General features: G+C 54.2%; 40 protein-coding genes (2 of these 40 cut by a window edge). 26 read left to right on the top strand and 14 right to left on the bottom strand.

Features of this window, described 5'->3' with window-relative positions:
- A protein-coding gene (locus HBA55_RS14750; RefSeq protein WP_166992795.1) for an aspartate aminotransferase family protein crosses the window boundary here: on the top strand, positions 1-932 show its 3' portion. Its footprint begins 430 nt before the window's first position; 932 of the gene's 1362 nt are visible here — the last part of the coding sequence; the start codon falls outside the window, past its left edge; it ends in the stop codon at positions 930-932.
- 15 nt (positions 933-947) lie between these two features.
- Here HBA55_RS14750 and HBA55_RS14755 read toward each other — a convergent pair whose 3' ends face one another.
- The 5 genes from HBA55_RS14755 to HBA55_RS14775 all read right to left on the bottom strand — a co-directional run bounded on the left by HBA55_RS14755 (position 948) and on the right by HBA55_RS14775 (position 10930).
- Positions 948-2636 (bottom strand): methyl-accepting chemotaxis protein, encoded by a 1689-nt coding sequence (locus tag HBA55_RS14755; RefSeq protein ID WP_166992798.1) that lies wholly within the window; start codon positions 2634-2636, stop codon positions 948-950.
- 236 nt (positions 2637-2872) lie between these two features.
- Positions 2873-5557 (bottom strand): phosphoenolpyruvate carboxylase, encoded by a 2685-nt coding sequence (gene ppc / locus HBA55_RS14760; RefSeq protein WP_166992801.1) that lies wholly within the window; start codon positions 5555-5557, stop codon positions 2873-2875.
- A 116-nt stretch (positions 5558-5673) separates the two neighbouring features.
- Entirely contained in the window at positions 5674-8466 is a 2793-nt protein-coding gene (locus HBA55_RS14765; protein ID WP_166992804.1) for an Hsp70 family protein, read from the bottom strand.
- Positions 8467-8481: 15 nt separating this feature from the next.
- Complete coding sequence (locus tag HBA55_RS14770; RefSeq protein WP_166992807.1) at positions 8482-10341, bottom strand: Hsp70 family protein; 1860 nt, start codon at positions 10339-10341, stop codon at positions 8482-8484.
- A gap of 10 nt (positions 10342-10351) precedes the next feature.
- Positions 10352-10930, bottom strand: coding sequence for a DUF2760 domain-containing protein (locus HBA55_RS14775; protein ID WP_166992810.1), 579 nt, complete (start codon positions 10928-10930; stop codon positions 10352-10354).
- 458 nt (positions 10931-11388) lie between these two features.
- Between HBA55_RS14775 and HBA55_RS14780 the strand changes: the two genes are divergently transcribed.
- The 11 genes from HBA55_RS14780 (at position 11389) to HBA55_RS14830 (ending at position 28023) form a co-directional block, all read left to right on the top strand.
- Entirely contained in the window at positions 11389-12972 is a 1584-nt protein-coding gene (locus HBA55_RS14780) for a methyl-accepting chemotaxis protein (protein WP_166992813.1), read from the top strand.
- 18 nt (positions 12973-12990) lie between these two features.
- The gene (locus HBA55_RS14785; protein WP_166992816.1) at positions 12991-15195 is read left to right on the top strand and encodes a putative bifunctional diguanylate cyclase/phosphodiesterase; all 2205 of its coding nucleotides are present in this window, start codon (positions 12991-12993) and stop codon (positions 15193-15195) included.
- A gap of 265 nt (positions 15196-15460) precedes the next feature.
- Positions 15461-17674, top strand: a complete 2214-nt coding sequence (locus HBA55_RS14790) for a molybdopterin oxidoreductase family protein (protein WP_166992819.1) — start codon at positions 15461-15463, stop codon at positions 17672-17674.
- A gap of 15 nt (positions 17675-17689) precedes the next feature.
- The gene (locus HBA55_RS14795; protein ID WP_240946094.1) at positions 17690-19669 is read left to right on the top strand and encodes a DmsC/YnfH family molybdoenzyme membrane anchor subunit; all 1980 of its coding nucleotides are present in this window, start codon (positions 17690-17692) and stop codon (positions 19667-19669) included.
- 270 nt (positions 19670-19939) lie between these two features.
- Positions 19940-20320 (top strand): hypothetical protein, encoded by a 381-nt coding sequence (locus HBA55_RS14800; protein WP_166992822.1) that lies wholly within the window; start codon positions 19940-19942, stop codon positions 20318-20320.
- A gap of 531 nt (positions 20321-20851) precedes the next feature.
- Positions 20852-22897, top strand: coding sequence for a phenylacetic acid degradation bifunctional protein PaaZ (paaZ, locus tag HBA55_RS14805; RefSeq protein WP_166992825.1), 2046 nt, complete (start codon positions 20852-20854; stop codon positions 22895-22897).
- 15 nt (positions 22898-22912) lie between these two features.
- Positions 22913-23227, top strand: a complete 315-nt coding sequence (locus HBA55_RS14810; RefSeq protein ID WP_166992828.1) for an EthD family reductase — start codon at positions 22913-22915, stop codon at positions 23225-23227.
- A gap of 190 nt (positions 23228-23417) precedes the next feature.
- Positions 23418-24839 (top strand): amidase, encoded by a 1422-nt coding sequence (locus HBA55_RS14815; RefSeq protein ID WP_166992831.1) that lies wholly within the window; start codon positions 23418-23420, stop codon positions 24837-24839.
- A 130-nt stretch (positions 24840-24969) separates the two neighbouring features.
- Entirely contained in the window at positions 24970-25620 is a 651-nt protein-coding gene (locus HBA55_RS14820) for a TetR/AcrR family transcriptional regulator (RefSeq protein ID WP_166992834.1), read from the top strand.
- A gap of 23 nt (positions 25621-25643) precedes the next feature.
- Positions 25644-26282 carry a glutathione S-transferase family protein gene (locus tag HBA55_RS14825; protein ID WP_206019811.1) on the top strand — a complete coding sequence of 213 codons (639 nt, stop codon included), beginning with the start codon at positions 25644-25646 and terminating at the stop codon, positions 26280-26282.
- Between the two features lie 280 nt (positions 26283-26562).
- Entirely contained in the window at positions 26563-28023 is a 1461-nt protein-coding gene (locus tag HBA55_RS14830; protein ID WP_166992837.1) for a substrate-binding periplasmic protein, read from the top strand.
- A gap of 3 nt (positions 28024-28026) precedes the next feature.
- Here the strand turns inward: HBA55_RS14830 and HBA55_RS14835 are convergent, their stop codons facing one another.
- Positions 28027-29187, bottom strand: coding sequence for a GGDEF domain-containing protein (locus HBA55_RS14835; protein WP_166992840.1), 1161 nt, complete (start codon positions 29185-29187; stop codon positions 28027-28029).
- A 357-nt stretch (positions 29188-29544) separates the two neighbouring features.
- On the opposite strand from HBA55_RS14835, the gene HBA55_RS14840 reads away from it, so the two are divergent.
- From HBA55_RS14840 to HBA55_RS14850, 3 genes are all read left to right on the top strand, one after another.
- A complete protein-coding gene (locus HBA55_RS14840; protein WP_166992843.1) occupies positions 29545-30549 on the top strand; it encodes an AraC family transcriptional regulator in 1005 nt (334 codons plus the stop codon).
- A 259-nt stretch (positions 30550-30808) separates the two neighbouring features.
- Entirely contained in the window at positions 30809-33016 is a 2208-nt protein-coding gene (locus tag HBA55_RS14845) for a TonB-dependent receptor (RefSeq protein ID WP_166992845.1), read from the top strand.
- Between the two features lie 267 nt (positions 33017-33283).
- Positions 33284-34978: an AMP-binding protein gene (locus tag HBA55_RS14850; protein ID WP_166992848.1), complete on the top strand. Its 1695-nt coding sequence runs from the start codon at positions 33284-33286 to the stop codon at positions 34976-34978.
- Here the strand turns inward: HBA55_RS14850 and HBA55_RS14855 are convergent.
- The 4 genes from HBA55_RS14855 to HBA55_RS14870 form a co-directional block, all read right to left on the bottom strand.
- A complete protein-coding gene (locus tag HBA55_RS14855) occupies positions 34975-35733 on the bottom strand; it encodes an IclR family transcriptional regulator (protein ID WP_166992851.1) in 759 nt (252 codons plus the stop codon). The genes HBA55_RS14850 and HBA55_RS14855 overlap by 4 nt on opposite strands.
- A 108-nt stretch (positions 35734-35841) precedes the next feature.
- Complete coding sequence (locus tag HBA55_RS14860; RefSeq protein ID WP_166992854.1) at positions 35842-38115, bottom strand: TonB-dependent receptor; 2274 nt, start codon at positions 38113-38115, stop codon at positions 35842-35844.
- A gap of 346 nt (positions 38116-38461) precedes the next feature.
- Positions 38462-39616: an acyl-CoA dehydrogenase family protein gene (locus tag HBA55_RS14865; protein ID WP_166992857.1), complete on the bottom strand. Its 1155-nt coding sequence runs from the start codon at positions 39614-39616 to the stop codon at positions 38462-38464.
- A gap of 130 nt (positions 39617-39746) precedes the next feature.
- Complete coding sequence (locus tag HBA55_RS14870) at positions 39747-40514, bottom strand: IclR family transcriptional regulator (RefSeq protein ID WP_166992860.1); 768 nt, start codon at positions 40512-40514, stop codon at positions 39747-39749.
- A 257-nt stretch (positions 40515-40771) separates the two neighbouring features.
- On the opposite strand from HBA55_RS14870, the gene HBA55_RS14875 reads away from it, so the two are divergent.
- The 7 genes from HBA55_RS14875 (at position 40772) to HBA55_RS14900 (ending at position 46347) form a co-directional block, all read left to right on the top strand.
- Positions 40772-41641: a cyclase family protein gene (locus HBA55_RS14875; protein WP_166992863.1), complete on the top strand. Its 870-nt coding sequence runs from the start codon at positions 40772-40774 to the stop codon at positions 41639-41641.
- A 10-nt stretch (positions 41642-41651) separates the two neighbouring features.
- Entirely contained in the window at positions 41652-42002 is a 351-nt protein-coding gene (locus HBA55_RS37450) for a cupin domain-containing protein (protein ID WP_166992867.1), read from the top strand.
- Positions 41999-42799 carry an SDR family NAD(P)-dependent oxidoreductase gene (locus tag HBA55_RS14885; protein WP_166992870.1) on the top strand — a complete coding sequence of 267 codons (801 nt, stop codon included), beginning with the start codon at positions 41999-42001 and terminating at the stop codon, positions 42797-42799. Before HBA55_RS37450 ends, HBA55_RS14885 begins: the two co-directional genes overlap by 4 nt.
- 15 nt (positions 42800-42814) lie before the next feature.
- The gene (locus HBA55_RS14890) at positions 42815-44305 is read left to right on the top strand and encodes a sodium:solute symporter family protein (protein WP_166992873.1); all 1491 of its coding nucleotides are present in this window, start codon (positions 42815-42817) and stop codon (positions 44303-44305) included.
- Between the two features lie 108 nt (positions 44306-44413).
- Positions 44414-44536, top strand: a complete 123-nt coding sequence (locus HBA55_RS37845; protein ID WP_277345608.1) for a hypothetical protein — start codon at positions 44414-44416, stop codon at positions 44534-44536.
- The gene (locus HBA55_RS14895) at positions 44529-45482 is read left to right on the top strand and encodes a 3-hydroxyacyl-CoA dehydrogenase family protein (RefSeq protein ID WP_166992876.1); all 954 of its coding nucleotides are present in this window, start codon (positions 44529-44531) and stop codon (positions 45480-45482) included. The genes HBA55_RS37845 and HBA55_RS14895 overlap by 8 nt, the downstream gene beginning before the upstream one ends.
- A gap of 13 nt (positions 45483-45495) precedes the next feature.
- On the top strand, positions 45496-46347 hold the full coding sequence (locus HBA55_RS14900; protein ID WP_166992879.1) for a beta-keto acid cleavage family enzyme: 852 nt from the start codon (positions 45496-45498) through the stop codon (positions 46345-46347).
- A 782-nt stretch (positions 46348-47129) separates the two neighbouring features.
- Here HBA55_RS14900 and HBA55_RS14905 read toward each other — a convergent pair.
- From HBA55_RS14905 to HBA55_RS14915, 3 genes are read right to left on the bottom strand one after another with little or no spacing between them, the layout of a single operon-like run.
- A complete protein-coding gene (locus tag HBA55_RS14905) occupies positions 47130-49433 on the bottom strand; it encodes a TonB-dependent receptor (RefSeq protein WP_166992882.1) in 2304 nt (767 codons plus the stop codon).
- Positions 49434-49469: 36 nt separating this feature from the next.
- A complete protein-coding gene (pgmB, locus tag HBA55_RS14910) occupies positions 49470-50135 on the bottom strand; it encodes a beta-phosphoglucomutase (protein ID WP_166992885.1) in 666 nt (221 codons plus the stop codon).
- Positions 50125-52518, bottom strand: a complete 2394-nt coding sequence (locus HBA55_RS14915; RefSeq protein ID WP_166992888.1) for a glycoside hydrolase family 65 protein — start codon at positions 52516-52518, stop codon at positions 50125-50127. Before HBA55_RS14915 ends, pgmB begins: the two co-directional genes overlap by 11 nt.
- Before the next feature lie 355 nt (positions 52519-52873).
- On the opposite strand from HBA55_RS14915, the gene HBA55_RS14920 reads away from it, so the two are divergent.
- The 4 genes from HBA55_RS14920 to HBA55_RS14935 all read left to right on the top strand — a co-directional run bounded on the left by HBA55_RS14920 (position 52874) and on the right by HBA55_RS14935 (position 57123).
- Positions 52874-54148: an MFS transporter gene (locus HBA55_RS14920; RefSeq protein ID WP_166992891.1), complete on the top strand. Its 1275-nt coding sequence runs from the start codon at positions 52874-52876 to the stop codon at positions 54146-54148.
- Positions 54149-54261: 113 nt separating this feature from the next.
- Positions 54262-55320, top strand: a complete 1059-nt coding sequence (locus HBA55_RS14925; protein WP_166992894.1) for a LacI family DNA-binding transcriptional regulator — start codon at positions 54262-54264, stop codon at positions 55318-55320.
- Positions 55321-55398: 78 nt separating this feature from the next.
- A complete protein-coding gene (locus HBA55_RS14930; protein WP_166992897.1) occupies positions 55399-56487 on the top strand; it encodes a DNA alkylation repair protein in 1089 nt (362 codons plus the stop codon).
- Positions 56488-56664: 177 nt separating this feature from the next.
- Complete coding sequence (locus tag HBA55_RS14935; RefSeq protein WP_166992900.1) at positions 56665-57123, top strand: PilZ domain-containing protein; 459 nt, start codon at positions 56665-56667, stop codon at positions 57121-57123.
- A 16-nt stretch (positions 57124-57139) separates the two neighbouring features.
- Here HBA55_RS14935 and HBA55_RS14940 read toward each other — a convergent pair whose 3' ends face one another.
- A protein-coding gene (locus HBA55_RS14940; RefSeq protein WP_166992903.1) for an MATE family efflux transporter crosses the window boundary here: on the bottom strand, positions 57140-57671 show its 3' portion. The gene runs 854 nt beyond the window's last position; only the last 532 of its 1386 coding nucleotides appear in the window; the start codon falls outside the window, past its right edge — the gene reads right to left on this strand; it ends in the stop codon at positions 57140-57142.

Consider the following 57671-nt stretch of genomic DNA (forward strand, 5'->3'; position numbering starts at 1 on the left):
TGGTGACGGGGCAGCGGGGCATAATAGTGATGGAGAACAGCTATCACGGTAATTCCAAGCTGGTGGGTGAGATGTCTACGGCGACTTATGCGCCCTCAGACCGACCGCCACACATTGAAGCGGTGGCGGCCCCCAATACCTATCGTGGGGTGTTTCGTGGCGACAGAGAGGATGAATCCCTGTCGCAAGATTATGCGGATTTGATGGATCCGGCGTTAGAGAGGCTGCAGGCCAATGGTGAGGGGGTAGCGGCCTTTGTCTGCGATTCAATTTTTGACAGTCAGGGTGCATTGGACGCGCCGCCCGGCTATTTCAAACGTGTCTACGAAAAGGTGCGCGCTGCCGGAGGCCTTTGTGTGGCTGATGAGGTTCAGGCCGGGGTGGGGCGCACGGGTACCTATTGGGGCTTCGAGCATCACGATGTGGTTCCGGATATCGTATTTACGGGCAAGCCGTTTGGTAACGGGCATCCGGTGGCGGCCGTTTTTACCACACGAGAGATTGCGGACCGTTGGGCACAGAGCGATATTTATTTTAATACGTTTGGGGGGAATCCGGTTTCTGCGGCGGCGGCCCAGGCCGTGTTTGATGTTTTGCGTGAGGATAATCTGCTCGAACATGTCAAGGAGCTGAGCCACTATCTCTTCCAGAGATTGGAGACTCTGCAGCAAAAGCACTCGGTGATCGGCAGGATTCAGGGGCGCGGGTTGTTTGTGGGTGTGGATTTGGTGAAGGATCGCGACTCTCGCGAACCGGCGTCTGAGCTGGCTCGCCGGTTGCCGGATTTGATGAAGCAGCAGGGGGTGTTGATTGGATTGTCCGGGCCGTTAGGGAATGTATTGAAGTTTCGGCCGCCTTTAGTGGTGACTCGGGAGGATGTTGACAGAGCCTTAGCCGTGTTCGATGACGTCTTATCCCGGCAAGCGTCGTGAGACTCACGACGCAGACTAAATCGTCTGCGCCTGATACCCCATTCTAAAACCACCCCAATGACGGCCTCGCACAAAAATCGGCACAGAAATATCGTGCAGCACCTCACCGGTATCACGCTTATAAGTTTGCAATAAAAACGTCTCCGTGTTGCTGCCGCAACGACTCCCGGTACGGTCATCAAAAATACGCTTGGTGCGATTTTTCACGATGTCTGTTTCGTAGTCGCCGGTCAGGGGCTGGCAATAACGTGTGTTATGCGTTGGAAAATAACCCCGATCATCCACCGCACCGGCATACAATAACTGCGGATACTGCTGTAACAGTGGCTCCTGAATACGCGGCAACATCCGATCCGTAAACTCATCAAAACGCGTGTGATACTTGAGAGGATCTGTTCCCTGAATGGGTTGATAATCCCGATCAAACAGATCACTCAAGGTCAGCTCACCCTCCAGCAGGGCTCGCTCAAAAATATCACCGACCTCCCGTGCCGCCTCGACGGCAATATGACGCATGCGGTCGTTTTCCGTATCCAGTTCGTATTGAGCCAGACTGGCAACAATATTCTCGGCCAGCTCCGAGAGATTAATGGCATCTGTAGATGCCGTATTGGCGTCAGATTCTGTGTCGCACAAAGAGTGGCTTAGATGCTGCAAAGAGGCGGAAATTTCCTCGCTGGCCTTAACGTGTTCACCCATTGCCATTACGATCTGCTGAATCTGCTGGTCCGATTCATTGGCATGCTGATAAATCCTCTCCAGCGATTCCCGAGTATCACCGGCCGTGGAAACGATGTCCTGGACATCCACCTCCAACTGCTGCATCACCTCGGCGGTCTGGATCGACTGCTCGCGATTTCGGCTCAACATCACATCGATCTCTGCTGTCGCCGCCGTGGTCTTCTTCGCCAGCTCCCGCACTTCATCCGCCACCACTGCAAAACCGCGACCGTACTCTCCCGCTCGGGCCGCTTCGATGGCGGCATTGAGTGCCAGCAGATTTGTCTGGCTGGCGACGCCATTAATCACTTCGGTGATGCCATGAATATCCCCCGACTGCTGCTGCAGCGCCTGCAGCTGTTCCGCGACGGAGGCAACTTGCGCATTCACCATGTCCAGTCGATGCATCAACTTGTCGACTGCCTCCTGTCCGCTGGCGCTGGACTCGCGGGTACTCGCGGCACTCGCTGCCGCCTGCCCGGCGCTTTCTGCGATCACAGACGTAGTTGTGGCCACTTCCTCCGCCGCAACACCAATCTGCTCCACCCGTTTGTTTTGTTCGGCAATGTTTTTGCGCAGGCCATCGATAAAGAAAGAGATTTCTGCAGCACCCACACTTAACTTGTCACTCATCAGCGATAATTTTCTCAGGCAATCGATCACTTCCTGCTGATAGCGGTGAACTCGTCGAATGAGCGATTGAAAGCATCGACTCATTCGATGCAGGGAGCCAGAGATAATCAATTCCAATTGTTTGCCTGACGTTTTTCGGTCGAGCAAGCAATGGATATGGGTATTCAGCGTGCCGTTAGGGGCGACAAAATACAAGTAGATAACGGGTGACATCACCAGAAGGGTAAGAAAGCTGATACCCATGGACTTGACCCAAAAAGGGACTTCGGTGACGGGCAACACCATTTCGGTGGTGGCCGCCATGGCGGGAATCGCCAGGGTTGCAAACACTATGGCTATAGGACGTTTCATGATTCTGCACCTTCACGCTAACTGAGCCCCAATGGTCTCGGAACGCTTTCCATGCTTTTTATGATGTAGCTTCAGCATAGATCCTGGCACAAATGCGAACAATTGGACGTTGGTCGTATCACTCTACTACTAAAGTCTTAGAGTAGGGGGGGAGAGTTTATCAGAGTGATAGTGAGCGGGTCGGCAGGGTGCCGACCCGCGGATGGGTTGATGTTTGCCGTCAACTCGTTGAAGCGTTAACCGGTATTGCGCAATCCGGCAGCGATACCGGCAATAGAGACCATTAACGCCTGTTCCAACACCGGCTCCTGGCCTTCCTCCAGTTTGCGCAGCCGACGCATCAATTCCACCTGAGTGATGTGCAGCGGATCGATATAGGGGTTGCGCACATCGATGGAACGGCGCAGGAAGGGTAGTTTTTCCAGCAGCGGATGGCCGCTGATCTGCTGTAGCACTTCGGTGGCCTGAGTCAGTCCCTCGCGCAGTTCCTCGCCAAGTTCAGCCAGGTCGTTGTCTTCCAACAAGCGCTGTTCGTAGTAGGCCGCCACTTTGTTTTCAGCCTTGGCCTGTACCATTTCCTGCATATCCAACAACATACGGAAGAAAGTCCAGTCTTGAGCCATATCCTTGATCAGGGTTTCCTGTTCACCGCCGTCCAGTGTGGCGGCCAGCGCCTTGCCGGTGCCCAGCCAGGCGGACAGCATCAGCCGCATCTGCGTCCAGGCAAACACCCAGGGGATGGCGCGCAGGCTTTCCACACCACCGCTGGCGCGACGTTTGGCAGGGCGGCTGCCAAGGGCCAGGCGACGCAGCTCCTGTTCAGGGGTGACGCAGCGGAAGTAGGGTACAAAGCGCGGATCTTTATGTACGATGCGGCGATACTCGGCGACCGAGAGATCGGACAGTTGCTGCATCATTTGTCGCCATTCGGGCTTGGGTGCCGGTGGCGGTGCCAAGGTGGCTTCCAGGGTGCCGCTGGCGTAGAGCTCCAGGTTCTGTTCGGCAATGCCGTGCAATCCGAATTTAAATTGAATCATTTCGCCCTGCTCGGTAACACGCACAGAGCCTTTGATGGTGCCCGGCGGTTGTGACAGGAGTGCGGCGTGAGCGGGACCACCGCCACGGCTGGCAGAGCCGCCGCGGCCATGGAACAGGGTCAGGTGCACATCGTGGCGGGCACAGGTTTCGCTAAGCGCTTCCTGCGCACGGTACTGGGCCCAGGAGGCGGCGAAAAAGCCAGCGTCCTTGGCTGAATCCGAGTAGCCGATCATCACTTCCTGATGACCGTTGATGTCGTCGCGGTACCAATCGACGGACAGCAGTCGGTCAATGGTGTTGGCCGCACCTTCCAAATCATCCAGGGTTTCGAACAGCGGAACAATGCGCTGTGGCTCACGACAGCCGGTTTCTTTCTGCAGTAGTCGGACTGCCAACACATCGGAGGGATGGGTGGCCATGGAGATAATGTAAGCGCCTAAAGCGGAAGCGGGTTGACGGGAAAGCACCCGGAAGGTATCGATAACTTCACGAGTCTCCGGCGTGGGCTCAAAGTCACCGCTGAAATCATGGGGCAATAGCGGACGCGGGCTGGCCAGTTCGGTCAGCAGGAATGCTTGTTTGTCTTCCTCGCTCCAATCCAGATAACCCTTGCCATCCTGTTCCAGCCCCAAGTATTGGGTGATTTCGTGGATCGCTTCGGCGTGGCGGGTGGATTCCTGGCGCACGTCCAGACGCATCAGGGTCAGGCCAAAACAGGCAATGCGGCGCAGGATATTGGCCAGGCTGCCTTCGGCGATGGCTTCCATGCCACAATTGATCAGTGAACGACGGATCAGCTGCAGTGGCTCCAGCAGTTCTTCGTCATTGAGATAAATGGGCTTGGGATAAGGCTTGTGTCGCAGGCTCTTATCGTTCAAACAGGCCTCTGCCCAGTCGCGGGTATTCTCCAGTTTTTGGCGTACATCACGCAGCAGTTCGCGATAGGGTTCGCGGTGTTCACCCACATGCTCGCGAACCCCCTGGGTGCAATCACCGATGGACAGGTCTTCACGCAATTCGTGAATGTCCCGGCGCAACAATTCGGCCGCTTCCCAGCGTGCCAGCAGTAACACTTCCTCTGTCAGTTCGGCGGTGACATTGGGATTGCCGTCACGATCGCCACCCATCCAGCTGGCGAAACGCAGCGGTGCGGCGTCCAGGGGCAGGCGTTTACCGGTGTGTTGCTCGAGCTGGCGATCGAATTCGCGCAGAAAGTCTGGCAGCGCCTCCCACAAGGTGTTTTCGATCGCCGCAAAGCCCCATTTGGCTTCGTCTATGGGGGTGGGGCGGTGGCGTCGGATTTCGTCCGTATGCCAACCGGCGATGATGCGGCGCCTGAGTCGTGCATGCTGATCTTGCTGCTCAACCGGTGTCAGATCCGGGTGATCCAGAGTCTTCAGAATCTCGCTGATATCGTTGTATTTGCGCAGCAAGGTGCGACGGGCGATTTCCGTGGGGTGAGCCGTCAGGACCAGTTCGGTCTGCATATTGACTGCAGTCTCCCAGATTTCGTCCCTGGATTTGCCCTGTTCGATCAGTCGCGGTAAGAGTTCATTGAGCGTGCCCAATTGCGGTGCGGCTTCGGTGTCGCTCTGACGCTGGCGGCGCCGACGTACACGGTGGTGCTGCTCGGCGATATTGGCGTAGTTCAAAAAGTGGGTAAAAGCGCGGGCCACGGGTACCAGCTCGTTGTCGGGCTGGTCGCTCATCAGTTCCAGCAGTGGTTGCCAGTCGCCACTGGCGCGCGCCTGTTTGGCGAGGGAGCGGATCTGCTCTACTTTTTCGTAGACCTTGTCCCCCACCTGTTCGCGAATGGTATTGCCGAGCAGGTCCCCCAGCAGACGGACGTTGTCGCGCAAGGGGGCATCGATATCTTGACTCATAGGTTGGCTCGCTGGCTGTCGTTAAAACTCAAAAGTTACCGAATGCCAACTCTACCAGAAAACCAAGGGTGGTTGTGGCCATCAGCCGGGGGCTAACCGGCGATGCCACCAAAACGTTATTCCATAAGTATTAAACCACTGGGCAGACTGTCGCCAAGCACCACTTTGCTTTCCTGATCACTGAGTTCAGTGACTTCGGTGACCATGCGCACCCACAGCTCGGGCACCTTGATGCCCTTGAGCCGCTGCGCCACTTCGCCGCGCAGTTTCACATCCACATCTCGACCGCGATCGCCCGTGCATCGGGCCAGCATAATGGCGGCCTGGGCCGCCTCCGGTGTCTTGCTCCAGTTTTGTTCCAGCACGGCTTGTAGCCAGCGTGATGCCACCTCCAGCGGTACCAGGTTTTCCAGATGCCCGTAGAAGGGCTCACGGCTTCCCACCCGGCCCAGTGCCCACCAACTGGTGAGAGTCTCTCCGCGCTGTTTAAGCCGTTCGAGCAGCCAGTCCCCCAATTCCACCTTGGTGGCGACCGGCAGGTGCTCCAGAGAGGCGGCCAGACGAATCATGTCTTCCACCGACAGGTCTTTCAGCTCCGCCATGATCTGGCGTTTGCTGAGGTTGGCCGGGTCGAGAAAATGACGGAAGACGTCGTAGATCATTTCTTGCACATCGCCGGGAAAGCCGCCGCCAATGCGTCGCAAAAACGTCCACCAGGCCGCCCAGCTTTGGTGATCTTCGTATTGCAGTCCCGCCTCGATAATCGGCCAGATTTGTTCGATCCGCCATTCGTCGGCGGGGAAACCCAGACCGGGTCTCAATGTAAATCCAGCCAGCACTAACCAATTGCGTTCGTGCTGGGCGGAGCGACGTCGGCGTTTGGCACTATCAAGCAAAGCATCAAACAGCGCGCGCAGTGTTTCAGAGTTCCATTGATCCCGGGGGCCCAACAATCTGTCCAGGTCGGCGCGCAGGGTTTTAATCGCCTTGGGATTACCTTCCTTGTCGCTCTGACCATAGACGGTCTCGATTTTTTCCAGGGCTTCATCAAAGCGCTCAGGCAGTGCACCGAGGCGGGTGCGCGGTTTGCCGGACTTGCGGATCTGGAATTCCAGCAGCCAGCGTTGTTCAGAATCTCGGGTGTTCACACACTCCAAAGCCAGGGTGCCAACTTCACTTAAGGTGGCTTGCAGTTCAACTTCCAGCGTTTCCTGTTGGTTGCCTCGTTGTTCCAGTGCCGCAATCACGGGGGGCAGTAATTGCAGTTGGGATTGATCGGTTTCGCTGACCAGTTCGCCGGCTTTGTAGGGCAGGTCACCGCTGCTGGCCAATAGGTTGAAGCTGACTGGCTGGCCCAAATTCAGCTGAAAGCGCCGGCTGCTTAACGGCACCGCCTCTTCGGTGTCCGTACCTTTGGGCAAGACACAGATGGCCAGCTTTTCTTGGTTTTTTCCGGGGACTTCCAGAAAGAAACTGCGAGCTGATCCGCCGCCAATGACAAGGCCGCGATTGCGTTTGGCCTGGCCGAACGCCACCGCGCCAAAGGCAACGGCGTCGTTGGGACGATGATTGACCAATAACTCTGCGGCGGGTTGACCCTGTTGTTGACGCCAATGGTTCAGCAGCTCGACACAGCGCTGGGCCAAGATCGGGCTGTTAAAAAAGCCGCCGTTCAGTAGAACCACATCAGGGAGTGCCAATTGATCGCCATCGATTGATCGTCCCAGTGCTTCGGTACAGACCGTCTGGTGTCGATGGATAAATTCAGCGATGTGTTTACTGATAGCGGGCTCGGCCGCGTAGGGCAGACCGAGTTCCACAATCGCGCTGCGTTGGCGGTCTGGTTGCTCGTGGCGATCTGTAAGTGGCAGAAAACCGTCCAGCGCCAGCTGCTGAATATCGTCCCGGGCCAGGGCAGCAGAGCGGGCACCGCCGATCAGTCGCGAACCGGAGCCCAGAACCGTAACACTTGCGGTATCCGGCGCGGGTTCATTCAACAGCGTTTCTTTGGCGATGCGTGTCTGCTGGGTCAGCTGCGCCAACTGCGCGGTAGAGAGTTTTTTACTGGCATTACCGGCAATCTGCTGTTCGGCAATATGAGCCATGGCCAGGTCGATATTATCGCCGCCCAGCATCAGGTGGTCGCCCACCCCAATACGCTTGAGTTCCGGTAGTGGTTTCGACGCATCGGTACTGATTTGCACCAGACTGAGGTCGGTGGTGCCGCCACCCACGTCCACAATCAACATCAACTGCCGTTGTTCCAGGGTTTGCCGCGACAATTGTTGCTGGCACAGACTATACCAGTCGTAGCAGGCGGCCTGGGGTTCCTCCAACAGTTTAACGCGATGGACGCCGGCCAGGGCGGCGGCTTCCAGTGTCAGCGAGCGGGCCATTTCATCAAACGAAGCAGGGATGGTGATGACCACATCCTGCAGTTCCATGGGCGCTTCGGGGTGCTGGTGATTCCAGGCGCAGCGCAGATAGAAGAGGTAACTGGCGCTGGCGTGCAGGGGCGAGACTTTGTCGACATCGTCAGCTTCAGCGCCCCAGGGCAGAATGGCGGCGGTGCGGTCAACCTGATTGTGTGAGAGCCAGCTTTTGGCACTGAACACCGAGCGGCTGTCGGTCTTGGAACCCAGTTCACGAGCCCATTCACCAATAACGACACGTTCAATTTCATCGTCCAGCGTTTGGTTCCAGGGCAAGACCACATCGGTCTCCGCCAATTCCCCGGCCGCCGGATGGTAACGAAACGAAGGCAAGTAGGGGCGCTTGCCGATCTCGCCGGCCGCCACCAGCTGCTCGATCTCAAAGATCTGCGATTCGCCTCCGGCAACTGCTGCATAGGCGACCACCGTGTGGGTGGTACCCAGGTCAATACCGATATGAAATTTGGGCTGGCTCATGAAGCTTCTGCCTTACTAATCCCTGACGTTGAATTCGACGTTCCAGCGTTCCTCGCCATTTACGCTAATGGCTTCAAGCTGCAATATACCCATTTCGGTCACACGGGAAGCCAGCTGTACGGGTACCACTTCGCCTTGTTGGCGACCCTCGGCCGGAAGGTTAATGTGGATTTCCGGCAGTTCTTCCAACTCGGTTTCGTTCCAGTCGTCCAACAGCTCTCCAGCCTGATCGTCCCGGCGTACCGTGGAACCCAGGAAGCGGAAGTGCACGGGTTCGCCGACAACCAGCCCCAGAGGCTGACCGGGCACCGATACTTCCGAACCTTCTTCCATACCAAACGGAGCGACACACAATGCTTCCAGCGGTGGCGCCATGCCGGGAATCGCAGGCATAGCGCTTTCAATACCGACGTAGTAAGCCGAGGCGATACCGCCACGAATGCGAACCCCCTTGCCGTGAGTTGCGAGACCGTGGCGCACAAACCCATAGTAGGAGGCACCACGGGCAACCGCCAGGTCCAGATCCACGCCGGTCAACAAACGGGCAGCGGGGGTGGCGGATTCACTCAACCATTGATTCAAGGTGTCCATAACACGGGAGGACAACATGGGTGCCTTGAGCACACCGCCGTTAAAGATCACGGCGCTGGGCTTGATAAAGTCCAGTGCCGCGGGCGCCCCGGGCATAAAGGGATTGACGTCTTCATCGTCCGAGCCTTCACCGTGCTTGCACAAGAACGCGGCCAAGTGGCGGGTAATTCCGGCGTCCTGGGCGTAGGGCAGGCCCACCTGAGTCAGCGCCGAGCGCGTGTGCTGGCGCGGATGTTCGTCCACGGCAACGCGGGGGAAGAAGCCATCCACCAGCGCATTCAACACGTCGTCGCGGGTCAGTTCCGTTCTGATGGAACCGCCGATCAGGCTGGAGCCGCGAGAGGGCACAACAATCGGTACGGCCTCGACGTCACTATCACCCAGTAATGCCTCTTTGGCGTCACGACAGCCATGAGCCAGGGCCTGAATTTGCCAGGGAGCCAATTTGGTACCCTGTTGTTTGAGCTTGGTGCTGAGCCCGTAGGCCAGCGCCAGATCCATATTGTCGCCACCGAGCAGAATATGGTCGCCCACCGCCACGCGGTTGAGCACCAGTTCGCCCTGTTCTTCGGCAACGCTGATCAGCGACAAGTCGGTGGTGCCTCCCCCGATATCCACCACCAGAATGGTATCGCCGACATTGACCTGGTCGCGCCAGTTTTCGTTATTGCCAAGCCAGCTATAGACCGCCGCCTGAGGTTCTTCCAGCAGCGTCAGCTGCGCAATACCGAGCGACTGTGCCGCCTCGGCGGTTAATTCCCGGGCACCGGGATCAAACGAGGCAGGCAGGGTAACCGTCACCTGTTGTTTGACCAAGGGATGATCCGGGAACTGATGATCCCAGGCGGATTGCAGGTGACGCAGGTAAACACGGGTGGCTTCCACCGGCGAAATTTTAGCCACTTCTTCCGGGCTGCCCTGAGGCAAGAAAGCTTCGTGGCTGTTACTGCCGGTATGACAGAGCCAACTCTTGGCGCTGCCGACCAGTCTGATGGGGGTTTTATTTCCCAATTCCCGGGCAATACCGCCTACCAGGTGTTCGGCGCTGGCGCTCCAGGGCAGTGCCCGGTCGCTGCCACCCAGTTCCGCCTCGTGAGCCTGATAAACAAAGGAGGGCAGTTGCGAACGGTTTTCCACCTGACCCGGCCGCACCAACTGGGGAATTTCCAGGGTGAGCTGCTGGGGTTCTTCTGTGTTCAGTTCGGTGTAGGACACCACACAATTGGTGGTGCCTAGGTCAATGCCGACAGAGTAGCGGCATTCAGTATTCTGTACCTCTTCCATGTGTTACCTCTCAGAGTTCGATCTCTGCCGGTGCCAGTACCCGGGCATTGTGCCCGGGGGCCAGCTTGGGCAGATTTACCTCTTCGGCCTTCCAGCCTTTGTGGACCAGGGTGCCGGTAAAGGGGGCCTCGCCAACTACATTTCCGGTCAGGCGGTTTTCACTGGCATTGAATCCGGGCTCCAGGGTGACTCGGGATTCTTCCTGTTGGCTGGAGACGGGAGAGAGTTCAAAGTAATTATCCAGCACCTTTTTGGCACCGGTATGAACGACACGGGCGGCAGCGCCCACGTCAGCATCGCCAAAGTTGCTCAGATCTTCCTGGACGAAATCGATAAAACGGCTTTCCTGTTGCAGCAGGGACAGCAGCTGCAGGGCGGAGGTGGGATTGGTGTCCAGCAACTCAACCGGTTTGTCGGCGGTTTTGGGCTGAGGGGCAGGGGCTTGCGGAGTGGGTTCCGTAGCTTCGGGCTCTGTACTGTCGGACTGCCCGCGCAATATGGCGGAGACCAGGAGTACGCCGGCGAATACGGCCAGAATCAGATGCAGGGCGTCCAGGCTCTGCGGGAAGCTGGTGAGATCAACTTGCATGGGATACCTCGAAAAGGGCTGGATGGTGCGAGCCGGGTCGGTGCGTTTGTGCTTGCTCCGGCAAAAACGCCTGGCCCGGTAAAATTTGCCGCGATTCTAGCACGGTGAAAAGGCTAATTCCTTATTATGATAGTGCTGCTGTCGCAAATCCCGAAGTCGTCTGGCCGGACAAGGGGGTGGCCCCGTTTTTTTGATCTGAGTCAAAGCAATATGAACTAGCGGTCACTGAGTCCTATATAGGGGTCGCAAAAATCGCAAAAAACGGTCATATTTCGCGAAATTCTCAGAAGTCGCAAAAAACGCAAGAGACTCCTCGCGCACTATAAAACCGAAGCGATAAAACAGGTGGATACACCCGGGTAACCGGGGATTGTGGGTGTTACAACAATTTCACTGGCCAGGGCCACGCCGGGAGCTATAGTTTTCTGGGGGGCATCTATTGCAGAGGTTTAGGGATTATGAGGAACAACGGACCAGTTACTCAGCAGGAAAGATCATACGATAGCCATCAGCGCATCGTCAGTACGACCACCACTGCAGGTATTATTACCGGCGTCAATGATCACTTTATCGACATCAGCGGCTACAGCGAGGAAGAGTTGCTGGGCCAGCCCCACAACCTCGTACGTCATCCGGATATGCCCAGCGCGGCCTTTGAAGGCCTTTGGAACACCGTCAAGGCGGACCGGCCCTGGATGGGATTGGTCAAAAATCGCTGCAAAAACGGCGATCACTATTGGGTTAATGCTTTTGTAACGCCCATGGTGTCGAATGGGCAGACGATTGGCTATCAGTCAGTACGCTGTAAACCGAAGCCCACGGTGGTGCAGAGAGCCACAAATTGCTATCACGACCTGCTGAAAGGGGCTACCTATCAACCATTGTTGCAGCGATGCATGGGCGGCTTGACCAGACAGCTCCTGTTGTTGGGTGTTTTGGCGTTGGGCCTTGGGATCGGTATAGGTCTCGCCGTTGCCAATGAGGCAATGGATATCACCGCAGTCAGTGCTGTCCTGGCGCTGGCAGTTATTCTTGGTGCAGGCCGGGTTATTGCCCGACCCTGGATCAGTGCTGCGGCGTCGGCAAAGAAGATCTTTGAGGACCCGGTGGCCCAGCACATTTATACCGGTCGCAGTGACGAACTGGGTCAGCTGCAACTGGCGATAGAGTTTCTTAAGGCGCAACAGCAGACCATCATTCATAGATCCTCCGAGGCGGTAGATGAACTCGGTCAGGTGGCTGCCGAAGCCGGCGAGGTGACTCAGGCTACCCAGGGTAATATGCACGCTCTCAACGGAGAGGTGGACCTGGTGGTATCCGCCATGACGGAAATGACCGCCACCGTGCAGGAGGTGGCCCGCAACGCCACCGAGGCGGCCAGCGCCAATCAGGAAGCCTTTACCAACGTGGAGCAGGGACGTGAGGTTGTGCGTCACACAAAAGACATCATTGGCAGTCTTGCCGAACGAATAGAAGCGGCCTCCTCGGTCATTCAGCGACTGGCTCAGGATACGGAAACCATAGGTGCAGTTGTGGACGTCATTAACAGCGTTGCTGAACAGACCAATCTGTTGGCTTTGAACGCTGCCATCGAGGCGGCCCGCGCCGGTGAGCAGGGGCGAGGATTTGCCGTGGTGGCGGACGAAGTTCGCTCACTGGCGGGTAAGACCCAGGCTTCCACCGGCGAAATCACTCAGATGATTAACACATTACAGGAGGCGGCACGTTCGGCGGTGTCGGCCATGGAAGAGAGCAGCGCGGCGGTGGAACAGAGTGTGAGCCATTCGGAACAGGCCGAAGCGAGCCTCGATGTCATTACCCGCAACGTCAATACCATCACGGATATGAGTGCCCAGATTGCCACAGCCGCGGAGCAACAGAGCGCGGTGTCAGAAGAGATCAACCGTAACATCGTCAATATCAACGATAGTGCCAGTAACACTTTGGATGGCTGCCAGCGGGTGAACAAAAGCAATGGTGAGCTGATAGAGAGTATTGAGAAACTCAACAATATGATCAATCAATTTGGCGGCAGTCGTTAACAAAGGAAGGGATTACGGATGATGTGTGCAACCATGGAAATCGAGCCGCAGCAACTTATTCATGAGCTGAGTGCCTACAGCGGTGAGGAATACTTTGCGAAATTGGTAGAAAAATTATCCCGACAATTGGGATTGGACTATGTGATCGTGGGGCAATTCCTCCAGAGTACGACTCGAGTGCGTACGCTGGCGGTGTGGAACGAAGCGGGGCGTCAGGAAAATTTTGAATACGAACTCGCCGGTACCCCCTGCCGCGATCTGAGCCAAAGAGGGATCTGCTGTTTTGCCGAGGGAATCACCAAGCTTTACCCCGCCGACAAGATGTTGGTCGATCTCGATATGGAATCCTATATCGGTGTGGTGTTGCGGGGTAAATCGGGCGAACCCCTGGGGTTATTGGTGGCATTGGGGCACAAACCCATTGAGCATCAGGAATGGTTGGTATCCGCATTTGAACTGTTCGCACTAAGGGCCTCGGCTGAACTGGAACGGTTCAATTACGAGACCCGTCTAACCGCCAAGATTTCCGAGCTCGAAGATAAAAACGAGCGCTTGAGAGTCGCACATCAGGTTTACGACTTTACGACAGACGGCATTATTGTCACCGATGCCGATAATCGTATCGTCTACGTGAATCGTTCATTGGAACGTATCAGCGGTTACAGTGAACAGGAATTGCTGGGAGGTGACCCCAGCATACTTAACTCCGGTTTACAGAGCCGAGAGTTTTACCGCAGTCTGTGGCAAGACCTGCAGACCAAAGGCTGGTGGAAAGGTGAATTCTGGAATCGCCACAAAAATGGCAAGACTTATCCGGTACTGACCTCGATCTCAACAGTTCCCGGTAAAGACGGACAAACCGCCAGTCATGTGGCCATTCATCGTGACATCAGCGATCAAAAAGAAGCCCAGCAACTGATTTCCTATCAAGCCGCCCACGATCAACTGACTGGGCTCTTCAACCGCTACGAATTCAACGCGCGGCTGGAGCATCAGCTTGCGGCGCTTCGCGATCAGGATACCGTTGCCGCACTGTTGCTGATGGATATCGATCACTTTAAATCCATCAATGACAGTATGGGCCATCACGTGGGTGATGAATTGGTGAAGCAGGTGGCTGATCGGGTCAGTTATCGATTGCGCAACGACGACCTGTTTGCGCGTTTAGGGGGGGATGAGTTTGCGATTTTTGCCACCTTTGACTCTGTCAATAATATCGAAACCCTGGCCAATAAGATCCTGTCATTGTTTGAAGAACCTTTTATTCTCAAGAGCGGCAGTCACCTCAAGGCCTCCACTTCTATCGGTATCAGCCTGTTCCGCACCGATGCCCTGGAAGCCAAGAACCTGATCAGCTGTGCCGATCAGGCTCTCTATCGGGCCAAAGGTGATGGTCGCGATACCTTTGCATTCTTCTCGGAGGAGCTGCGGGTGCAAGCATTGCGGCATCTGCAGGTCCGGCAGCGATTGGAGCGGGCCCTGGATGCTGATGCCATCGAGCCCTGGTTCCAACCTATTGTGCATATTGAAAGTGGCCGGGTCAGCCACTTTGAAGCGCTTGCACGCTGGCGGGACGAGGAGTTGGGTACCGTCTATCCCGACGAATTTATTGCCGTGGCGGAGCAAAGTGGGCTCATACAACGACTGGGCCAGCAGTTGTCGATCAAGGCCATGCGATATATCCATCAGCTTAATCAGCAGCTGGAGCAGCCAGTGGGGGTAGCCATCAATCGCTCACCCCAAGAGTTTATGAACGCCGGTAAAACTCCGGATCCTGTGGCCAGTCAGGCGCAGGAAATCGGGCTGTCACCCGAATTGGTCTGTATCGAACTGACTGAAAGCCTGATGGTGAAAAATCCGACCTTGGCCGGCGAATACCTGCGTAAACTCAAACAGCAGGGGATTACTCTGTCGATGGATGATTTTGGTACCGGTTTTTCGTCTCTGGCCTACCTGAAGATGTTTCCCTTCGATATTCTCAAGATCGACAAAAGTTTTGTTATGGAGATCGATCAGAATCCGGGGGATTTCAATCTGGTCAAGACTATTATTGAAATGGCGAACAACTTTGGCATGAAAACCGTTGCTGAGGGCGTGGAGACGCCCAGGCATCTGGAACTCTTACGCGAATTGGGTTGTAGCTATGCGCAGGGTTACCACTACAGTCCGGCGTTGGAATTCAGGGATTTGCCTTCCTATCTGAGCACTTTTCTCAATCACTAATATGCACCAAAAGAGATCGGGCTGCACTGTCCTGGGCTCCTTTTGGCGCAATATAGTTGACTAGACATCAATAAAAGACTGCAAGATCATCGCTATAACGCACATAGTTGGTGCTTTATCGTCTTGAATAGCCTGATTTTTGATCTTCCTGTCTCTATTTTGTGCTTGGCATTGTTTTTGCTAAAGCAGCGTATCTGTACCCATTTTGAGGTAGCCGCTAGACGGCGCCCACAGGATTTAAACGCTACTTCGAGCAGGACGTTTTATGTTATTTGGCCGCAAAAATCGCAAACCCATTGTGATTCCGGAAAAGAAAGTCGCGGAGTGGAAATACACCACCTGTAACTATTGCTCCACCGGTTGTTCCATTGAGATTGGTCTCAGCGAAGAAGGCAAAGTGGTCACCAGCCGCGGCCACGCCGGAGCGGACGTTAACCGGGGTAAGTTGTGTATCAAGGGTCTGCTGGAACACGAGCTGTTTGAATCGCCGGGACGTGGTACCCGCCCATTGATACGAGATAAATTTCACGAAGCCTTTCAGCCCACCAGCTGGGACGCCGCCATGGACCGCACTGCCGACAAGATCAAAGAGATCCAAAGCAAATATGGCCGCGACTCGTTTGCCATTGTATCTACCGGCCAGCTGCTGACAGAAGAATTCTACACACTGGGCAAACTGGTGCGTGGCTGCATTGGCACCAATAATTATGATGGCAACACTACCCTGTGCATGGCATCCGCCGTGTCCGGCTACAAGCGCTCCTTCGGTTCTGACGGTGCACCGGGCTGTTACGAAGATTTTGAACATACTGAATGCCTGATGGCGTTTGGATCCAACCTGCCGGAGCAACACCCGATCATCTACTGGCGTTTAAAAGAGGCTAAGGAAAAGCGTAACTTCCCGCTGATCGTTGTAGACCCTAGAGTTACCATGCTGGCCCAGTTTGCCGATGTGCACCTGCCCATTACACCGGGCACGGACTGCGTCCTGATCAACTCCATGTTACATGTGATCTTTAAAGAAGGTCTGGAAGATCGTGCTTACCTGGAAGCACACACCAACAACCTGGCGGAATTGGAGGCGCTGGTGACCCAGGACAAGTGGGCGCCGGAAAATGCCCAGAAAGAATGTGGCATCGATGAGGACCGCATCCGCATGGTGGCGCGCCTATACGCCAAGGCCGGTTCCGCCATGTCTATCTGGACCATGGGCATTAACCAGAGTACTCACGGCTCCGATGGCGTGGCTAACATTAACAACCTTAATCTGGTCACCGGCAACATGGGTAAGCCTGGCGGCACCAGTCTGTCCATTACCGGGCAGTGCAATGCCATGGGTACCAGGGAGTGGTCTTCCTGCTCGGGTCTGCCGGGTTATCGCATGCTGGAAAAGCCGGAACACCGTGATGAGATCGCAAATTACTGGGGCGTTGATCCGGAATTCTTCCCTAAGCAGCGCGGTCTCACAGAAACCGACATCTTCCCCGCCATTGAAACCGGCGAAATCAAGGGACTTTGGTTGGTGGCCACCAACCCTATGACCTCCATGCCGAACACGCCGCGTATTCGCAAGGCGATGGAGAAACTGGAGTTTCTGGTGGTGCAGGATTGCTACGAAGACGTGGAGACAAACCAGTACTCACACGTGTACTTTCCGGCAGCGGTTTGGGCTGAGAAGGAAGGCTGCCACACCAATACTGAACGTCGCGTCAATCTGGTGCGCAACGCGCTGCCTGCCTACGCTGAATCCAAGCCGGACTTCTGGATCTTTAACCAGATGGCCAAGCGCTTCGACCACGGCAAGGTGATCAAATTTCCAGAGACACCGGAAGGTGCATTCGAAGAAATGAAGGAGCTCTCCGTGGGTACCAGCCGCACGTTGGACATCTCCGGTATGAGCTATGAAAAAATCGAACAGGCCCGCGGTATTCAATGGCCTTACCGTGCCAGTGAAGACGGGCGCAAAGGTCAAGAAGGTTTAAGGGGAGACCCGCGACTCTATACCGATGGCGTCTTTCAGACACCCAATGGCAAGGCCAACCTGATCTGCGTGGACTTCGTCAACAATAACGAACAGCCCTGCGACGAGTATCCGTTCTGGCTCAACAGCGGCCGGGTGGTGGAACATTTTCACACCCGTACCCGTACCGGCAAGATCGGTAACTGTAACAAGTTCAGCCCCACGCCCTATATGGAAATGAACCCGGATGCGGCCGAAGAGCTGGGCATCAAGCATTCCGAGTACGTCCGTTTGACCTCCCGCCGCGGTGATGCTGTGGTTATGGTACAACTGACCCATCGCGTTGCCCGCAATGCGGTATTTATTCCGTTCCACTTCCACGACTGTGTTAACCGACTCACCTTGGGGCTTCTGGATCCATACTCGCGCCAGCCGGCCTTTAAACAATGCTCGGCACGTATCGAGAAAATAGACCAGAAGGAAGCTGCACGCCTGAACGCTGATCGTCGCGCGTTCTGATTGGGGGATAAAAAGATGAACTCTGAATTTAAACCGGAAAACCTGAAAGACGTCGAAATCTTTGACCCCCGCGATATGACTCCCGTTGTGCCGCTGGAAAAAGCGGAAAGCGCCAGCCATTGGGAAGTGCGTACCCAGGAGCAACCCTACGCCTTCCTGAGTGACAAAAAGGTCGATGAAAAGAATCGCTACGGCCAGTTGATCGACCTGGTGGACCTGACGGGATTGCCCGCCGAACGCTCCATGTACATCAACGAAAATCCGGACGTGGGGGTGAATCCCAACCGCAACAAACAGCACGGTTTTTTCTTTACCGCCGACAATTGTATCGGTTGCCACGCCTGTGAAGCGGCCTGTTCGGAGAAAAACGAAAACCCGGCACATCTGGCGTTTCGTTCGGTAGGTTATGTGGAAGGGGGCAGTTACCCTGACTACAAGCGCATGAATATATCCATGGCCTGTAACCACTGTGACAACCCGGTGTGTCTGAAGGGCTGCCCGACCCGCGCTTATACCAAACACGCTGAATACGGTGCGGTCTTGCAGGACCCGGAGACCTGTTTTGGTTGCGGTTACTGTACATGGGTTTGCCCTTACAATGCGCCGCAGTTGGATCCGGTGAAGGGGCAGGTGTCCAAATGTAATATGTGTGTGGACCGGCTCGAAGTCGGACTTAAACCCGCCTGCGTGTCTGCCTGTGTTGGCAATGCGCTGGACTTTGGTGTAGTTGAGAATGTTCCCGAAAACCGCGAGCAGGCCAAGTGTTCGATTCCCGGTTTCCCGACACCGGAGATTACTCACCCGAATATTCGTTTCCAGCAGACCAAAACTCTGCCCAATGAAATGATGCGTACTGATTCCATGCCGGTAAAATACCGTAAGGAAGAGGACGGTTCGTTTATTCCGATGGTGGATCAGAAGAAGGGTAAGGAGAAACACTGGAACTTTGCAAAACTGAGTTCCCGTGAGAATCCGTTGGTGCTGTTTACTCTGGCCATGCAGGGTGTGATGGGGGCGTTTGCGTTAACGTTCCTGGGCAGTTTGCTGGGTGTGGGATTCCTGGAAGCCTTCAGAGCGAGCAGCGTTTATGTCCCCTTGTTGATCGTGTGCCTGGTGATCGGTGCTGCCGGTAACTTTATGTCGGCGATGCATCTGGGTAAACCGCATCGTTTTTATCGCGGTTTTAACAACCTGCGTCATTCGCCGATGTCTCGTGAGATTTTGGGTGTTGCCGGGTTTATGGCCACTCTGGGATTCCATACCTTGTTTTCGCTGCCGGCCAATGGGGTGTTTCAGTCGCTGTATTCCGGGTTGATAGGTGCTGATATCAGTGCATTGATCAGTGTTGAGACGGCCACGTCAATTGCCGATGGTTTTGGTGTGTTGTGTCTGGCGTTTATTGCCTTTGGTCTCTACTACATGACTCGCTGTTACCGCATTGAGGCGCGTCCGTTCTGGAATCACTATCAGGTGAATACCGCGTTTGTGGGCAATCTTATTTCTCTGGGTGGTTTGCTCGGGGGTGGTACGTTGGTGGTGTCGCTGGTGATTGCCGGGGTGGATTATCAGGCGGCGTTGGTTAGCTGTGGTGCTCTGGTGTGCCTGGGTATTGCTCTGGAAGGGCTTGGGTTATTGGGGCACCATCGTGACATGAGCAGTGCCAATCATGAGGGGGCGGCCTCTCATTACATTCAGTGTACGACCTTTGGTAAGACTTATATTCTGCGTAATGTCTTGCTGATGGTTAATCTGGTTCTGGCTTCTGCGCTGACCTTGAGTGCCGCGACTGGCGTAGTTGCTCTGGCGGGTTGGTTGATGGTTGCTCTGGTTTTGGTGATGACTTGTCTGATTGGTCGTGCTCTGTTTTATGTATTGGTGATTCCGACCACTATGCCTGGGGCGTTCTTCTGGAAGAACAAGGGCTTTGAGGAGCATGCTCGCGATATCGGTTTGGCTGAGATGCCGCAGGTTGGGGTAGTGCCGCACGTTCATTGATTTTAGGGATTGTTCGGGCTGCGGAGTTAGGTCGTAGCTCCTCTTGGTCGTCGGGTTTTGTGCCACAACGGCGACTGGGGGAGTCATTTCCGAAGCTCTTCGGCGCCCCTCCGGGGTTCCCTCAGTCCCCAAAGAGCCCGGCAAAAAACGCCGGTCTCTTTTGCTCCTTCGGCGCTCTCGTTTTACGCTTCGGAAATAACTCCCCCAGCCACCTTTTACTTTTGTGGTTCGTCGAATGTGGTGCCTCAACCCAAAAAACCAGGAAAAACCATGACCCTGCTGGACCTGATCAACAAAACCTGCCTTATCGGCCTAAGCTACTTCGACCTGGACGGCGAACTCCTCAAACAATCTCAACTCTGCGGCACTGTGATTGGAGCGGACGAAGAGCAGGGTATCTCCGTGCAGCTGCAGGGCCAACCCGTTGCCGAAGGCGAAAAGCCCCCGGTCTTTATCCTGCCACCAAACCTGTCTCCCTGGTTTATCGCCCCTGAGGGCCACTACAAAAATGCCGAATCTGGGGTGGATATCCAAAACCCTGACTATCTGGTCACCTGGGATATCTACAAAACCGTCAAAGACACACCGGAAGGCGAGCACGAGTGGTGGGAATGGGTGCCTCGGACCGCGCCGCCACAGGTTGGCGCTTGATATCGCTGTAATTGGTATAGGGTAAGCACTGGTCGATCGCAAAGCGATCAAAAAGTCTATGGTTTGTCCTGCCAAGAGTCGCTCAAAAAAATTTGATAAAAAATTGAGAAAATTTTTATAAATTTGTGAACTTTTCCGGAGAGCCCCAGTCTGAGTTAACAGATTGTAGTGACTCTCTCCTCGCTTTGCCCCGACCTGGTTCGGGGCTTTTTATTTTCTGACCCCCAAAAATTCGCTCCCCGCGTCGCCCCGCACTGGCTCTCAACGCCATCCCATCTCCCAGTGACAGTCAGATTCCCGGCGATGTACTACTTTAAGTATCACAGCGGCGGGTGAATGGGTATATATAACTATTTGATATTTAAGGATTAGTTTCTATTTCCTGTGCTCCAAAATAGTTATTGCATCTCAATATGACACAAAAAACCAGTTTAAAAATAAAATCACGTGTCATACAATCGTCGGCTACCAAAACACAAAGAAGGGCTCATAAGTCATATTGGGCCAGATTAACCAAAGAGGTCATTGCGGATGAAAGTTCAGAGCTATGTGTCTGGCCAGTGGGTTGAAGGTCAGTCCTCAGGTGTCGAGGTCTACAACGCGGTAAATGGCGAGGCCGTTGGTGTCGTCTCCAGCGACGGAATCGACTTTAAGGCTGTCGTGGAATACGGTCGCGAAAAGGGCGGTGCGGCCCTGCGTGCCATGACCTTCCACGAACGGGCCAACATGCTCAAAGCCATGGCCAAACACCTGATGGAAAAGAAAGAAGACTTCTATCGGGTATCCGCCTGGACCGGTGCCACCCGTTCCGACAGCTGGGTGGATATCGAGGGTGGTATCGGCACTGTCTTTACCTATGCCAGCCTGGTGCGTCGCGAGCTGGCCAACGAAACCTTCCTGGTCGAGGGGCCGGCCGAAGGCCTGTCCCGCAATGGCACCTTTATCGGTCGCCATATCCTGGTGCCCAAAGAAGGCGTCGCGGTTCACATCAATGCTTTTAACTTCCCCTGCTGGGGCATGCTCGAAAAGATCGCCCCCTGCCTGGCCGCCGGTATGCCGGTGATCGTCAAGCCGGGTACGGCGTCCGGCTATCTGACCGAAGTGATGGTGAAAGAAATTATCGCCTCCGGCATTTTGCCTGAAGGCGCCATGCAGCTGATCAGCGGCAGCGTGGGCGACCTGTTGGATCATCTCAACGAACAGGATGTGGTGACCTTTACCGGCTCCGCTTCCACCGGCCAGAAGCTCAAGACCCACCCCAATATCGTTGCCAACTCCATTCCCTTCACGATGGAAGCGGACTCACTGAACTGCAGTATTCTGGGCACTGATGTTGAGCCGGGCTCTCCGGAATTTGATCTGTTTGTGAAAGGCGTTGCCACGGAAATGACCGTCAAGGCCGGTCAGAAGTGTACCGCCATTCGCCGTGCCATCGTGCCCCAGAATCGCGTTGAAGCTGTGTCCGAAGCACTTCAGGCCCGTCTCGCCAAGGCCACTTTGGGTGATCCATCCGTCGAGGGTGTGCGCATGGGGCCTCTGGTAGGGCGTTCGCAGATGGAAGACGTGTGGCAGAAAGTTGAGGAACTGAAACAGTCCTCCGAAATCATTTACGGCGGCAGCCGTGATTTTGAAATCGTCGGAGGCGATGCCGACAAGGGCGCTTTCTTCCCGGCGACGCTGATGTACTGCGACAAGCCCTTGACCGAAGAAACTCCTCATGCGGTAGAGGCCTTTGGTCCCGTTTCCACACTGATGCCTTACGACAGCACCGAGGACGCCATCGCCATTGCCAAACTGGGCAAGGGTTCACTGGCTGGATCTCTGGTTACGGCTGATAATGATATCGCTGCCAAGGTCATTCTGGGCACTGCGGCTTATCATGGCCGTATGCTGGTATTGAACCAGGAGTGTGCCAAGGAATCCACCGGTCACGGTTCTCCGCTGGCGACACTGGTTCACGGGGGTCCCGGTCGCGCCGGTGGTGGCGAGGAGCTGGGCGGCCTGCGCGCAGTGAAGCACTATATGCAGCGTACGGCAATCCAGGGCAGCCCAACCACCCTGACCGCTATTACCAAGGAATTCAATCCGGGCTCCGAGCAGCTGACTTCCGACGTGCATCCGTTCCGTCGCAAGTTTGAAGACCTGCGTATCGGTGAAACCCTGGTTACCCACCGTCGCACGATCACCGAAGCCGATATTGTTAACTTCGGTTGTGTTTCCGGCGATCACTTTTACGCGCACTTTGACGAAATGGCAGCCAAGGACTCCTTCTTTGGCAAGCGTGTGGCGCACGGCTATCTGATTATTTCCGCTGCAGCCGGTATGTTTGTGGATCCCGCACCTGGTCCCGTTATTGCCAACTACGGTCTTGAAAACCTGCGCTTTATCGAGCCTGTGGGTATTGGTGACACTATCCAGACACGCATTACCTGTAAGCGTAAGATCCTTAAGGACAAGCGTCCGGATGAAGATCTGCGCACCGGTGTGGTGGAGTGGGACATCGAGGTGAAGAATCAGAATGATGAACCCGTCGCCATCTACAGCATCATGACGTTGGTGGAATCCAAACAACAGTAAAAGGAAGTTATGACGATGTTCAGTCTCACAGTGACTTATCCCGCCGTTGAAGGCGCCAGGTTTGACATGGACTACTACACCGGCAGTCATCTGGCATTGGTGCAAGAAAAGTTTGGTCCTCACGGGCTTAAACAGATCGTTCTGCGCACCGGCGCCGCCAATAAACCCATGGGTGATGCCAGGGAGTTTGCCTCGGTGGATTTGGTGTTTGAAAGTCTTGATGCCTTCAAAGCCGCCACCGGCGCCGAAGGCAAAACCATCAATGCGGACATTCCCAACTACACCGATGCCGAAGCCGTCTACAGCTTCTCCGAGATTGAGATTCTTTGACGAGTGGTACTGGCATTGTCTGAACGGTAATAGCCGGTACCGACCAGACTGGCGGTCGAAATGCCCGCCAGTCAATTCCCTCCTTTTCTTCCTCTCTATAGTCCTCGACCTGCGCTCGTGATTCTATGCTGGTTCTCCTGTCGCGCCTGGGCTATATTGCCCTTGGCCGTGAAAAAGGAGACGCAGCTAGATGACATTGAGGTTCGGCACCCTGAGTACCTTTGACGACGATGCCCTGGGAACCTTAGATGCCGTTGGCATTGCCAAGGCCATCGCCGACAAAGAGGTGACGGCTCGCGAAGTCATGGAAGCGGCGATGGACCGGGCGGCGAAAATCAACCCCAGGCTCAATGCCATTGTGGCAGATTGCCCAGTTCAGGCAAGGAACAAAGTCGGTCAATTGTCTCCCGGCGTTTTTAGTGGGGTGCCGACGTATGTCAAGGATAACCACCCCTTCAAAGGCCTGCCGACCCGGCAGGGGTCTTTATCGATTCCCATCAAATACGAAATCGAATCGTCCGAGTTTGTGCGTCAGTATGAATCCACCGGCGTGGTGGTGTTGGGTAAAAGCTCCATGCCCGAGTTTGGGCTGACTGGCACTACGGAGCCACTGTTGGGCGGCGCCACCCGCAACCCATGGAATCCGGATTATTCTGCCGGCGGATCATCGGGCGGTTCGGCCGCATTGGTGGCCTCCGGAGTGGTACCCATCGCCCACGCCAACGACGGTGGCGGCTCGATTCGAATACCGGCATCCTGCTGCGGATTGGTGGGGCTTAAACCCTCCCGAGGTCGGTTGTTAAGTACAACCTCCATGGAAACCCTGCCGCTTCGAGTGACGGTCGAAGGTGTACTGACGCGAACGGTCAGGGACACGGCCGCTTTTTTCTATGGGGCGGAACAGCATTTTACCAACTCTGCATTGCCGGCCATCGGCGAGGTACGTCATCCTGTCAAAGAACGCCTCAGGGTCGGGGTTTTTGTCAACAAGTTTGATGGCAGCCGCTGCGAGCACGAAGTCGAAAACGCGACCTTGTCTGTGGCAGAGCTTTGCCAGAATCTGGGACATTTTGTGGAGGAGATTGATTGCCCGTTTTCCCCAAGATTGGTTGACGATTTTACCCATTACTGGGCCTTCTTGGGATTTGCTATTTATTGGTTTGGCAAAACTTCACTGGGTGACGAATACCTGCGTAAATACACAGAGCCCTGGACTCGGGCGCTGGCGAAACGCGCGACTCGCCAGTTGTGGAAACTGCCCCTGGTGCTTTCACGGTTGAGGAAATTCGAAGCGCAATATCAGCAGATTTTCCAGAAGTACGATGTATTGCTGAGCCCAACGCTCGGCACTACACCGCCTGTGCTCGGACATCTCGGTCCCGACGTGGAGTTTGAGACTGCCTACGAGCGACTGCAGAATTTTGCCCCTTTTACGTTGTTTCAAAACGCTGCCGGTGCGCCGGCGATCTCACTGCCTCTGGCGAGGAGTCAAGCCGGCCTGCCCATAGGAGTCCAATTCGCCTCAGGGGTAGGGCGAGAGCGAATGCTTCTGGAACTGGCCTACGAGCTGGAACAGGCAAGTCCCTGGGATCACCTCAGTATGAATTTGTAACCGGCCTGAATTTGACCCTCGTAATCGTACCTCCTATTATGATCGTCTAATTAAAACTGGTCTTATGGTCGAGTTTTAGGTGTCTGATCAAATGGGAGTATCCGCGCGAAAGCAAACGGCGGAAAATCAAATGAGCGAACAACAGCTAACCCCCAAACGAACCCGCCGATCCGGTACCCAGGCCCGAGGCAGGGCCAGACGCGATTTATTGCTGAACGCGGCCGCGGAGTTATTGGCAGAGAAGGAACTGGAGGAGATCACTTTTAACGAAGTGGCCCTGCACGCCGGTGTGCCTAAGGGCTCGGCCTATCATTTTTATGCCAATATTTCTGACGTCTACTCAGCTCTTACCAAGCGTATAGGCGAAGAGCTGCTCGAATGTCTGGCGCAGCCTCTGGAAGGGCATTCTCTGAAGCGGTGGGAAGACGCCATCGAAGTCTTCTGTGATCGCGCTGTCACCTTCTATGCCGAGCGCCCGGATGCGCGGCAGTTGCTGATCGGTGGCAAGACACCGCCGCAATATAAACGCACAGATCGGGAAAACGACCGCCGTATCGGTGAGCTGATGCTCAATTATCTTGATCTGTTTTTCGATGTTCCCAAGATGCCAAATCGGGAAGACATTCTATTCTTTACCGTTGAAATCATTGACCTGATGTATTGCTTGTCGATGATTCACCATAATCACATCACCCCGTCCATGGCGGCGGAGGCGAAGCGTGCAGGTATCGCTTATTTGCGCTCGTATCTGCCGGCGGAGCTCGCCTTGCGTGATTGTTAAAAACCTGACGAGGAATGGTCATCATGAAAGTGTTTGGAGTACCCCAAAGCCGTTCAACCCGCGTTACCTGGATGATGGAAGAGGTAGGGCAGGACTATGAATTTGATCCTATCGATTTTTATGCGGGGGAAAACCGCTCGGAGCAGTACCTGGCGGTGAATCCGTCAGGAAAGGTGCCGGCTCTGCAGGATGGTGACCTGGTGTTGCTGGAATCCGGTGCCATTGTGACCTACTTGGGAGATAAACACCCGCACAGCGGCCTGGTGCCAAAGGCGGGTACCCAAGATCGCGCCCGTCACGACCAGTGGTGCTATTTCGCACTGACCGAACTGGAGCAGCCGCTCTGGACCTTGGGTAAACACCGCTTCGCCCTACCCGAAGAGCATCGTGTGCCGGCCATCTTTGATTGTGCTGCCTGGGAGTACCAAAAGGCGCTGAAACTGCTTTCCGGTGGTCTCGGCGACAATCCCTACATTCTTGGCAGCCAGTTCAGCGCGGCGGATATCCTGCTGGGGCATACCCTCAATTGGGGTGTCTCTTTCAATCAACCTTTGGAATTCGACAATCTCGCAGCCTACCGCGACCGCCTCAATGAACGGCCCGCTCTGGCCCGGGCCCGGGCCAAAGAGGAGGCGGCCAAGGAGCGAAAAGCCAAAGATTGACGGGGGCCTAAGCAGACGCGGCGGGGGATTGCTGTCAACTTTGGGTTGACGCCTGCCGCAGGTTTTATCGGGTAGACTAGGGCGGCAACCCCACGGGTGTTGCCGAAAACTAAAAAGTTGTAAGACCAATTATCATATTAAGGTCACAGAAAAGCAGCAAATTGATAACAAAGTGCGTTCAGGTCGCGCATTTTTGGTTCAAATGTTGATTTACGCGCCGTATAATGTGCGCCGCTTTGTTTGAGCCAACCCACGATAACAACGAATTTCACAAGGCCGCATGATCCCAACTTCCCCCATCCCAAGGTCTCTCTCAGGTCGCATTGCTCTTGCGGGCCTGGCGATTCTGGTGGGTGTATCTGTGGGTTGGTTAAAAACGATTGCGGCAGATAGAGCCCCTCAGGCGACTCCGCAAAAGAATGCCGTCATTCATGATCACTCAGCATCAGCCGCGTCGCCAGAGACACCTCTGACCTTTGTCTGTCTGAGTTCGGATGATATGCCCGATTATCAGTACCTGTTGGAGATTCTTCAGCAGGCCTTGAAGGGTACTGGATATTCACCAAGCTTGACGACGGTCGACCACGCAGCCGGTATCGAGGCGTTGCGCCGTGGCGAAGTGGCTGGTGATTGCGGTCGCACAGAGGCGTTTGGAGAGTCCATGCAGGACACCGGTCTGATTCAGGTGAAACCGGCCTTTCGCAGTGCCCGTTTTGCCCTCTGGGGGGAGGGTGAGCAACCCGGTGATCCCAGTCAGCTGCGAGTGGGTGTCATGGCTACCGTGATGCCGCTCAAGGAACTGGCGGTTAATCTTGGCTATACCAACACTCGAGTTTATCCATCGCTGGAGGAGATGTTGAGGGCATACAACCGACGTGAGCTGGACCTGATCGGGGTCTACGAAGCTACACTCAGTCACTACCATCTGCATCATCGCAGACCGCTGCAACCTCAGCAGCAACTCACCAGTGTTCCGGTATACGTATTTCTGCACCCCTCACAAAAACCGCTGGAGACAATGATCAGTGCCGCGGTGCAGCAGCGTATCAACGAGGCGCCTTATCGACCTTTCCAACACGAAGAGTTGCCGCGGCTGACGCAGAATACCATTGTTATGTCCTGCTCGCTTCCACCGGCATCGCCCTTGTACCAGCGCGCCACACGCTACTACAAGCGGGCGTTCGAAGCATTGGGCTACCGCTTGAAGATAGTTGCGCTGCCGCGTGCGAGAGAAAACGCAGAGCTGCTCGCCGGTCGCATCGATGCAACTTGTGGCCGACGTCAGGCTCTGGAGCGGGTGGCGCCCGGTCGCGTGGTGCGCATTGATCTGCCGGTTGCCGGTGTGCAAAGTGAGTTGTGGTCCCGCCAGCCCGGATTGCAGTTTTCGGGGCTGGAGCAGTTGCCCGCGAATACGCCCATTGCCTATGTTCGAGGGACCATTGAAGAGAGGGCACTGCTGGAGCGCTTGCCGCACCTTAAAGTCAGTGCCATTACCGATACGGCAATTGGGCTTAAGATGTTGTCGGCGGGGCGCATCGATTTCTTTCTCGGGGAGTCTACCAGCATCAGCTCGGCAATGGATAACCTCACCCTGGAGACTCCCTTGTTCGCTGTGAATTCACTGCTGAAAACGGATGCGTTTCCCTATCTTCACGTGCGCCATCAATCGTTGGCTCCGGCATTTACCGAACAATTGAAGCTGGTGCTGGAGGATGAAGCCCGCTCAGCCAATACCTATTGAGGCTTATTGAACCGCAGCGATTTTACCGGGTTGATTTTCCTGGGCCAGCTCCACTCGATTGCGGCCACCTTGTTTGGCTCGATAGAGCGCATCGTCGATGCGCTTGATAAAGGTCGCCTTATCATTGTTTACCACAGGCCGGGTAGAACCTACGCCAGCGCTTAGCGTGAGCGAGAGTTCAAATTCATCAAACAACAGGGGGTTGGACTCCAGGCTTTCACGGATAGACTCAGCAATATGATGTGCGCCAGATTGATCCGTATCCGGCAAGAGAATGACAAACTCTTCACCGCCATAGCGGGCGACCAAATCCGTCGGGCGGCGCACGGTTTGCTCCAATCGTAACGCCAAGCGCATCAAACACTGATCGCCCACCGGATGACCAAAGCCGTCATTGATCTGTTTGAAGTTATCGATATCGACAAAGATCAGACCCAGATTCTTGCCGGTACGGCGGGCGCGATTCCACTCGCGATCCAGTTCTGTTTCAAAACAGCCCCGGTTGGCGATGCCTGTCAGGGGATCGCGCTCGCTCATGGTCTTGAAGCGCTCGACGTGTTGTTCCAGCAGAAAGCGGTCTGTCAGGTTTTTATGGTGTTGCCTGCCCTTTTGAATCGACATGTTACACATCTGCAACCAGAAGATAACCGTCGTCACCGCCAATACGTTGATCCCCTCTACATCACTTGCCCAAACCATAACACCGATGGGGGCCAGCATGACTGTCAGAAACACAATCGCCAGCGCGGGCACAATGCCCATATAGGCCAGACCCCCGCTGATAATGCCGGCATTGGCAAACAACCAGGCGACCGCCGTAATGGACTCTCCCTCATGCAGCAGGACCAGTGAGCTCAGCGCGGCCCAAAGGGTGACGTTGGTCATGCCCAGGACCACGTGCCAGCGCAACCAGAGTTCCTGAGTGCTGTCCCCCAATTGACGGCATTGCCAGACGCGTATTATTGCAATGGCGCTAAACAGCAGCAATACACCGAGGCTTTCCGCCGGGAATGCGTTAAAGTAACCGGCAAATAATGCAATGACAGCCCACAGGGCCGGATAAGCAATGGCAACTCTGGCTGTATGCAGAGCAAGCAGCTTGTTGGTAGGGGCGAGATACGCCGACGGCGGGATATCGTGGTTCTGCAAATCGAGACTTTGCAATGTGGCACCTGCTAATAATATGCGCGAGCCTTTGTGTCGGGTTCCCGAAGGTGCAGCGGTCAGAGTCCATTCTCAGCAGACGCAAATGAGGTCGCTTAAATCGTTATTATCGTTTGATGTTCTTTTAATTGATGCTTTTATGAACAATCTGCTTATGACTTCATGGTCTATTGAATTGCGCCCAGAGTCAATGGGCAATTAAAGGTCATATAAGGCCGCCAGTATAGCCAATCTGAGCAGGGCGGTCACGCCCATGCACGCTCACGGTGCAGACGGCTTGCAAAAGTGGTACCGTAACTCAACTATAATAAATCGGGATCAAAGAGATTCCGGGCAGTAAAAGCAGAGAGAAGAAATATGCAGCCACTGAACCCACAGTGGGACGTCGCCAATCCTTTGAGCAAGTTTCCCCTGTTTCAGTCCTCCGATATCGAAGAGGCGGAGGATCTGGTTTCGCGCAATTTCAGTCGCCATTCCATGGATATTGTGGCCAGCGGGCACGACATGGCGACCCAATACGATGGCCTGTTCTTTAACGAAATGGCGCTTATCTGTGGTTGCTACGGTGCCGATGTTAAGGTCAATCCGGAATCCGATCGTTATTTCTTTACCCAAACCACACTGCGTGGCCACACAGAAATCACCCTGGGACGTGATCAGGTCCAAACCAGCGAAGGCAGCACTGTGGTGGTGTCCCCCGCCACGGACTATCGAATGTTCCTGCACAGCGGCAGCAATCGCCTGATTGTTATGATCGAGCGGGACAAAATGGAGCGCAAACTCAGCCAGCTGCTCAACCGCGAAGTGATTGAGCCCCTGCGCTTTGATCTGGAGATGAACCGCGATTCTCAACAGAGCAGCGCTGATGCCTGGTGGCGTACCTTATCCTACCTGACCAGTCAGCTGTCTTTGACCGACCCTTTGGCCCGCAGCGAACCCTTTCTGGCCCACGCCAGCGATATGCTGGTTTCCCAGCTGCTAACCACTCAGCCCCATAACTACAGCGATTTACTCAATCAGGATGTCACGGTGACCGGTCCGCGACATGTGCGCCGAGCCATCGCCTATATCGAAGAGCACATGGACCAGAGCATTAGTCTCGCAGACATGGCCTCCGCGGTGGGGGTCACGGCCCGAACCCTGCAAAAAGGCTTTCTGCGCTACCTGGATACCACACCCAGCGAATACATTCGTGTGCAGCGGCTGCGTCGGGTTCATGAAGCCCTGAAGCATGCGGGAGACGGCCAACAAGTGAGTCAGATCCTGCTCAACCACGGAGTCGCCAGTTTTGGCCACTTCTCACGCCTTTATAAGCAGCAATACGGCTGTACTCCCTCAGAGACTCTCGCGCGCTCGAAATAGCGTTGCCGAGGAAACCGCACATCCTCCCTGACCCAAAAGGGGGAGCAGCGCTCGTTTCCAGCCCTCCTGTTCCGATATTTCATACAGTGTTCGCCAAACGAATAGCGATGTTCGCCTGACGAATAGCGCCAATATCGCCGATGGAGGATAGTGCTCTACAGAGGCTCCAACTTCCATAACCACGGCCAACAAGAGCCGGGAACCCTATATAAACAACAACGGAGCCTGTAACCACTGATGCTCTTTAAGGGAGAGACGAATGAACGCGAAGCACAATGCCAACGTTTGGATAAAAACCTTGCTGGCCACGTCTGTGGCTGTCAGCTCCATTGCCCAGGCGGAGAGTCGGCTCGGCAGCCTGATTGAAGAAGTCAAAGTTATGGCGCAGAAGAAATCCGCCGCTGAGGCGGTGCAGGATGTGCCCATTTCCATTACGGCCTACTCAGGTGACAAGGTGGATGCTATGTTCGCCGTTAATCTGACCGACATTGGCCTCAACACACCCAACGCCAACCTGACGCCCATGGCGACTTCACCGGGTGTGGCGAACTTCGCCATTCGCGGAATGGGTACGGTGGGACAGAGTATCCCGTCCGCCGACCCGGCTGTGGGTGTGGTGATGGACGGTATTTCCTACGGTACCATTTATGGCGTGGTGACCGATCTTTTTGACCTGGAATCTATTGAGGTACTTCGCGGCCCGCAGGGAACCCTGTTTGGTCGCAACGTGACCGGTGGCGCCATCTCCATGCGTTCAACCCGCCCGGGCGATGAATTCGAAGGACGTTTACGTGCAACTGTCGGCAGTCATGAGCGCAAGGACTTTTCGGTAGTGGTCAGCGGTCCGCTCAACGACAACTGGGGTGCAAAGCTCGCCGTTCTGTCCAAAGATCACGAAGGCTACTGGGATAACAAAGCCATTGGCGGCAAGCAGGGCGCTGCGGAGTCTTTGCTGGTTCGTCCCGCGCTGACTTATCAGGGAGAAAACTTTGATGCTGCGCTGATTGCAGAATACGGCGATATGGAAGGTGACGCGCTGGGTACTCGTCTGTTCTGGACGGCTGACGACGGTTATTTCGCCGACCCCTACAAAGACGATTCCACCTTGCAGGGTGACAAAGGCAGCAGTGATCTGGAGTGGGTCAACCTGATGCTGGAAACCAATTGGGAACTGTGGGATGGTCAGCTGACCACCGTTTTGGGATACCGGGATCTGGAGCAACGAGTCGTTACTGATATCGATGGCCATGTGGATACTTTGTTTCACTTTGCCGACGGTACCGGCATCGACCAGGACCAACTGAGCCTGGAAGTTCGCTGGGCCGGTAGCCTGACCGATAATGTATCACTCACCGCCGGCGTTTATCTGTTCGAACAGGAATACACCTACGCGGAACGACGCCTGCTGCTGGACGTTGTTGACCGCCGGGGCGTTTCCACCATTGATCATTCAACGGCCGGAATTTTTGCGCAGTCCGATATCAATTTGACCGATTCCCTGGTGCTGACTTTGGGCGGGCGTTTCAGCACCGAAACCAAAGATGCAGAAGTGGGTGTTATCGGTGATCCCAATGCGACGGGAAACTGTGCAACACAACTGGCGCCTTTCGAGGTCAAAGCCAGCCTCAGTGATTGTGAGCCAGCGTTTTTCGACGATGAAAAGTGGAACAACTTCTCCCCCAAGGTGGGCCTGACCTGGGACGTGAATGAAGACATCATGGCGTTTGCCAGCTACAGCCGTGGTTTCCGCAGCGGCGGCTACAATGTTCGCTTTACCGACCTGACCTTCGGTACACCTGATCAGGCGTCGGCGCCCGGACCCTACAATGAAGAAGTGGTAGACGCTCTGGAAATCGGCGTAAAGTCCACCCTGATGGACGGTAAGGCCCACGTTAATTTCTCACTGTTCCAAAACGAATACGACGATCTGCAGCGCACCGTATTGAACACTTCCGGTGGTCAGCAGATTCTTAATGCGGCAACGGCAACTATTCAAGGGGTCGAGTTCGACGCTGTATTGATGCTGACCGACCAATTGGTTCTGGAAGGCTCCGTCGGCTGGATCAATGCCGAATACGATGAGTATGACTACGCCACTGCCCGCACCGGTAAAGATGCCAGCGCCATCAACTTTAACATGGTGCCTGAGATGACCACCAACGCTGCGGTGACTTACGATATGGAACTGGGCGATAAGGGGGCATTGACCTGGCGTCTTTCGTACTCCTTTGTGAACCAGACGTTTGCCGACGATCTCAACACCTTGCCGGTTGACCAGTACGAGCTGTTTGATGCCAGTGTGGTGTTTACCAACCCGGATGAAAACCTCAAGGTGTCTCTGTTTGGCCGCAATCTGAAGGACGAGATTTACTATGACTTCGGTATTAACGTCAGTGCCATTGGAGTGAGAAACTACTACCAGACGCCACCGAGAACCTATGGTCTGGAGTTGACTTACGATTTTTAGTACGACTATTGAAGCCCGCTTTCTTTTCCAGACAACTGCCTGAGGGGGTACCTGAGTGCCCCTGTGTAGGATCTCGCAAGAGCAGGCAGTCTTATACCCGGCCGTTTTTTCAATGGCTAAAAAACACTGGCCGGGCCTTTTTCCACGGTACCGAAAATGAAAAAGGAGTTTACGATGATTGGAAAAGAATATTTAGAACATACAACTTAACTGAAAAACAATTCGAAACTACTGTCTGGAAGACGTATCAATATGAGGTCTACTGAGATGACTGAGTCAAGTCCGGGGTTGTACCAAAGTTACATGTGTGGCGACGCCACCGAAGCGCTGCTTTACGAAACCATTGGCAACTACTTTGATCGTGTGGTGAAGCAACACCCTGATAGTGAAGCACTGGTGGTTTCGCACCAGAATATTCGTTGGACTTACCGGGAATTCCAACAGCAAATTGATCGACTGGCGACAGGTCTGCTAAAGCTCGGTATCAAGCCGGGAGACCGAGTGGGTATCTGGGGGCCCAACAGTTTTGAATGGTGCCTGACCCAATTCGCAACCGCCAAGATTGGCGCGATAATGGTGTGTATCAATCCGGCCTATCGTATCTATGAACTGGAGTACGCGCTCAATAAAGTGGAGTGCAAAGCCATTATCGCGGCGGAGAGTTTTAAGACCAGCATGTATCTGGACATGTTGCAGGAGTTGGCGCCTGAACTCAACGAGGCCGATCCCCGCCAGCTACAGCTGCAAAAGTTACCCCATATGCGCATGATTATTCGCATGGGTGAGGCCCATACGCCCGGGATGCTTAATTTTGGCGCCGTGTGTGAGATGGGTGGCGACACCGAAGCGCAGCGATTGCTGGAGTTGTCGACGGAACTAAAACCGGATGACCCCATCAATATTCAATTTACCAGCGGTACCACGGGTAGACCCAAGGGTGCCACGCTGACCCACTGCAATATCCTTAACAATGGCTACTTTACTGCCAAGACCATGGGTTTCACCCCGGATGATCGGCTCTGTATTCCCGTGCCGCTGTATCATTGTTTTGGCATGGTACTGGCAGCCCTGGCGTGTATCAGTACGGCATCGGCGGCGGTGTATCCCAGTGATGCTTTCGATCCCCTCACCACCTTGCAGGTGATTGAGAAAGAGCGCTGCACGGCATTGCACGGTGTGCCGACCATGTTTATTGCCGAACTGGATCACCCGGAGTTTGCCAGTTTCGATCTCAGCAGCTTGCGCACTGGCGTCATGGCCGGCGCTCCCTGTCCTGAAGAAGTGATGAAGCGGGTGATGGGCGATATGCATATGGAGCATATTCTGATTGGCTACGGGCAGACCGAAGTGAGTCCGCTAAATCACCTCACCAAACCACAGGACCCAGTGGCTAAACGTATTGAAACGGTAGGCAAGGCGTTTCCACGGGTGGAAGTGAAAGTCGCCGATGCAGAGGGCAGACCCGTTGCCATCGGTGAAAAGGGTGAGATTTGCACGCGCGGCTATTCGGTGATGCTGGGCTACTGGAACGACGAGGAAAAAACCGCTGAGACTATCGACTCTGCCGGCTGGTTGCATTCCGGTGATATCGGCATTATGGACGCCGAGGGTTATGTACGTGTGGTCGGTCGCACCAAGGATATGGTGATTCGTGGAGGGGAAAATGTGTACCCGCGTGAGGTGGAGGAGTTTCTATACGGGCACCCCGCCATTCAGGAAGTGCAGGTTTTCGGAGTTCCCGATGAGCGAATGGGAGAAGAAGTGTGTGCCTGGATTAAGTTAATGCCCGACATGGAGCTTACCGACGCTGAGGTGAAAGCCTACTGCAAAGGCAATATCACCCACTTCAAGATTCCCCGTTATATTGAATTTGTGGATGATTACCCTATGACCGTGACAGGAAAAATCCAGAAGTTTAAAATGCGCGAGGCCATGTCCGAGCGACTGGGGCAGGAGGCCTAAGATCGCCCCAAGGCGGCCTCGATGATGGTGCAATATTGAAGCAGTTTCTTTGCCAGCCGTTCTTCGTTCTTGTAAAAGCGCACGGCAGGTACGGGAATAGACAACGCAATATTGCGCCCATAAGGGTCATCGACGGCTGCGCCCACAGCGCAGATACCCTCTAAATGTTCTTCGCGGTCAAAGGCTACACCGGAAGCCCGAATCGATTCCAGTTCATCCAGCAGTGGTTGCATTGGACGACCTGTGGATTGTTGATCTCCCGGTAATGACAACAGTTGAATGGCTTGTTCCTTTGGCAAGTTGGCCAACACGGCCTTGCCGTTGGCACAGCGGCCGATTGGAAAGGCGTTGCCTACTGCGGATACCGCGCGCAAGCGTTGGGTTTGTGCAGTGACCTGATCTATAAAAATCATCATGTCGCCGTCTTGCACGGACAGGTCGACTGTTTCTTCCACCTCTTCTGACAGTCGTTTCATATGGGGCAAAATCACCCGGTCAATATCGGCCTTGGCGGCAGAGCCCAGTGATACCAACCCGGGCCCGAGTCTCACGCGTCCTCCGGGTGAGGCGGCAATCACAAATCCCTCTGTTTCCAGCGCGTAGATAATGCGTTGCACGGTGGAGCGTGCCAGCCCGGTTTCTTTAGCGATGGCGCCCAGACTCAGTCCCTGCGTATGCCGCTCCAGCGTTCTCAGAATACTGGCGGCGCGGGAGATGACCTGTACCCCCTGGCGGGATGAGTTGGAATCAGACATTTAACTTCGACTTCTGTATATGGAACGTCACTATCTTAACACACCTATACCGCATTGCGATATAGGTGTACCGTATTTGATTATTGTTCTACGAACATATTCCCAGGATCAAAAGTTGTAGCGAGCCTGGAGCTTGATAGTGCGTTGTGCATTCAGAGTTTCAGAAGTAATCCCCTGGTCACCGGTCGGGGCACCAAACAGCGCGCCCACGGGTCCGGCTGGAGGTCCACTGAAATCGCTGGCTCGGGAGTTGGCCAGGTTTTGCATAATCAAATTCACAGACCAGGTTTCCTCGGGAGAGCGCAACCCCAGCGTCAGATCCCAAGTGGTGAGGCTGTCTGATGGAAAGGTCTCGTTGATCTGGCTGACCATATCGTCGCGATAACGCACAAAACTGTTGGCGCTAAAGTCCAGTCCCAGGGCGGGTAGGGGAGCTTCGTAAAGAAAGCCCAGGCTGCCGGTCAGTTTTGGTGCCTGTGCCAGCGTTGAGCCATCATCGGCATTGATGCTGTCTGCGTAGGTAACACCGCCACTGAGTAACAGGGCTTCGGTGACTTGCCACTGTCCATCAATTTCCATACCCTCGGATTCCACATCGATATTACGGGTCAGGAAGGCGGCGGATCCACCACTGACCTGGAACGAGGTTTCCTGAAAGTCAGTGATGTCGGTACTGAACAGGGCCACATTTAAATTCATGCTGCCGTCGAGCAGTGTCATTTTGGCGCCCAGCTCCCAGGTGCTGGCCTCTTCGGATTTCACCGCAGAGCCACCTTCTGACACGTCCAGTGACGGATCGGCAGTAGGAACTTCGGCGGACTCAGCGAACCCACCGGTCTTGGTGCCGAGTCCATAGGAGGCATACAACATCACGTCTTCATTGAGGTCGTACTGCAGATTGAAATTGCCGTTAACGAAATCATCTTCGAATGAGAGAGGGGCATCAAACGGAGGATTAATCACACTGTTCCACAGTGTCGCCAAGGAGCCCTGCACACGCTCAAACACCACGTCTTTTTCTTCGGTGGTATAGCGTAAACCCAGTGAGGCACGGAAGGTTTCTGAAATGTTGTAGGTCGCCTGGCCGAACAGGGACCAGGTTTCAGTTTTCTGGGCAAAGTTATTGGTAAATGAGCCGTTAAAGATCTGCCCGGTGGGGCCAACCGGCGGGAAGTTCGGCGTATTGAAGTGCTGGGCTTCGGATGATTCCCAATCGCTCTTGAAGTAAAACAGGCCCGCAACATAGTCGATGGTTTCTCCGCCGGGAGAGGTCAGTCGCAGCTCCTGGGAAAACTGGTCGTATTCTTCCTCGCGGTAGAAGTAGGTACTGTAGGGGACCACTTCACCCGTTTGCACGTAGGTAACTTCATCAAATGCGGCACCAAAATCGAAGTCGTCATAGAACTCCATATCGTAGGTGGCAAAAGAACTTACAGATGTAAAGGTTAAGCTGTCGAAGTCCTTTTCAATGGTCAGGTTAAATGAGTCCACATTGGTTTCATGAAAACTCTCGTTGGAGGGGCACTCGGGACAAATTGCGGTTTTGGTATCGTCCAGATCCGCTTCACCAATAATGGCCAGTACGTCGTCGGTAAAGTAACCGTCGTTGTCCACGTACTGATATCCGTTGCCTAGACGTTCGCTGTCGGAATATTGGTAAGTCGCAGTAATGGTTAGGCTGTCCGAAGGTGAATACACAGCAGTGGCGCGAAAGCCCAGGTCTTCGTCGGCGGGTAAATCATGACCGGTGGCCAGGTTTTCTACCCAGCCATCCTGGTCAACGGCGTGAGCGGCGAGGCGCACACTCAAGTCATCGCTGACGGGTATATCGATGGCGCCATCAAGGCTCCAGCCACCGTTTTCAAACTCGCGACTGACTTGCGCAAAACCGCCCAGAGTATCTCCGGGTTTCTGGGTCACAATGCTGATGGCCCCAAGACTGGTGTTTTTACCCAGCAGTGTACTTTGGGTACCTTTGATCACTTCCATTCGTTCGACATCAAAAAACGCTGACGAGTACATGCGGCCTTTGCCCACAAACATACCATCGAGAAACAGTGCCACGGACTGGTCAAAAGATTGGGTGCGCGCAGGAGTACCCAGGCCTCGTAGCGTCAACGCCAGACCATCATCAGGAGCGCGGGAGAAAACCATACCCGGAACCAGATTGGCGACTTCGAACAAGTCATCCACCCCAAATTTGTCCAGGGCCTCTCCATCCAGGGCAGAGACAGTGACGGGTACGTCCTGCAACGACTGGGCTCGCTTTTGTGCGGTGACTACAATTTCCTCAAGTTCGGCGGCACAGATGTTCACACTGGCGGTCGCAACGGCCGTTGCCAGCAGGCAAGGCAAGAAAGCTTTCGGGGAAGGATTTTTCATCCGCAGATTCTCCTCAAACAGTATCGTTATTGTGATTTGGGTATTGCTGCCGTCCCGTCGCCGGTCAAATGCGCTCAATTTCGCTGAGCTGCAACTGATCTTTATGACCGTATTGTGGTACAGGAAAACCGCAATAAGGTTAAGTTACTCCCGTAGTTTGGAAGTGTCAACCGATGAAACCCAGATTTACCGCCACAGATAGAGTTTCTGGTAGCGAGAAAATGACGAGTTATAGCGCAAGGAGATAAAAACCCCGAAGCAGGTGTCGGGGCTGGTACAGGAAAATCAGATTTTCAGATTAGCGGTGTGGTACTTGCTTTAGAATGGCGGGGAAATGCAGGAGACTCTAATCTTGAATCGCTTTAATCATATTGCGGGCAATGACCAATTGTTGAATTTGAGATGTTCCTTCGTATAGACGGAACAAACGCACATCCCGGTAAAAACGCTCGACGGCGTACTCAGACATATAACCGGCACCACCATGAATTTGCACCGCTCGATCGGCAACCCGGCCAACCATTTCCGTTGCAAACAGTTTGCAGCAGGACGCTTCAGTGGTGATATTAACGCCTTCATCCCGTTGGCGGGCTGCGTCCAATACCATACACTTTGCGGCATAGCTTTCTGTTTTGCTGTCGGCCAGCATAGCCTGAATCATTTGATGTTCCGCTATAGGTTTTCCAAACTGCTTTCGGTCCACTGCATATTGCAGCGCATCTTCGATCAAACGTTCGGAGACACCGACACTGACAGCGGCGATATGCAGTCGACCACGGTCCAGCACTTTCATTGATGTGATAAATCCTTCACCCTCTTTGCCGCCAATCAGGTGGGCTGCCGGGACTCTTACGTCTTCGAAAATAACGTCGGCGGTATGTGATCCGGCCTGGCCCATTTTTTTGTCCTTGGGACCCACGGTGATGCCTGCAGTATCCGCATCAACAATAAATGCCGAAACCCCTCTTGCGCCTTTGATCTCCGGGTTGGTTCTTGCCATAACGGTGAAGGTGCCGGCACGGGTGGCGTTGGTGATAAACCGCTTGGTGCCGTTTAATACATAGTGATCGCCTTGTTTTCGAGCGCTGGTTCGAACCGAGGCCGCATCCGATCCGACATCAGGTTCGGTCAGGCAAAATGACCCAATCAGCTCCCCACTGGCATAGCGACTCAGGTATTTTGCTTTCTGCTCTTCGGTACCATCGAACACGATCGAGGCGGAACCAATACCGTTATTGGTTCCGAGAATCGAGCGAAACGCCGGTGATGTGCGGCCCAGTTCCATGGCCACCAGGGCTTCCTCTTCCATCGTCAGACCGAGACCGCCGTATTCCTCCGGGATGGTCAGGCCAAACAGTCCCATGGCTTTCATTTCCTCAACGATATCACCGGGGATATCGTCTTCTTCAGCAACCTGAGCTTCGGCCGGCATGAGGCGGTTGCGCACAAAGCGCGCCAGGGTGTCGATGAGTTGCTGCAGAATAGCTGGGTCGCGAATCATGGGGGAACCCTCTGATTGTGAAACTTTGAAAGACTGTTGTCTCTCAATAGTAGCACTCAGTTCCGCAGAGTGGAATTGGATATTTTAAGACCAGGCCTGATATTTCTGGCTAAAGATCGATTTTGATAAGCTAGGCTTCGCCTCCCAGTGCCTTTTCAATGGTCCGACAATACTGAATCAGCTTCTTGGCAAGTCTGTTTTCATTGCCATAGAAGCGAACCGAGGGCACCGGAACCGATAACGCAAACACCTGCCCATCAGGCGCGGAGATCTGGGCGCCCACCGCGCAAATACCTTCCTGGTGTTCTTCCGCATCGATGGCGAAGCCCGCTTCGCGAATGGAAGCCAGTTCTTTCTTCAGCTTCTGTTTGCTGGCAATGGTGGTTTTCGTGAATGCCTTCAGTGGGCGTGTCAGCAAGGCGTCGAGCTTATCCTCGTCCATGCCTGCCAATACGGCCTTGCCATTGGCACAGGTGTGAATCGGGAAGGCGTGACCAGCGGCGGAAATGGCCATCAGGCGTTGATTTTCAGCGGCAATCTGATCAATAAAAACCATCATGTCTCCATCCCGAACTGACAGGTCCACTGTTTCACCAATCTCTTCAGACAGTTGTTTCATGTAAGGCAGGATCAAACGGTCAATATCCAATTTGGCCGCTGAACCTAGAGAGACAAGGCCCGGGCCCAATCTCACTCGACCGGTGGGCGAGGCCGCAATCACAAATCGCTCCTCATCAAGGGCATAGACAATGCGCTGTACGGTAGAGCGCGCCAGCCCCAGTTCTTTGGCAATTGCACCCAGACTTAATCCTTCGGGTTTATTTTCCAGAACCCTCAAAATCGATGCCGCTCGGGAAATCACCTGAACTCCCTGACGTGAACTGCTTTCTTTTTCCATACGGGGCTCTCTTCTTCCTGTTGCCTTAACAGATGGTTCCTATTGGTCGGCAGTATAACCCCAGCGGTAAGAATTTGTGTACCGCTATGCGGGCAGCCTGCGTGTGCCGCAAATTTTACATGTACTGCAATATGGTACTCAGTGATTGACATGCGGTACAAATAGGTATTATTGTATTTGCATGCGGTTGGCGGTGACCATATTGCGGTACAAGTAATTGATGCCAAGCGTGGTAATAAATCAAAGAGGAAACTTTCATGACTAGTTGGGAACAAGGCGATTGGCGCGACGAAGGTCTGTGTGTATTTGAAGAATCCAATCTGAACAACCGCATGGGACTGGAGATGTACGATCTCAGTCATCCATGGGGATTGGGTCAGCCCTGCTGGCCGTATTTTGAAGATGTAAAAATCGAGCGTCTTCATAACATGGCCAAGAGCGGTGTATTAACGCAACGCATCACCACGGTGATGCATTCGGGTACCCACATTGATGCACCGGCCCATGTGGTACCCGGAACACCCTTTATGGACGAAGTTCCCTTGCCATACTTCTTCGGTACCGGTGTTGTTCTGGACATCCCCAAGAAAAAGTGGGAGTTGATTACGGCGGAAGATCTCGAAAGGGCGACTCCCACCGTGCGCGAAGGCGACATCGTGATCGTGAACACCGGTTGGCACAAATACTACGGTGACAATCTTCACTACTACGGTTATGCACCGGGTTTTGGCAAAGAGGCCGGTGAATGGTTTGTGGAGAAAAAAGTCAAAATGGTGGGCAACGACACCCAAGCTTTGGACCACCCGCTGGCCACCGCAATTGGACCTCACGGTCCCAGTGCTCCTCATGGTCTTCTGCCCCAGGTCTGCGCGGAGTACAAAGCCGAAACCGGTCGCGATGTACTGGAAGATTTTCCAGAGTGGGAGCCCTGCCACAACGCGATTCTTTCGAACGGCATTTGTGGTTTCGAAAATATTGGTGGTGATATTGATAAAGTCACCGGCAAGCGCGTGACTTTTGCGGCGTTTCCGTGGCGCTGGAAGAAAGGCGACGGTTGTATTGTTCGCCTGGTTGCAATGATTGACCCCACCGGTAATTACCGCATCGAAACCGGTTCCACCGAGTGAGGTAAGTGCAGTGCAGGTAACGCGATTTGAAGACGCCAAGCCTTACGAGGCTCCCAAGCACTACGATATGCGGGGCCTGCGATTGCAGGGCTGGGACGCTAGCGACAGCAGCAAATTCTGGGTCGGACTGTCCCAGTTTCTTCCTGGCGGGGGGGCGCAAATGGACGCCTCTCCACTGGAAAAGATCTACGTAGTGCAGTCCGGCGAAGTCACTATTGTCTTGGAAGACGGCGAAGAAACCGTACTCAAACAAAACGACAGCTGCTATATCGGCCCCAATGAAATGCGGGAAATCATCAATCGAGGTAACAGTACCGCATGGATGCTGGTGATCATGAATTATCCGGAAGGTGCAAGATGAGCGAATTGTTAAAAAATCCACAGCAGCTTTTTGATATCAGTGGTAAGTCCGCCATTGTGGTGGGAGCGACGGGTTCATTCGGAAAAGTCGTTGCACAGACATTAGGAAATTCAGGCGCGCGTCTGGTCATTACAGCTGGCAATGCCGACACCCTCGCAGAGCTGGCCACAGAACTGGGCAGCGAGGGTATTGAATCGATTCAGGTTGCCCGTCGTCCGGATTCGGAAGAGAACTGCGAAGCGATCGTCAACGCCGCCGTGCAGGCTTATGGCGGCGTTGACATTTTAGTGTTCGCCGCCGGTCTGAATGATGTCGCGCCGATTGTTGATATGGATAAAGAACGCTTCGACAAAGTCATGACGGCTAACGTTGACGGTTCCTGGTTGATGGCGAGAGCAGCAGGGCGAAGAATGATCGAACAGGGGCGGGGTGGCAAAGTCGTGTTTACCTCGTCGGCGCGAGGCAAGCTCGGTCATCCGGCGGGCTACACTGCGTATTGTGCTTCCAAAGCGGCGACGGACGGTCTAACGAAATCGCTGGGTTGTGAATGGGGCAAATACGGCATCACCGTAAATGCCATCGCGCCTACGGTTTTTCGTTCTCCTTTGACGGCCTGGATGTTTGAAGATAACGACGAAGCAACCAAAGTGCGCGAGGGCTTCCTGGCTCGGGTGCCTATTGGCAGACTCGGTGAACCGGAGGACCTCGCGGGACCACTGCTGTTTCTGTGTTCCAGGGCATCGGATTTCCATACCGGCCATATCATTTACGCGGATGGCGGATATACGGCCGGATAAGTGGGAGCAGGTACCATGCAATACGGAATTATCATTGCCGTTTTCGTCTATGAAATAGCGGTTATCGCCGGTGTTGGCTGGTATCTCGCTCGCAAAGAAGCCGGTCACGCGCATCAGGAAGGTGATTTTGCGCTGGGGGGGCGTTCCCTGCCCGTGAGTGTTGTGGCAGTCACCATGGCACTCACGGTGTTGGGCACTGCCCATATTCTCGGCGTGTTCGAAATGGCCTGGACGCTAGGTGCATCCGCGGTCTGGTTTAGCATCGCCCATGTCATCCTGCTGGTGGTGGTTTGCGCCAGTACCGGGCTTTGGGTTCGACGTATGGGTGTCAGCACCGTTCCGGAAATTCTGGAAACGTTTTTTGGACGCAACACTCGACTGTTGGTTTCCTGCGTCATGGCTGGTGTGATCTTTGGCATTCTTACCATCGAAACCCAGGGCATTGGCATCATTATCGCTTCCATGACCGGTTGGGAGATCAGTAACGGCGCTGTCATTGGTGGTATTGTCGGGATCTTCTATGTGGTTCTTGCCGGTATCAAGGAAGTCGGATGGGTTAACCTCGTTAACGCGGTGGTCATGTATATCGGTTTAATACTGGCCACCGTCTTTTTAGCTTTTAAGTTACCCGGTGGCAGTTACGAATCGGTTGCCAACTACTACACCGATACGGGCAATGACTTTATGTTAAGTATCTACGGTACGCCCGAGATACTGCTGACATTTGGTCTGGGAACAGTGATTGCCGTGGTGTTCAGCCAGGGTATTAACCAGATGTTGTTGCAACCAACGATGGCGGCAAAAGACGAAAAGACCATCAAAAAAGCGCTCTGGATTGCCGCACCCGTGAATGGTCTGTTCGGGGTCTTTGCCGTAGTGATCGGTCTGGCGGCCAAGTCCATGCCGGAGTTCGAAGCCCTGGGGCCAAAGGTTGCGGCCACCACGATGCTGGTTAACCTGTTGCCGGGCTGGCTGGCGGCGCTATTGCTGGCGTCTTTTCTGGCGGCGATTCTGTCTACCTTTGCCATGACCAGCCTGTCGCCGGCCACGATCTTCACCATGGATATTTACAAACGGCTTTATCGGCCGGATGCTGACGAAGCGGAATGTACCCGGGTTATTCGTATCACCATCGTGGTTCTGGCAGCGATCGCCATGGCAGTGGCCGCGTATCTGCCACCGATTCTGGCGGCCATGAACTGGCTGTTTTCCTGGCTGGTACCCATTTTCTGGGTAGTGGTGTTCGGGTTTATATGGAAGCGCAGTGCCGCGGCGGCAATTCTCACGCTGATATCTGCCTGGTTGACCAATTCGGCCTGGTCTTTCACATCCTTGCCGGAAGTTCTGGGCATGGCCTCTGTCGCCAATGCCTACGTGACTCTCGGTGTCACTCTCGTGGTCGGGGTTGTTGCCAATCTGATGTTTCCGGGACAAGCCGGCTACTTTCGATCTGACGAGTACCATCAAAAGTTCAACGCAGAGCTGGCTGTCGGTGGCAACAGTTAAGGAGAAGGGCGTTATGTTCTGGGACATCTTTTTAAGCAGCGCGTTGTTGATTCTGATCATTATTGTGGTGGGGCAGGGCATTGCCCATTTTCTCTCCAAAGGAGATTGATGATGGAAGAACTGGCAGTAACCCGCCTGTGGATGGGTGGCGTAGTGGTGATGATGTTGGTATTTGCCGGCATCGCCTTTGTTGGCGTACTTCTGGAGAAGCAGGAAGAAAAGCATGACTAGTAAGAGTGAAAGTGAATCCCGTTATCTCTCAGCCAAGATCGTGGTGGTCGGCGCGGGTTTGATGGGGTGCGGAATCGCGCAAGTGTTTGCACAAAAGGGCATCTCAACGGTGATCTGTGACCCGGTTGAAGAGGCGCGAAACACTGCACTGGACAAAATCAGAGCCAACCTCGACCTGCAAGGGCTCAATCACGCCTGCCTGGAATGCATCAGAATTGCGGATGATCTTGCCAGTGAAGTAAGCAACGCTAATTTTGTTATCGAGGCGGCACCAGAAAAACTTCCGATCAAGCAAAAAATATTTGCGGAGCTGGTGGTCGCCGCGCCGTCTTCCTGCATTCTTGCCAGCAATACCTCCGTTATTCCGATTCGGGATATTGCCGCTGGTTTGAAGACGGCTGAGCGAATTATCGGCACCCACTGGTGGAATCCACCCTATTTGGTTCCCCTGGTCGAAGTAGTGCAGTCGGATCGCTCCTCGGAAACCTGTGTGTTGAATATGATGGCGCTGCTCGACTATGTCGGCAAGAAGCCTATTCATGTCAAGAAAGACGTGACCGGTTTCGTGGCCAATCGCATGCAACATGCTTTGTGGCGGGAAGCTGTCGCTCTTATTAACGATGGGGTCTGCGATCCGGTGACTATCGATGTTGCCGTCAAAAACAGTTTCGGTATGCGATTACCCGTTTTGGGTCCGATTGAAAACGCTGACTTGGTGGGTCTTGATCTGACCCAGGACATACACAGTGTTGTGCTTGAAGATCTTAATGCCGACCGGGGACCGGCACGGGTACTGATAAATAAGGTAGATGCCGGCGAGCTCGGTATGAAGACCGGTAGCGGCTTTAGAAACTGGACGCCGGAGCAGGCGGACAGCGTTCGCAAGAACTTGATCCAGTACCTGCTAAAAGTCACTGAATCTCCTTTTCCACACTCTGATAACTAAGACGAGGTTGAATATGTCACTCGACGATAAAGTACTGCTGACGGTCGCTTGTACGGGCGCCTGGCCTACTAAAGAACATACACCCTATATTCCGCTGACACCGCAGGAAGAGGCGGATGAAATTGTACGTTGCTGGGAAGCTGGAGCTTCGATTGCGCACATACATGTTCGCGACGATGAATTCAATGCGTCGATGGATTTCGATAAGTTCAAGGAAACGGTGGATCTGGTTCGCAGCCGTTGTGACATTGTGATCAACCTGACCACTTCGGGTGGATTGGGGTTGGATGATGAGATAAGGATGAAACCCTTCCAGGAGCTGCGACCGGAAATTGCGTCTTACGATTGCGGTACCATGAACTGGGCTCACAGCACAGTGTTTGAAAACAGTCCCAAGTTTCTGGAAAAGCTGGCGGTTACCATGGTGGAGTGCAAGGTTAAGCCGGAGATTGAGATCTTTGATGGTGGCATGGTTTATAACATGCTGCATTATCTGAAAAAGGGTCTGCTGCAGGAGCGACCGCATTTGCAGTTTGTGCTGGGGGCGCCTGGGGGTATGACGGCGGAGGTGAAGAATCTGATGTTCCTGTTGGATATTTGCCGTGAAAACCTGGGGCATAATTTTACCTGGGGGGCTTTGGGTATTGGCCGTGGGCATCTGCCGATCAAGTATGCGGCTCTGGCTTTGGGAGGGCATCTTCGTGTCGGTATGGAGGACAATATCTTCTATCGCAAGGGACAGCTGGCCAAGTCTAATGTGGAGTTTGTTGAGCGCAGTAAACGGATGGTGTCGGAAATCGACAAGTCCATTGCAACGCCTGAGGAAGCCAGACAGATTCTGAATCTTCAGAATTGTCCGGGTTAGTCTCTTACGGCTTCATTGACAATAGTGAATTATATTAACACTGAAAGCCGCAGACTTTTTCTGCTTGGTGCCAAAACCGGAAGTTCAGTACCGGCAGGATTTATCTACGTACGTAGCAGCGGGCTCCGACCGCGACTGGGTCGGCAATGTCTCTGTTGTGCCAGAGGACATTGAATGGTGTTCTGTTCGTGCACTAGCTGGATCGTGGTGGGCCGCTTCGAAGGGAGCCGTTTTCTTTTATAGTTCGGGAACGGTCCGCTTCGGGGTATAACCATCTGGGACACGCATGAATACATCCCTGTAGCTCTGCTTCGCCATCCATGGCGAAGACGGTCCCATATGGTTATACCCCGAATCGGCCCTTTTGATCGACAATTGGTTTCTTAATTAGACCTCTGTGCTCCCTTCGAAGCGGCCCTTAGCTTCACGTTTTTGCCTTCTTTTGCATGGTGCGGGATGCCGTAAATGTCTGCAACGGCCGCACGACGTAGGGTGGATTAGAAGCGCTTTGCGCTTCGTAATCCACCGATCCGCCGAAGGTTTAAATTGGCGGCGGCCATTTATAGAACGCCTGTTGCAGCAACATCCCAAGGTGTTAAAAACCAGGCCGCAGCTAACGAACATCGCCGGCGGAACCGTCGGATTACGCTCCGCGAAGCGAAGCTAATCCAACCTACGCGAGAGCAAAACCCTGCCGATTCGAACGGCAGCTTATGGCAACAAAAAAGCCGGTACCCATCAGAGCACCGGCCAAGCGTACTGCGACATGCAGTGAGAAGCGATCAGAACTCGTAGCTGGCGCTGAATACGTAGGAGCGGCCCAGAATGGTGCGACCGTTGCCAGCGGCGTTGCCGGTGATACGCGGGTCACCCTCGGTCAAACCTTCTTCGTCGGTTATATTGTCGCCCACCAGTTGCAGGGTAACCTGCTCGTTAACCCGCAGGATGACACCAAGGTCGACTTTTTCGTAACCGGGCAGGTCCTGGGAGTTACCGTTATCACCAAAGCGGTCGTCCACAGCGGTCAGAGTACCGTACAAAGTACCTTCCATTCCAGCCATGTGGAAGTCGTAGCTGGGAGAGATGCGGATCTGCCAGTCCGGCTGACGAGGTGCAGAGTTGCCTTCGTTTTCCGCCACGGTGTCGGTCAGTTCGGTGCTTTGCAGTGTGGCGTTGACAGATACTCGGAAGTTCTCGCCGTTGTCGTACTGCGCATCCAGTTCAACCCCGTAAGCCTCGGCACCGGATTGCTGGGTGGGTGCACCGGGGAAGGGGGTGAAGTTCAGGCCGGTAAAATCGTTGTAAAAGAAGGTGGCAAACAGACCGAAGGTGTCACCGGAAAATTTGTAACCCAGCTCGTACTGATCGATTTCCTGGACCACTTCCTGGCCTTCGCGAATCATGTCAAAGGTTGGGAAGCGGAAGCCTCGGCCAATGCGGCCGAAAATGCCGGAGTCTTCATTCAGGGTGTAGTTAACGCCCAGGGTGCCGGAGGTTTTGGAATCGCTCAGGCTTCGGTCGGTATCGATACTGCCGTCGGCGTAGCCGGGGCCGGAGTCAACACGATAATCGGTATCTGCTGTTTCACGGCGAATGCCGGCGTCAATGCGCCAGTCGTCATTGATCTGCCATTCGTCCGCAATGTAAAAGGCTTTGGTTTCGGTTTCGCCGGTCGCGTCAATTCCGTAGGCCCAGCATCCCGCCCCGGGAATATCGCTACAGCCGATGCCGGTTAACGGCTCTCCATTGGCCCTGACTTCAAACGCCACCTGATTGCCCAGTGACCAAACCTCGTCAGCGCTGTACTTGGACCAGTAGTAACCGGCGGTAATCGTGTGGTCATCCAAGGTCTTGCTGACGCTGAAGTCGTTGCTCTTGGATTCGATGTCTTTTTCCACCACCCAGAAGCCCACAGCCTGAACCCAATCGTCGCCATCCAGCGTGCGGTCTGAGAATTCCGTCGTCGCAGTCAAACCGGCGGCCAGTTCGGACATGGGTACGGCACCGCCGGAGGGCACCAATCCGTAGGTGTTGGCATCGCCGGAGGTGATGTTGAAGCGGTTGCGAACCGTCCAGCCGTTGGCAAAGTCGTGTTCGATATTGAAGCCGGTAACGCTACCGTCCCAGCCGCGGCCCTGGGAAAAGTCGTACACAATCTGGTCACCATTAGCGTTTACGGTTACGGCGCGCTTTTTGGTGGTATTGCCGACATAGGTGAAGGTACCGGCGTCTACCCCCGGAGCTTCCAGCGGCACGGGCAAATACCAGGTGCCGTGGTCGTCGGTGTTGCGATGATAGAAGTTGGCTTTACCGGAACCCCATTCTTTGGTCAGGTTGATAGTGAGCTGGTGGCCTTCTTCGGAATCGAATTCCGCGTCGCGAATACCGGGAGAGCGAGTCACATAGCCGCCCACCATATAGTAAAACTCGGGGGCGATCTTGCCGCTGATCATCCCGTCGACACGCTGCAGGTCGTAGTCCGAGGTGCTGTACTTGAGAATGCCCTCGGTTTCTTCACCGCCCTGCTTGAGACGGAAGTTGGTGGTCAGCCCCGGCTGGCCGTTGGAGAACACGGGGTTGGGGCCACCGCGCAGCGCTTCCATGCCATCGATGGTCTCATCAATGCGGAACAGGGTTGAGTTTTCCAGGAACGAGAGGGTAGAGGGGGGATAGATGGGCGCACCTTCCACCTGCACGGTGACAAAGTCTGCATCACCGGTGCTGGGGAATCCACGCACGAAAATATTGGCGCCGCTGACGCCACCGGAGCTTTCGACCCAAACACCGGGAATGGTCTTAAACAGATCCGCGGTGCTCTTTGGGGAAAACTGTTTGATGGCTTCTTCGTCAACGGTAGTGATAGCGAAGCTGGCGTCGAGTTTACGTACGCCGGCCCCACCCGGAGTGCCGGTGACTACAACCTCTTCCAGGTCCAGCAGTTTGATTTCGCCGACCTCTTTCTTGGACTCCTCGGCGCCGGCAGTCATGGCGCCAAGCAGCATTGGCAGGGCCAGCCAGCGGCCAATAGATTTGCCGCCCAGGCGGGCGTGGGTCGAAACGGCGGATGCCAGTGCATTTTTCTTCATCGTTATCTCCCTCTCAGGGTTTATTGTAGTAATTACTCAGGCTGCCAGCGATAGCTGGAAATACCTTTGCATTGGAAACTCTTCTAAATCGTTATAAACATCGTCGGCGTCATTCAATTCACGGGGACAGCCGACGCCAATGGCTGCCATTCCGGCCCGTTTGATGGCTTCGACGCCGGCAATGGCGTCTTCAAAGGCGAGGCAATGCTCGGCGGTGACACCCAAACCCCTGGCAGCAGTCAGGAATATTTCCGGATGGGGTTTGGGGTTGGCGATCAGATTGGCATCGGCGATATAATCGAACAGTGCGCTTATGCCCAAACCGCTTAAAACCACTTTCGCATTCTTGCTGGCGGAGGCCAGGCCGACGGGAATACCCGCCGCCACCAGACTGGCCAGAAGCGTGCGCACACCGGGTAATAAATCGTCGCTGGTCAGCTGGCGGATCTCTTGCAGGTAGTACTCGTTTTTGCGGGTTGCAAATTCCATTTTCTGTTCGTCGTTGAACTCATGGACGCGGGCCCCCAGCACTAGGTTCAATGAGGCCATGCGATCAATGCCTTTCAGCTGTTCTTCCAGGCTGTCTTCAATATCCATTTCCAACTCGTTGGCCAGTTGTTTCCAGGCTTGAAAGTGCAGATGAGCGGTATCGGCAATCACTCCGTCGAGGTCAAAAATGGCAGCTTGGTAATCACAGCGCATGGGCGGCTCCTGTCGTTTGGGGGGTAAGCGGTACCAGGTCAAATTGTTGTTGAGGGTTGAGGGTGTTCAGGGTGATGTTGTTTCCCGCGTGTTTAAACTGCAGAGAGTCCCCCTCCAGCAATCGGTACTGAACATTGGCAGCATCCACTTTTATCTCAACACGGCTGCCTCCGTAGAGCAGCGAGAAACGATAACCGTCGAGGTCCTGTGGGAGTCGGGGATGAAAGCTCAAGCCCTCACTGAGGACGCGCATGCCGGCGAAACCATTGACGACGGACATCCAGGCTCCCCCCATGCAGGCGGTGTGGACTCCGTACTCGGTGTTGTGATGATGGTTGTCCAGATCCATGCGCATTACATCGCGCATATAGTCCATGGCTTTGTCCGCGTATCCCAGTTCGCAGGCAAGAATACCGTGCATACAGGCGGAAAGCGTGGAGTCGTGGGTGGTGATCGACTCGTAGTAATCAAAATCCCGGCGCTTTTGTTCGATACTGAATTGCTCCGACAGAAGGAACAAGGCCAGAACCACGTCAGCCTGTTTGCAAACCTGATGACGATAAATGACCAGTGGATGGTAATGCAGTAACAGGGGATAGTTTTCTTTCGGCGTGTTGGCAAAGTCCCAGACTTTCTTATCGAAGAAAGCATCATCCTGGGCATGAACGCCGGTTTTAGCATCCTCTGGCAACCTCATTTTCTCCGCCGCCAGTGCCCACTGTTGAATTTCCTCGGTCTGAAGTTGTAGCTGTAAACGCAACTGTTCGTATCGCTCCGGATACTCCTGCTGTAGCCATTGGCACAGTTCAACCGCATATTGAAGGTGGTTCTGTGCCATGCAATTGGTAAAGAAGTTGTTATTGACCACCGCCGTGTATTCGTCGGGGCCGGTAACGCCATCAATACAGAATTCGCCATCACGACGGGCATTGAAGTGACCAAGTTCCATCCAGATACGAACAGATTCCAGTACAATCTCAGCGCCTTGCTGCAGCATAAACTCGTCGTCTCCGGTGACCTGGTGATAACGTTTCACCGCGTAGGCGATGTCGGCATTGATATGAAACTGCGCTGTTCCGGCGGGGTAGTAAGCGGAGCATTCTTCACCGGCGATGGTGCGCCAGGGAAACAGCGCTCCCTTGCTGATCGCCATCTGCCGAGCGCGTTGACGCGCGGCATCGAGAATACTGTGGCGATAACTTAAAAGGTTACGAGCCAGCTCCGGTTGGGAGTGCAGGAAGAAGGGCAGGATATAAATCTCGGTATCCCAAAAATAATGTCCATCGTAGCCGTCTCCGCTGAGGCCCTTGGCTGCAATATTGGTTTTGCCGTCGCGGCCGACCGACTGGAGAAGGTGAAACTGGCTAAAGCGCATGCCCTGTTGCATGTCCGGATTACCATCAAGCTGAACATCGGCGTTATGCCAGAATTCGCTTAATGGGGCTTGGTGGCGACGGGCCTGTTCGGAGTAGTTCAATCCTTGCTGCTTTTGAAGACAATCCACTACAGACTGCTCCAGTTCCGAAGCAGATCTTTCCCTTGAAGCGACGTAAACCAAGGTTTTTGTCAAGGAAACGCGATCACCTGATGAAACTTGAAACATAAAGTGACGATAGAGATTGTCGTCCTGACGTTCGTTTTTTGCGTTCCAGTCACACTGGGTCTTGACCTGATGTTGAGCCTTTGCCACTACGGTGAAACCGCTGGTCTGTATTTGTTGGCAAAGTGACAGCAAGCCTTCTTCGGTGGTTGCCGTCAGCGTCTGGTAATCACTTGAGTCGACGGCATTGGCCGCTCGGGGGTCGTGAATTTCGTCGCTTTCGTGTTCGATAGATTGAGGATTGCGGCGGCGTGCACAGAGTCCTGATGTCACTTCTATTGTGCCGTCGAAATCAAGTGCGGTGATCTCGCACTCAAGCATCGCCAGGTTGCTTTGATGCTGGCAAACCATACGGCGGAAGCACAATTCAATGGTTTCGCCATTGGGCGAGCGCCATTGAATCTCTCGCACCAGTTGCCCGGTTGCCATGGACAACTGCCGGCGATACCCGAGAACCTCACCCTGGTCGAGCGAGAATTCAGAACCGTTAACGCGAATCGTCATCAGGCGCCCGTTGGCAACGGAGGCAAGACTCTGATTTTTTTCAGCATAGCCAAAGGCTTTTTCACCATAAGTAATGGCGGCGGCGGTAAAAACACCATTGAGAAAGGTGCCTTGGGCGAGGTGATTACAACGGCATTCCTCAAAATCGCCGCGAATGCCGATATAACCGTTACCCAGTGCAAACAGCGTCGCGTTCAGTTCGCTGTTGTCTGAGCGATAAGGGGTTTCGGTAATAGCCCACTCATTGTCGGCTGTATTCAAATAAGGGGTATGAGTCATAAGTCAAAGGGCAACCGTTGTTTGAAACATCGTCTTTTGCAGATTCGACCGCGATTTCAGAAAGTATTGCAATCGATTGCATTGAGGTTAATTTAGCATTGGTTTTTGGATCATGCAATCGATTGCAAAAAAATAATGCAATGCTATGATGAAAGACATCCGGATATCAGTGAAATGCGGTTAGATGAGGAGTGTCAGCCTTATCCTATTGAAAAATAAGGATTATTTTTTGGTAGATAAGGCGCCGGAAACCTGACACATATTGTTGTTTACTGGCGAAGGGCACACATGGAAATGCTTGCATTCCTGGTTATAACAAAACGATATTAATTTTGGTTTAACATGAGACCTGTCTATGACTGATCGACGTATTTTGTTCTCCCTGCTGTTAACCTATTTTGTATTCGCCATATTGTTGAACAGTGTGGGTACCGTCATTCTGCAAGTGATTGGCAATTATGAAGTGAGCAAGCAGAGTGCGAGTGTGCTGGAGGGATTCAAAGATCTGCCGATCGCCGTGGTGTCGTTTGTTGTAGCGTCTTTTTTACCGCGACTGGGGTTCCGAAATGCGATGATGGTGGGGCTGTTTATTGTCACGATCGCCTGTCTGTCCATGCCATTGTTTCCGTCATTTCTGACGACTAAATTGTTATTCATGTGTGCGGGCATTTCTTTCGCTTTGGTAAAAGTGTCGGTTTATTCCTCGGTGGGTTTATTGTCCCGTTCCAGCCAACATCACGCCAGCATTCTCAATACGGTGGAAGGTACTTTTATGGTGGGTGTGTTGGCCGGTTACTGGTTGTTCAGCGCATTTATTGATTCAGCAGATCCATCTTCACAGAGCTGGTTGCAGGTGTATTGGTGGCTCGCGGGGCTGTGTGTGGTGAATATCGGGTTGTTACTGAGTACGCCCTTTGACGAATCGGAAGCCCGTTCACGTGATCAGGATTCGGGGCGAGCCAGGGGATTGCGTCAGGACTTTGTCGATATGCTGAAGCTGACGGCCAAACCCATGGTGTGCATTTTTGTCTTGAGTGCCTTCCTGTATGTATTGATTGAGCAAGGCATAGGTACCTGGCTGCCGACCTTTAATAACGAAATACTGAAGCTGCCCGCCGCCATGAGTGTGCAGGCCACCAGTATTTTTGCCGCTTGCCTGGCAATCGGACGCCTAAGCGCGGGTGTGGTTATGCGCCGCTTTGACTGGTATCCGGTATTGAACGTGTGCATTCTTGCCATGGGGGCATTGATCATTCTCACTCTGCCATTAACCCGGGGCATTGAGGCAGCGGCCAATATTGGCTGGTTTAACGCGCCGCTCGCTGCTTATGTCTTTCCTTTGATCGGTTTGTTTATGGCGCCGATCTATCCCGCCATCAACTCTGTCATGCTGAGCTCTCTGCCCAAGTATCAACATTCCGCTATGACTGGCCTTATCGTGATCTTTTCGTCACTGGGTGGCACCACCGGTTCTATCATTACAGGCGTCGTATTTGGACGTTTCGACGGGCAGACGGCTTTTTATCTGTCGCTGTTGCCGCTAAGCATCATCCTGGTCGCCTTGTACTTTTTCCGCCGCCAGGTCCTTCGGCTTGGCGGGGGGGAAGAGCCTTCAGCTCTAATGACCTAGCCATCAACGGTGATGATTCAGCCTTCTACAGCGGCGATATAAGGCTCGGGTTTTACAAGCCTCGGGCTTTTACCTAAGATGTGGGCAATTGCCGATCTGAGTTGTAAACACCTATGCCCAAAGATTCCCCTTCCGCCGTTTCCATGTCCGATATTGCCCGGCAGGCGGGGGTATCGGAGTCGACGGTTTCCAGGGCGTTAAACAACAGTAGCCTCATCAGTCAAAAGACTCGCGATCGCATTCAGGGGATCGCACGCGATCTGAATTACAAGATCAACGAAAGTGCGCGTAATCTGCGTCTGCAGCAAAGCCGAACCATCTCGGTGGTGATCAATTCGGAGTTAGAGGGCGGTCAATCGTTCTCCGATCCGTTTATGATGGATATGATTGGTGCGATAGCCGACGAGCTTAGTCGCCATCAGTACGATCTGTTGTTTTCCAGCCGTATTATTGCCAGTCAGGATTGGCATGCCTACCTGCTTGACGCCCGCCGTGCGGATGGCGTGATTGTGATTGGTCAGGGCAAAGATGATCAGCCGCTGCGTGACCTGCAGTTGCGGGGTGATCCGGTGGTGGTTTGGGGGTGTGCCAGGCCAGGTGCAGAGTATTGCACAGTCGGCAGTGACAATATTCTGGGTGGCCGGTTGGCGACGGAACATCTGATTGAGCTGGGGCGACAGCGCATTGTATTTCTGGGCGATATCGAACACGCGGAAATCGAAGATCGTTTTCAAGGCTATCTGCAAGCGTTGCAGGGGGCCCATATGGAAACCACGGAGCGGCACATCAAAGCGGCCTTTTCCATCCCTTCGGGTTATGCCCTTGTCAGAGAGCTTATCGAGCATGAGATTGATTTCGACGCGGTGTTTGCTGCGTCAGACAACATTGCCATGGGGGCGATTCAGGCGCTTCAAGAGCATGGTCGGCAGGTTCCTGTGGATGTGTCCGTGGTGGGGTTCGACGATGTGCCCGTGGCGGGGTTCTTTAATCCGCCCCTGACCACCATTCGCCAACCCATACATGCCGGCGGCGAACTGATGGTGTCCAAAATGATGGCGCGGCTGAAAGGCGAATTGGTGGAGTCAGAAGTGTTGGAGCCACAGTTGGTTGTGCGAGCCTCCTGCGGAGCCGACCCCGACTATACTCCGCTGCAGGGACTTAATCCCTCCTGACATCTACTGACAGAATCTGTCAGGATGCCTTGGTCATAATCCAGTCGACACTTTAGCGATCCAGGAAGATCCGCCCATATGCCTGAAGCCCTCAAAAACAGCTACAACATCGACTATGTTTCTAACCTCGCGAAGGTGGTTGGCCAGCACCGTAAGCGTTTCCCCGCCAAGCGATTTATCGAGTCCGTTATTGATTCTGATTGGGAGGAGCGTGAGCTCAAGCAGCGAATGTCTCATATTCGCGTTTGTCTGCACGAGGCGCTGAAATTACCCTTTGACCAGGCGCTGAATGTTCTGATTCCAGCGGCCGAACATTTTGGCGGTTACGAAGCCATGTTTTTTCCGGAGTATGTAGAAGCCTATGGATTAGACCATTGGGATCGTTCCATGCAGGCATTGGAAACCCTGACTCAATATTCCAGTAGCGAGTTTGCTGTGAGGCCTTTTATACTCAGAGACAGCGAGCGCATGATGAAACAAATGGTGACTTGGTCACGGCATGACAATCCCCATGTCCGACGGCTGGCCAGCGAAGGTTGCCGGCCGCGCTTGCCGTGGGCACAGGCCTTGCCAGTGTTCAAAAAACAACCTGAGCCCATTTTGCCGATACTGGACAATCTAAAAGCCGACGACTCGCTGTATGTGCGGCGCAGTGTGGCAAACAACCTCAATGATATTTCCAAGGACAATCCTCAAGTCACACTGAAGTGGGCAAAGGCCAATATTGGTAAACACTCTGATACGGACTGGATCATAAAGCACGCATCCCGAACTCTGCTTAAGCAGGGGCATCCTAAGGCGCTGGGTCTGTTTGGCTATCGTGCGGCCGATCATGTGAAGATTGCAGGGCTTTCTATAGAGAACCCCAACCCGAAAATCGGCGATACCATGGCGTTTTCTTTTGAGGTGTCCGGCAAGCGTGGCAGAGCACCACTAGGCAAATTGAGGGTGGAATACGCGATTGATTACCTCAAAGCCAACGGCAGCCATTCCCGCAAGGTGTTCAAGGTTGCGGAAGGGGACTATCGGGACCCAAACCTGAGTTTCCAACGGCAGCAGAGTTTCCGTCAGATGAGTACCCGCAAACACTATGCCGGCGAGCATCGTCTGGCCATTATTGTCAATGGCGTCGAGCGGGCGCTAGCCACATTTGACCTTAAACGGTGATTTTTCCGCTTTTTACATCTAAGTCTCTGAAAGGCATGGCCAAAAGGTTTGCTGATGAGAGATTGTGAACAGCTTTAAATGTTGATTTAAGCGACAGGTTGCCCTAAGATCCAGGCATAAGGTCAATAACACAAGCTATAACATTAGAAGCGACCCTAGATAAGGAGATTGCCTTCAATGGCAGAAGACGGTAAAAGCTCACTAAGAAGTGTGTCTTCCAACCCGTCCGGAAGAAGCGGCTCAGAGATGCGTCGTCACCGCCGGGTTGCAACCGCATTCCAGGCTCAGGCCTCGACCAAAGATGGCAGTCAAGTCATCGGTACCATCCGGGATATTTCATTCAGCGGCTTGCGCCTCGAAGGGGATCGCGCGCTGTTAAATGCCCTGATGCCCAATATCGAACGCCATAATCAGCATATTCCCGCCCCCATCACCATAGAGTTCGATCTGCCGGACAGGCAGGAAAAGGCGAGGGCCAGAGTGGTCAGCGGCGCTGCTTACACACGTCGCAGTGACAATGATACCTACCAGATAGGAATGCAGCTGATTGACGTGGAGGACGGAGCTGAGGCCCTGACGGGCTTTCTGGTCTCTCAGGGTGCTGCCCCCAGCGGTTCAGGGGCCTGGCTAAATTAAGCAGTACGGCTCTTTTTTAAATATTATGGTGGAGCCAGGTCCGCTTGCGAAAGCGCAGGCTGATCATGATGGCCTTGACCAACAGATCCACCACGAATACGCCGAAAATCCATTGCACCGGCAGATGGAATTCGGTCACGAGGGCCGCGAGCGGCAGGCGCACACCGAGAATGGTAATCAGGCCCGCTATCAGCGGATAGCCCGTATAACCGGCACCACGCATCGCCCCGCCGAAGACAAAATCCACTGCCAGCATAGGCTGCATCAGCGCAACGACGATGACAAACTGTGCCGTGAGCGCTGCAACTTCAGGGTCGTCCACCATCAGGTGAGCCAGCTCTTCAGCAAACGTGCCCGCCAATATCCCTGAGATCACCATGGTTGTCAGTGCCAATCGCAAGGCCTGGTAGACGCTGTCCAGAGCGGCCTGGTGATCACCGGCTCCCAGGCATTGCCCAACCAGAGCCGAGGCGGCAATTGAGAACCCCAATCCGATCACCATGGTGACCGCAAACAGGTTCATGCCCACGCCGTAAGCGGCAAAGGCA

The organism is Pseudomaricurvus alkylphenolicus (genome assembly GCF_011683955.1).
Lineage (GTDB): Bacteria > Pseudomonadota > Gammaproteobacteria > Pseudomonadales > Cellvibrionaceae > Pseudomaricurvus > Pseudomaricurvus alkylphenolicus.

Bases quoted from the DNA above. Each gene is read 5' to 3' on its own strand.
- HBA55_RS14895 (WP_166992876.1), top strand. From the start codon at position 44,529: ATGACTAGTAAGAGTGAAAGTGAATCCCGTTATCTCTCAGCCAAGATC.
- HBA55_RS14800 (WP_166992822.1), top strand. From the start codon at position 19,940: ATGACCCTGCTGGACCTGATCAACAAAACCTGCCTTATCGGCCTAAGC.
- HBA55_RS14785 (WP_166992816.1), top strand. From the start codon at position 12,991: ATGATGTGTGCAACCATGGAAATCGAGCCGCAGCAACTTATTCATGAG.
- HBA55_RS14780 (WP_166992813.1), top strand. From the start codon at position 11,389: ATGAGGAACAACGGACCAGTTACTCAGCAGGAAAGATCATACGATAGC.
- HBA55_RS14840 (WP_166992843.1), top strand. From the start codon at position 29,545: ATGCAGCCACTGAACCCACAGTGGGACGTCGCCAATCCTTTGAGCAAG.
- HBA55_RS14845 (WP_166992845.1), top strand. From the start codon at position 30,809: ATGAACGCGAAGCACAATGCCAACGTTTGGATAAAAACCTTGCTGGCC.
- HBA55_RS14850 (WP_166992848.1), top strand. From the start codon at position 33,284: ATGACTGAGTCAAGTCCGGGGTTGTACCAAAGTTACATGTGTGGCGAC.
- HBA55_RS14775 (WP_166992810.1), bottom strand. From the start codon at position 10,930: ATGCAAGTTGATCTCACCAGCTTCCCGCAGAGCCTGGACGCCCTGCAT.
- HBA55_RS14810 (WP_166992828.1), top strand. From the start codon at position 22,913: ATGTTCAGTCTCACAGTGACTTATCCCGCCGTTGAAGGCGCCAGGTTT.
- HBA55_RS14825 (WP_206019811.1), top strand. From the start codon at position 25,644: ATGAAAGTGTTTGGAGTACCCCAAAGCCGTTCAACCCGCGTTACCTGG.
- HBA55_RS14765 (WP_166992804.1), bottom strand. From the start codon at position 8,466: ATGAGCCAGCCCAAATTTCATATCGGTATTGACCTGGGTACCACCCAC.
- paaZ (WP_166992825.1), top strand. From the start codon at position 20,852: ATGAAAGTTCAGAGCTATGTGTCTGGCCAGTGGGTTGAAGGTCAGTCC.
- HBA55_RS14900 (WP_166992879.1), top strand. From the start codon at position 45,496: ATGTCACTCGACGATAAAGTACTGCTGACGGTCGCTTGTACGGGCGCC.
- HBA55_RS14870 (WP_166992860.1), bottom strand. From the start codon at position 40,514: ATGGAAAAAGAAAGCAGTTCACGTCAGGGAGTTCAGGTGATTTCCCGA.
- HBA55_RS14930 (WP_166992897.1), top strand. From the start codon at position 55,399: ATGCCTGAAGCCCTCAAAAACAGCTACAACATCGACTATGTTTCTAAC.
- HBA55_RS14920 (WP_166992891.1), top strand. From the start codon at position 52,874: ATGACTGATCGACGTATTTTGTTCTCCCTGCTGTTAACCTATTTTGTA.
- HBA55_RS14770 (WP_166992807.1), bottom strand. From the start codon at position 10,341: ATGGAAGAGGTACAGAATACTGAATGCCGCTACTCTGTCGGCATTGAC.
- HBA55_RS14755 (WP_166992798.1), bottom strand. From the start codon at position 2,636: ATGAAACGTCCTATAGCCATAGTGTTTGCAACCCTGGCGATTCCCGCC.
- HBA55_RS14875 (WP_166992863.1), top strand. From the start codon at position 40,772: ATGACTAGTTGGGAACAAGGCGATTGGCGCGACGAAGGTCTGTGTGTA.
- HBA55_RS14860 (WP_166992854.1), bottom strand. From the start codon at position 38,115: ATGAAAAATCCTTCCCCGAAAGCTTTCTTGCCTTGCCTGCTGGCAACG.
- HBA55_RS14905 (WP_166992882.1), bottom strand. From the start codon at position 49,433: ATGAAGAAAAATGCACTGGCATCCGCCGTTTCGACCCACGCCCGCCTG.
- HBA55_RS14815 (WP_166992831.1), top strand. From the start codon at position 23,418: ATGACATTGAGGTTCGGCACCCTGAGTACCTTTGACGACGATGCCCTG.
- HBA55_RS14830 (WP_166992837.1), top strand. From the start codon at position 26,563: ATGATCCCAACTTCCCCCATCCCAAGGTCTCTCTCAGGTCGCATTGCT.
- HBA55_RS14795 (WP_240946094.1), top strand. From the start codon at position 17,690: ATGAACTCTGAATTTAAACCGGAAAACCTGAAAGACGTCGAAATCTTT.
- HBA55_RS14855 (WP_166992851.1), bottom strand. From the start codon at position 35,733: ATGTCTGATTCCAACTCATCCCGCCAGGGGGTACAGGTCATCTCCCGC.
- HBA55_RS14915 (WP_166992888.1), bottom strand. From the start codon at position 52,518: ATGACTCATACCCCTTATTTGAATACAGCCGACAATGAGTGGGCTATT.
- HBA55_RS14925 (WP_166992894.1), top strand. From the start codon at position 54,262: ATGCCCAAAGATTCCCCTTCCGCCGTTTCCATGTCCGATATTGCCCGG.
- HBA55_RS14820 (WP_166992834.1), top strand. From the start codon at position 24,970: ATGAGCGAACAACAGCTAACCCCCAAACGAACCCGCCGATCCGGTACC.
- ppc (WP_166992801.1), bottom strand. From the start codon at position 5,557: ATGAGTCAAGATATCGATGCCCCCTTGCGCGACAACGTCCGTCTGCTG.
- HBA55_RS14890 (WP_166992873.1), top strand. From the start codon at position 42,815: ATGCAATACGGAATTATCATTGCCGTTTTCGTCTATGAAATAGCGGTT.
- HBA55_RS14790 (WP_166992819.1), top strand. From the start codon at position 15,461: ATGTTATTTGGCCGCAAAAATCGCAAACCCATTGTGATTCCGGAAAAG.
- HBA55_RS14885 (WP_166992870.1), top strand. From the start codon at position 41,999: ATGAGCGAATTGTTAAAAAATCCACAGCAGCTTTTTGATATCAGTGGT.
- HBA55_RS37845 (WP_277345608.1), top strand. From the start codon at position 44,414: ATGATGGAAGAACTGGCAGTAACCCGCCTGTGGATGGGTGGCGTAGTG.
- pgmB (WP_166992885.1), bottom strand. From the start codon at position 50,135: ATGCGCTGTGATTACCAAGCTGCCATTTTTGACCTCGACGGAGTGATT.
- HBA55_RS14865 (WP_166992857.1), bottom strand. From the start codon at position 39,616: ATGATTCGCGACCCAGCTATTCTGCAGCAACTCATCGACACCCTGGCG.
- HBA55_RS14935 (WP_166992900.1), top strand. From the start codon at position 56,665: ATGGCAGAAGACGGTAAAAGCTCACTAAGAAGTGTGTCTTCCAACCCG.